A 56,828-nucleotide genomic window follows, 5' to 3' on the forward strand; every position below is an offset into this window, starting at 1 on the left:
GGCGAGATCGTGGGTGATGAAAACGTAGGTAAGCCCGAGGTCGCGCTGCAGCTCGGCGAACAGGTTGAGCACGTCGCCGCGGATCGACATATCAAGGGCGGCCACCACCTCGTCGCAGACGATCATCTTCGGACGTAGCGTGAGCGCACGGGCAATCACCACGCGCTGCTTCTGGCCACCGGACAGCTGGTGCGGATAGCGCTCGCCAAGGTCCAGCGGCAAGCCGACCCGGTCCATCGCCTCATGCGCCCGCTGCAGCCGCTCGGCCTTCGATCCTGCGCGCGCCAGTTCGAGCGGTTCCAGCACCGACGATAGTATCGTCATGCGCGGGTTCAGCGCGGCATTCGGATCCTGGAAGATAATCTGGTAGTCGCGGCGATGGCTTTGGAACTGTTGCCGCGGCATCGCCAGGGGATCGATACCATTGTGCAGGATCGCGCCGCCGCTCGGTTTCAGCAGGAACACCAGCGCACGGCCGATGGTGGTCTTGCCCGATCCGGATTCGCCGATGATGCCAAAGGTCTCGCCGCGACGAACGTCGAAGCTGACGCCGTCCACCGCCTTCACGACGGCGCGGCGATCGGTGGTCTGGAAGCCGACCTGCAGATCGCGCACCGAGACAATGGCGTTATCGGCGGCCTGCGGCGTCATGGGCTTGTCACCATCGCTGCGATCGGCGCCGTCGCCGCGTGCTGCAAGGCTCCGGGCAGATCAAGCTCGCGAAAACGCCAGCAGCGCACCTTGCGGCCATTGCCGGCATCGAGCAGCGCCTGTTCCTTCTCGCAGCCGGCGACCGCATGCGAACACCGCGCCTTGAAACGGCAGCCATTGGGCATGTCCATGATCGACGGCACCCGGCCCGGGATCGACGGCAGCTTGCCATGCCGCGGGCTCAGATGCGGCAATGAACGCAACAGCCCGGAGGTGTAGGGATGTAGCGGCCGGACCAGCGCGTCATCCACCGCGGCGTCCTCGATCACCTCGCCCGCATACATCGTAATCATGCGCGTGCAGGTCTCGGCGACGACGCCGAGATCGTGCGTGATCAGCATCAACGCCGTATTGGAGGTTTCGCTGAGGTCGCGCAACAGTTCCAGTATCTGCGCCTGCACGGTGACGTCGAGTGCCGTGGTCGGCTCGTCCGCGATCAACAGTTGCGGCCCGCAGATCAGGCTTGCTGCGATCATCACGCGCTGGCGCATGCCGCCGGAAAGCTGGTGCGGATAATCGTCGATGCGGCGCTCTGGCGAGGCGATGCCGACCCGGCGCAGCATATCAAGCGTGCGCTCCCTCGCCTCTTCCCTGGTGACGCCGGTGTGAACCCGCAGCGTCTCGGCGATCTGATGGCCGACCGTAAACACCGGATCGAGCGCGCTCATCGGCTCCTGAAAGATCATCGCGATGCGCCGGCCGCGGATCGCCCGCATCTGGCGCGTGCTGCAGGACGCCAGGTCGGTGCCGTCGAAGTGGATCGATCCATCCAGCCCGGCCAGATTGTTCGGCAACAGCCGCAGGATCGAAAGACCGGTGATGGTCTTGCCGCAGCCGCTTTCGCCGACGATGCCGACGCGCTCGCCGGGCGCGATGTCGAAATCGATCTTGCGGGTCGCCTGCCAGACGCCATGCGAGGTCTTGAAGCGGATGCCGAGGCCGCGCACCGACATCAGCGCCTGCGGGCCGCCCGCAACCGCTTCCGATCCCCGCTGTGCCGGCTGGTCCGCTGCCATCAACCCGCCGCCCGCTTCTTCTCTTTCACGAGCTGTTCCTCCATCAGCATCTCGGTTCCGATGATGCCCTCGCGGGCCAGCTGATCGATCTCGGCATCGGAAAGCCCGAGCAGCCCGCCGAGAATTTCCTGATTGTGTTCGCCGAGCGTCGGCGGCGCGCTTCGGATCGGAAACGGCTTTGCGCCCTCACGGAACGGCATCGAGGGCTGCGGGTGTTTTCCGATAAAGGCACGGTCGATTTCCTGGATGAAGCCGCGCGCATGCAGCTGCGGATCCCGCAGCAGCTCCATCGGCAGCCGCGCGACGCCTGACGCGATGCCCGCTGCCTGCAACGCCTTCATCGCCGATTCCGGGTCGCGCGCCGACGTCCATGCATTGATAGCGGCCTCGATCTCGCGCTCGATGGCGCGCCGCCCCACCGCCGTCTTCAGCCAGCCATCGGTGGCCCAATCGGCACGGCCGAGAAGTTTTGCAAGCCTTGGCCACATCGCATCGCTGGAAATCGCGACCACGATCCAGTTGTCGGCGCCGGCGCAGGGGAAGCAGCCATGCGGCACGAAATCCGGATGGCGGTTGCCGTACCTGACCGGTTGTTTGCCGTCGATCGAATGCGCCACGATCCAGGGCGCCGCAAACGGCATCATGCATTCGATCTGCGCCAGATCGATGAACTGGCCCTTGCCGGTGAGCTTGGCGTGGATCAACGCCGTGAGCACCGCGGCGCAGCCGTTCAAGCCGCCGACGGCATCGCCGAACGCGGTGTGGCTCATCACAGGCGGGCCGCTGGGATCGCCGACCACGCTAGGCAGGCCCGAGCCTTGTTCGAGCGTCGAGCCATAGGCGCGGCAATCGCGGTGCACGCTGCCGGCGCCGAACGCCGACATCGACATCATGACGAGCTTCGGATTGAGCTTGCTCAGCACCTCATAGCCGAGCCCGAGCTTTGGCAGCACCTCGACGGAGTAATTGTCGACGACAACGTCGGCATCGGCCAGCAGCCGTTTTGCCAGATCGAGGCCCTGCGGCCGGGTCAGGTCGAGCGTGATGCCGCGCTTGTTGCGGTTCATGATGCAGTAGCGCACCGATTTCTCGTACATCTGTTCGAGAACATAGGCTGGCCGCCGGTCTACGCCGCGCCACCAATCCGGATACTGCGTGGCCTCGATCTTGATGACGTCGGCGCCGAGATCGGCCAGCGTCCGCGTGCAGATCGGCCCGGCCCAGCCCATCGAGAAATCGATCACGCGAATACCTTCCAGCGGCAGGCGGTCTGATCCCTGGTCTGCAGGCACCGGCACCCGTTTCGCGGCCTCGCTGACATGCGCGCAGCCGAGCATTTGCTCGCCGATATCGGGAACCGCGCCGCCGCGACGTGGCGGTGTTCCGGTCAAGCGTTGCATCGAGCCCGCCGTAAAGCCGGTTTCGTCGCCGATCATAATCGGCACGATCGCGCCGCGCGCCTTCTTCTCCTCGTCGGCGATGAGGTCGCTGATGTCGGGCACCGGCACGATCGGAATCTTGCGGCGCAGGCTCTCGGCGAACCATTCCTGCGCGGTGCACTGTTTCAGCCGCGGAATGATCTTGGCCTCGATGTCAGCAATATGCTGCAGGCGATCGACGCCCATGGACAGCGCCGGATTGTCGCGCAATTCCGGCAGCCCCAGCATCTCGCAAAACGACCGCCATTGCGCCGGAGTTACCGTGGTGACGCCGAGCCAGCCTTGCTTGGTTTCGTAGATGCCGGCCGGGAACGTCGGCCAGAACCTGTTAACCCCCATGCGCCGCATGATGTCGCCGTGCACGAACGACTCGAACATGATGTATTCGGTCACCGCGATGCTGGATTCGAAGATGCTCAGGGAGTTCGCCCGTCCCCGACCGTCCTGCATCCGGCCCAACACCGAGGAAGCCGCCGCGATGAAACCCCAGAGGCCGGCGAAGATGCCGGTCTGGAAGTCCGGCGCATGCATCGGCGGTCCCTCAACCGGTCCGACCAGTTTTACCAGTCCGCTCAACGCGCGAATCGTCGAGTCCGTCGCTTCGAATTTCGCATACGGCCCCTCGCGGCCGAACCAGCTTACGTCGAGATGAATGAGGCCGGGGTTGCGCTGCTTGATAACCGCGGAATCGAAAGCCGGACAATCCGCCGCATCGATGTCGCGGCCGTCCAGCAAAATGTCGCACGCCGCGATCAGTTCGGTTAGGCGCGATGAAGCGTCGGCGTCACTGCAATCGAGCGCCACGCTCGACTTGTTGAAATTAAGAAACCCAAACCAGGCGCTGTGACCTTCCGGCGTCAACGGCTTGGTGCGGCGAAGCGGATCACCCGCGGGCGGTTCGATCTTCTGCACGGTCGCGCCGAAATCGGCGAACAGCCGCGCGCAATAGCTGGTCGCCGCAGCGCTTCCGATCTCGACAATCCGCAGATGCGACAACGCGCCCATCACGCTTCCTCATGGCCAAACGACCGACGTCATGCGCGCGCCGGTTCAGTTTTTTATTGCTGACCATGAAACCTTGCCCGCCTGTCGATGCAAGCGGAATTTTCTTCCGTGATACGGAATTGCGAACGATGCGAAGTGCTTAACTGCAATCCAGTTGCGCTTCGAACCAGTTTTGAAGCGAAGCCGAAAGCGGCGGCCATGCGCGCTGGAAGTTTCCGAATTTGCCGGCATTGACGCGGTAGATGCCGCGCAACTCCTTCTCGATCGCGGGAAGGTCGACACCGGTGCAATGGCCTTCGCTGACGATCGTGCGCCCGTCGACGACCACCTCGCGCAACAACGACGTGTTGCCTCTCGCGAACAGCAGTTCGATCGGATCGACCGGCATGATCTGGTCGCGATCGAGGCGATCGAGATCGATGGTGACGAAATCTGCCGGCGCGCCGGGCGTCAGCGCGCCTGTTCCCGGCGCGCCGGTCGCCTTGCGGCCATTGGCGATGGCAAGGCCGAAGAACTCATGTGGCGTCCAGGTTCGCTTGAAGCCGAGACCGCCGTGGAACATCTGCACCAGGCGCATCTCGCGCAGCACATCGTCATCCTCGTCCAGCGCCAGACCATCGACGCCGACCGCAATGGCGCAGCCGCATTGATGCGCGGCGGCGATCGGCGCGAGGCCCGAGCGCAAATGCATGTTGGAACTGAAATTGGTGACGATGCGCGTGCCTGAGGCGGCGATCATCTCGATCTCGTCGGGCCTTGCGTGAATGCAGTGCGCCAGTGTCAGCCGCTCCGACAGAAAACCGATGTCACGGAGGTAGCGAACGATACCATCAGGGAAGTGCTCATCCGCCCAGGCGCGCTGATAGACCGTTTCCAGCAGATGCATGTGGATGCTGCGGCCGGTCAGCGCCGAATTCTCGGCGACCGCCTCCAGCAGCGGCTTTGAACACCACTGCACGCCCGCCGGCCCCAACTGCACGTCGATCTTGGGGCCAGCGATCGCCGACGCAATCGCATCGGTGAGGTCGATATAAGCCTTGGGCGACATCGGCGCACGGACGAACAATTCCTCGATCGTCTTGCGATCGTGGCTGGGTAACTCCGACAGTACCGGCTCGCTATCGCCATAGACGATTGGATTCTGGTCGCGCGCCGCAAGGGCGAACGCGATGCGAATGCCGACATCGGAGGCCACCCGCGCGATCGCCTTGGCTTCGTCGACCAGCGGCATAGTCCCGCTCGGCCGCGTGTAATGCACCATCATCGACGCGCACCCCGCGCGCGCCGAACGCGCCAGCGCGGAGGCCGCGGTGAGATAGGGATCGACCGGCGTGCCGAGCGCGGATCGCAAGATCCAGCTTTCCAACGGCATCCCGATCGCGCCGAACGAAGACGCCGCCGGCCGCGCGTGGTCGTGGGCGTTGACGAAGGCGGGAAGGATGAGGGAGCGCGGGCCGGTTGCGGGCGGCGCGCCCTCGGTAAGGGAGGTGATGACGCCGCCGTCGTGCCGTAACACGGCGTTTTCGAGCAAGCCGCGGTCAGGACCGGAGAACAGGCTGTGTGCGGCAACTGCTATAGGCATTATAGCACTCCGTCATTGCCTGCGACAAACGCGAAGCGTTTGCGCAAGGGAGCGAAGCGACGACTTGTCCGCCGTAGCCCAACGGGCGAAGGCGGAAGCAATCCATCTTTGTCCGCAAGGGTAGCATGGATTGCTTCGCTGCGCTCGCAATGACGCGGTTAGTTCGCGGTATACTTCAATTCACGCTCCGCGCGCGGCGGCAGGAATTCGCGCGAGAATATTTCCGATGCCGCCGGCGCCCGGGCAAGCTGATAGCCTTCGACGATGATGCCGATGGCGCGGGTCATGCGGTCGTCCTTGACGTCGCCGACGCCGATTTCCTTCATCTCGGCCGAGACGATCAGCTTGTCGAAGGAATACTGCAGCCGGCGCTTTTCGACGTCGACATTGATCAGATTGTCATAGTTCAGCGCCGCCTTCATGCCGGCGTTCTGGTCCTTTGCGACCGCGATCATGCCCTTGTTGACGGCGCGAACGAGGCCGGCGACCGCCTTTGGATTGGACGCGATCAGCTTGCGGGAGACCATCAGGCCGTTGGAATAGAGATCGAGGCCGTAATCACCGAACGAGAACCACTTATAGTCCTTGTCAGGATCCTGGCGGTTCAGCACCAGGTTGAAATAGCTGGTGATGTTGAACACAAGGGCCGCGTCGATGTCGCCCTTGATCAGCATCGGCTCCTGCAGGTTCGGCGCCATGTTGGAGATCTTGATCTTCTCGCCCTCGAGCTTGTTCTTCTGGGCGAACACCGGCAGCAGCCGTGTGGTTGGCGTGCCCTGCGCGCCGCCGAGCGTGCGGCCTTCGAAATCCTTGATGGTGTTGATGCCGCTGGTCTTCTTCGTAACGATTGCAAACGGCGGCTGGTTCCAGATCTGGTAGACCATCACAGGCGCGTCCTGCGGCTTGGTCGAAGCGTTCTGGATGATGGCGTTGACGTCGCCAAAGCCGGCGTCATAGGCGCCCGACATGATGCGCGTCACCGTCGCACCCGAGCCCTCGCCCTGGTCGATCACGACGTTGAGGCCCTCTTCCTTGAAGTAGCCATTGTCCTTGGCATAGAAAAACGCCGCGTCGCTGCCCTGGGTTTTCCAGCCCAGCGTGAGCTTGATGGTGGTTTCCTGGGCGCTCGCGGCGCCTGCGAACAAAGCTACTCCCAACAGCGCGGCGCTTATTTTCGTTAACATCGTGAACCTCCTCGACTGGGTTGGATGGCGTTTGGTGAAATCGTCATGTCGCGATCAGGTCGTTCTTGCGGGTGGCCCAGCCGGTGACGCGGCCCTCGATCAGCGAAAAGATCACATAGAGCGCGACGCCGAGGCCGGCGAGCACGAACAGGCCAGCGAACACCAGAGGCACGTTGAAGTTCGAGGACGCGGTCATCATCACGTTGCCGATGCCGCGGTTCGACGCCACGGTCTCGGAGAGAACAGCGCCGACAAAGGCGTAGCTGATCGCAACCTTCAAGGACGCAAAGAAGAACGGCATCGTGCGGGGCAAACCGACGTTCCATAGGATGTCGAGCTTGCTGGCGCCGAGTGCCTTGAGCACGTCTTCGAGCTCGGGTTCCGTGGTCGCGAGCCCCGTCGCGATGTTGACGACGATCGGGAAGAAGCAGATCGACAGCGCGGTCAGCACCGCCGGCACGCTGCCGGAGCCGAACCACAACACGAAAATCGGAACGACAGCGACTTTCGGGATCGACGAGAATCCGACCAGCAGCGGATAGGCCGTGTCGTAAGCCGTCTTGGAAACGCCGATGACCGCGCCGAGCACGACGCCAAGTCCGACGCCGAGCACGAATCCGATCATCGTCGTCGCCAGCGTCTGCAGGATATGCGGCCACAGCAGCGGAAATTTCTGGTAGAGCGTCACGAAAACTTCCGACGGCCGCGGCAGCACCAGGTCGGACATCCCGGTCATCACGCAAAACAGTTCCCAGGCGACAAAGAACAGCACGATCAGTGCCGCTGACCAGGCTTTTTGTCTGATATCGCTTGCCGTCATGGTCAGGCTCCCTCGGCTGGCGCGCTGCGCGCATCGACGATGAAGGTGCGCAGCTTCTGGTTCAGCGCCACGAAATCGGGCTCGAACGTCATCGCCACCGTGCGCGGGCGGCTGAAGGTGACCGGGCTGTCGTCGACGATGCGGCCGGGGCGCGCGCTCATCACGCAGATGCGGCTGGCGAGGAATGCAGCCTCGCGCAGATCATGCGTCACCAGCAGCACGGTCGCCCTGTGAGTCATCCAGAGCTCTTGCAGGATCGACCACAGTTCCTCGCGGGTGAACTGGTCGAGCGCGCCAAAGGGCTCGTCGAGCAGCAGCATGCGCGGCTCGTGGATCAGCGCGCGGCACAAATTGGCGCGCTGAAGCATGCCGCCTGAGAGTTGCCAGGGATAACGGCTGCCAAATCCCTTGAGGCCGACCTGCTCCAGCAGCGCATTGGCCTTGTCGCGGAACTCGGTCTTGCGCAGTTTTCGAAACTGCGAGCGGAACGGCTCGACGATCTTGAGCGGCAGCATGATGTTCCGCTCGATCGTCATCCAGGGCAGCATGGTCGGATTCTGGAACGCCATGCCGACGCGCAGCGCCCGCGCCGCGACTTCCCGACCGCCGACGATCACGACGCCGGTGGTCGGTTGAACCAGCCCGCTGGCCAGCCGCAGGATGGTGGACTTGCCGCAGCCGGACGGGCCGACCAGCGCGACGAACTCGCCGTCGGCAATCCGAAGCGTGGTTTTCGACAGCGCCGGCACGGCCCGGTCGCCCCGGCCGAAGGTGACGGACGCGTCCGACAGCTCAATTGCGACGGGGACTGCGGCGGCTGGAACCGGCGCGCCGGAGAATTCTGAATCTGGTTGCATGCGCATCATGGCTAGAAGTGCATGCAAGCCGGATGCCAGCAAGACTCCCCTTTGAAATCAACGGGATCGCAAAAGGAGGCGCAAACCAGCGGATTCCTTTTAGGCAATCCGGCCGCCAAACTGCATGCAATTCAGGCGCTCAATTGTCGTCCATTTGTGATATGAGGGCGCATTCGAAGCACTTCTCCAGGGATTCGCTGATGGCGCCTCGTTCGGCCGGCAAGACTGCGGAATCATCCGACAAGGTCGGGGTGATCTGCCGCGCGCTGCGCCGCGCCATCATCGAGCAGGCGTTGGAGCCCGGCGCAAAACTGCCGGAGGATTCGCTCGGCGAACGCTTCGGCGTCAGCCGCACCATTGCACGCCATGCGCTGGGGCAACTGGCCGCGGAAGGCCTCGTCGAACTTCGCCGCAACCGGATCGCTGTCGTGGCAACGCCAAGCTGGCAGGAAGCCCGCGACGCCTTTGACATCCGGATCGAACTCGAACGCCTCGTGGTGCGTCAGCTCGCCGGCAAGCTGACCAAAGCCCAGATCGCGACGCTGAACGCCCACGTCGACGCCGAGGATGGCGCCCGCGACGGCACCGACGCGGTATCCATTCGTCTTGCGACCGAGTTCCACATCCTGCTCGCGCAGATGACGAACAGCCCGATCCTGGTCCGCTACGTCAGCGAAGTCGCCTATCGCTGCTGCCTGACGCTATCCCTGTACAGCCGCCCGCATTCGTCGGAATGCGCCATCAACGAGCACCGCGCGATTATCGCAGCCCTCGTCAAGGGCGATGAGGCCAAGGTGATGAGCCTGATGCACAGCCATCTGGATTCCGTGGCGAACCGGGCCCTGGTGGCGCCGGCCCCGCAGCGCGGCCGCGATTTGCTGGATATTCTGGCGCCGTATGCCGATGAGGGCGAGAGCGAGCGCGTCGTGAAAATGCCGAAGGTGGTGAGGGCGAGGTAGCTGTTCTCCCTCGCCCCGCGCTTGCGGGGAGAGGGTTGGGGTGAGGGGCTCTATCCTCACGGTGAAGACTATCGAAGGACCTGTACCCCCTCACCCGGATTGCACTGCGTGCAATCCAACCTCTCCCCGCAAGCGGGGCGAGGTAAGAAAGCTCACGCCTCAATCCCTCTCTGAATTAGAATTCGCTCCGCGCTGTCGTTCCAGACGTCCATCTTGACGATCTGGCCACCCCGCACGACGAAGCGATCGACATAGCGGTTGCCCTCGAATGGCGTGCCGTCGATCCATTCGCCGTACAGCGTGCCGACGCTGTAGACCACGGTCTCGTCCGCCCCCGGACAGACATCAAAACGATCCATCTTCTTCTTGACCCAGCGATAGCGCGCCGCGTTGAAGCCGGTCGGCCCGCGCGGATGATCGAATTCGCGCCCGCCGGTGAAGGTGATGATGGTGCCTGGCTTCATGTAGGCCGCCGCGGCATCGGGATCCGGGATCATCGAGGCCGTGAGGTAGGCTTCGACCACTTCGGCGTCCGAAAGGGGGCGATCTTCAGCTTTGGCAGCAATGGACATGGCAGTTTCTCCTGATGGGAGACCTTACAATCGGACCTTCAAATTGCATGCACATATTTTGAACAGTTTGGCCTAGAAACTGCACACAATCTGGGGCTGCCTCCAAAGCACTCTTTCGCTAGGCTCCCCTCACCTCAAACCAGCCTGGAAACAGCTAGAGTCCTGATGAGCGCGCGAACCGCCTTCGACCTGATCTTCCGCAACGCCCGGACCCGGGCTTCCGCCACCCCGGTCGATATCGGCGTATCCGAGGGGCGGATCGCCGCCATCGAGGCACATCTGGCCTGCGACGCACCCGAGATCGAAGTCGGCGGCAAGCTCGCTTTGCCCGGCTTCGTCGACACCCACATCCACCTCGACAAGGCCTGCCTGCTCGGCCGCTGCGGGCACGACCATGCCACCGTGGGCGAGGCGATCGCTGCGGTTGCCGCCATGAAGCGCGATTTCACCGTCGAGGACGTCTATGCCCGCGGCGCGCGGGTGCTCGAACGCGCCATCGTGCACGGCACCACACGGATGCGCACGCATGTCGAAATCGATCCACGCATCGCGCTGCGCGGCTTCGAGGCGGTCAAGGCATTGAAGCGCGACTATGCCTGGGCGATCGATCTGTCGATCTGCGTGTTCCCGCAGGAAGGCCTGACCAACGATCCCGGCGCGGAAGAACTCCTGGTCGCGGCGCTGCGCGACGGCGGCGAAGCGATCGGCGGCTGTCCCTATATGGACACCGACCCGAACGCGCATCTCGAAAGGCTGTTCGATCTCGCGCAGGAATTCGACGTCGATGTCGACCTGCATCTCGACTTCGATCTCGATCCGTCCTGGTGGCATCTGGAGGAAGTCTGCCGGCAAACCGAGCGGCGCAACTATCACGGCCGTGTCGCCATCGGTCACGCGACTAAGCTCTCCGCACTGCCACCGGATCGCCTCAAGGCCGCAACCGAACGGCTGGCCAAGGCTGGCGTCGCCGTGACCGTGCTGCCGGCGACCGACCTCTATCTGATGGGCCGCGACGCCACCCACAATGCGCCACGCGGCCTCACCGTGGCGCACCGGCTGGTCGAGAACGGCGTGCTGTGTTCGGTCGCGACCAACAACGTGCTCAATCCGTTCACGCCGTTCGGCGATGCGTCGCTGCTGCGCATGGCCAATTTCTACGCCAATGTCGCCCATGCCGGGATCAGCGAATTCGACGCCTGTCTCGATCTGGTCACCGACTTGCCGGCGCGCCTGATGAACCTGCGGGACTACGGCATCGCGCCGGGCAATCCCGCCGATCTTGTCATCCTCGACACCGACACCGGTCCGAACGCGATCGCAGAACTGCCCGACGTGCTGATGGGCTTCAAGAACGGGCGTCAGGTGTTCGAGCGACGCCAACCGACGCTGTTTCGGCCGCAGGCTTAGGCTCGGCACCGTGGCCTCGTCCTTCGAGACGCCGCTTCGCGGCTCCTCAGGATGAGGTTCAATAGTTCACACGGCGTGGCCTTAGCCCCTCATGGTGAGGAGCGCGGCTACGCCGCGCGTCTCGAACCACGAGGCCAGACTGCCGATCCGCATTGGTGACCTGCTGCCACCCGCGATTGACGCCCCTGCCAATCCGTTGTTGTTATCGATCAACGAAAACAACAGCCGGGCAGGAAATCATGACCAAATCATCCACCATCAGAAGCGTCGAAACGCTCGCCTGCGACGCCGGCTGGCGCAATTACCACTTCGTCAAGATCATGACCGAAGACGGCATCGTCGGCTGGAGCGAGTACGACGAGGGTTTTGGCGCGCCCGGCGTCACGGCGGCGATCGAGCGGCTGTCGGCGCGGGTGGTCGGCAAGAACGCCTTCCAGCACGAGCGGATTTACGCGGAACTGTTTGCCGCAACGCGCCCTGCCGCCGGCGGCGTGGTGGCGCTGGCGCTCGGCGCCATCGAGAACGCGCTGCTCGACGTCAAGGCGAAGGCGCTCGGCGTGCCCTGCTATGAACTGCTGGGTGGAAAAATCCGCGACCGCGTCCGGGTCTACTGGTCGCATTGCGCGACCTGGCGCATCAATCATCCGGATTGGTTCAAGCCCGCGATCACCGATCTCGATGGCGTCAAGTCGATCGGTCGCGAAGTCCGCGAAAAGCGCTTCACCGCGATGAAGACCAACATCTTCGTCTATACCGACGGCAAGCCGCAGGGCTGGCGGCCAGGTTTCGGCGCACCGTTCCAGCCGGAGATCAATGTCGACCGCACGGTAATCCGCAATCTCTGCATGCACCTCGAAGCTATCAGGGACGGCGCCGGGCCCGATGTCGATCTGCTGCTCGACCTCAACTTCAACGCCAAGACCGAGGGCTATCTGAAGATCCTGCGCGCGATCAAGGATATGGATATGTTCTGGGTCGAGATCGACACCTTCAATCCGCAGGCGCTGGGCTACATTCGCCGCCAGAGCCCGCATCCGATCTCATCCTGCGAGACGCTGCTGGGCCTGCGCGAATTCCTGCCCTACTTCAACGAACAGGCAATGGATGTCGCGATCATCGACACGCCATGGAACGGGGTGTGGCAATCGATGAAGATCGCGGCCGCCGCCGAGCATTTCGAGGTCAACGTCGCCCCGCATAATTTCTACGGCCATCTCTGCACCATGATGAACGCGCATTTCTGCGCCGCGGTGCCGAACTTGCGGATCATGGAAACCGATATCGACCGGCTGGCGTGGGACCACGAACTGTTCACCCATCTGCCCGAGATCGTCGACGGCCACCTCGTGATTTCCGATCGGCCGGGCTGGGGCACCGAACCCAACGAGGAAGGCCTGCGCGCCCATCCGGCAAAGAGCAAGGGCGGGTTGTTGAACTACGGACAGAAGAAGTAGGCGCTGCGCTTTTGCTCCGTCATGGCCGGGCTTGTCCCGGCCATCCACGTCTTTCTTATTCGCCGCACCAAAGACGTGGATGCCCGGGACAAGCCCGGGCATGACGAGTTCGGGGTTCAATTATCGCCCGGCTTGCTCGCAAACGCGCTCTCGATCACGTCGCCGATCGGCTGCCAGGCGTTGCCATCGAATTGCACCAGCCGCATCTGCTTGATGGGATGAAAATCCGCAGGTCCCGTGTTGATGGCAATGCCGGGCAAAACGACCGGGCTCTGATAATTCTTCAGCGACGCGGCCTGCCGCATGATGTTCTCGCGTGACAGGTCGTCGCCGCACTGGGCCAATACCTCGACCAGGGTTTCGGCCGCGGCATAGCCGAAGATGGCGTAACTATCCTCCCTGTCGCCGTCGGGATAATACTTGTCCATGAATGACAGCCACGCCTTGATCGAAGGATCCTCCTTCCAGGTGGTGTCGCCGGCGTCCTTGAGGAACGAGGTCGAGATCACGCCCGTGGCGTTCGCAAGCCCGGCAGGTCTCAGCGCATTCGCGATCGATGCCGCCGCATTGACCAGCACCACCACCGGATACCAACCCAGTTCGGCCGCTCTGCGGATCGCGCGCGCCGAGATTGGCGGCGCGCAATTGAGCACGAGTACTTCGGCTCCGGAATTCTTGAGGATGTCGACCTGGGCATCGATCGACATATCGGCCTCGATGGCGATATCAGCCACGATCATGCGGGCCGTGACGCCGAGCCCTTCCTGCAATCCCCTGAACAGATCGCGTCCGAACTGATCGTTCTGCCAGAGCACCGCGATTTTGCGATCGGGATAGGAGGCCTGGATGTAGTTGGCGTAAATCCGTCCCTCGGCACGAAACGTCGGCTGCCAGCCCATCGACCACGGAAACCGCTTCGGGTGCGCCCACTCCTCGTCGCCGGACGCGACAAAGAGTTGCGGCACGTTCTTCTCGTTGAGGTAGGTCCGCGTCGCCAGATTGCTCGGCGTACCGAACGAGCCGAACATCAGCAGCACGTTCTCCTGTTCCACCAGTTGGCTTGTGTGCTCGGCTGCCATTCTTGGATTGGAACTGTCGTCACGGGAGATGAATTTGATCTTGCGGCCGTTGATGCCGCCGCGATCATTGATCATGTCAAAATAGGCAGCTTCAGCCCTGCCAATCGCCGCGAATGCAGCCAGCGGCCCGCTATAGGGCATGATGTTGCCTATGCGGATTTCGGTATCGGTGACGCCGCCGCCATGGGCCTGACGTGCTGATATCGGAATGCCGGCGAACAGCGCGGCGGCTAACAGGGCCAGGATCGTTCCAGTTTCTTTTATTGTTTTCATGAACATGGCCTCACGCTAACTCAAGCTTGTGACGCCTAACCCAGCGCTGGCGAGCATACTGCCCAAACCGGCGCTGTTGGAAATCAATTTTTGTGTTCAGCGCAGATGGGTAGGGTGGGCAAAGGCGCACTTGCGCCGTGCCCACCATCACGAGCACGCAAGGAATGGTGGGCACGCTTCGCTTTGCCCACCCTACGGCGCGTCACCATCAGCGCAGGGTTATATCCAGCCACCCCAGCGCATTAACGCTGACACGGTCGCCGGTATCGATCAGCACCGTGGTGGTTTCCGCCTCAATGATGGCAGGACCAGTGAAGGAATGACCGGGCTGCAGCGCATCGAGCGCATAGACCGGCACCTCGCGCCAGCCGCCAAAGAACGCCTGTCGCTTGCCGCGTGGCGCGCAAGCGCTGGCAGATGCTGCCGGCCGCGTATTCTGATCGTTTGGCGCAACAGTGCCGACCGCCGCGACGCGCGCATTGACGAACACGACCTCCTGGCCGGGCGACGCGTAGGTATAAAGTTCCTCGTGCTTGCGATGGAAGCGCTGCTCGATCCGGTCGACGAGGTCGGCCGCATTCCAGTCGAGACCGTCAAGCGAAACGTCGATCTCGAAGATCTGCTCGCCGTAACGCATTTCGGCGGAACGTTCGATCGACAGCGGCCCGTTGAACCATGAGCGCAGCCGACCGGCGGCCGCCTGCTCCAGTTCGGCGAACAGCTCACGCACTTCGCCGGCTGAAATGCGTGCCGCCTTGCCGTAATGCGTGCGGCTCATCTCATAGTGCAGATCGCTGGTCAGCATTCCCCATGCCGACAGCACGGAGGCCACCGTCGGCACGATGATGCGCTTGATCTCCAGTTCGCGCGCGACTTCGGCCCCGTGCAGACCCGCTGCGCCGCCGAAACTCAGCAGCGCGAATTTCCTGGGATCGACGCCGCGCCGCAACGTCATCAACCGGATGCCGTCGGCCATGTTCAAATTGATCATGCGGTAAATGCCGGCGGCGGCCTCGACGCGCGAGAGCTCCATGGATGCGCCGACGCGGTCGACCGCAGCTTCCGACGCCGCGCGGTCCAGCGGGCGCTGCCCGCCCATGAAGGCCGCCGCATCGAGATAGCCGAGCACGACATTGGCGTCGGTGACGGTCGCCGCCTGCCCGCCATTGCCGTAACAGGCCGGGCCCGGAATCGAGCCGGCACTTTCCGGACCGACCCGCAGCGTGCGGCTGCCATCGACGCTGGCGATCGAACCGCCGCCAGCGGCGATGCTCGCAATATCGAGGCTGCGCAACGCGATGCGCTGGCCCGCGAGGAGGCCATCGGCGGAGAGCGAGGCCTGCCCGTCCGAAATCAGCGAGATGTCCGTGCTGGTTCCACCCATGTCGAACGGCACCAGATCGGGAATACCCAACAATTCAGCACAGCGCCGGCCGCCCGACATCCCGCCCGCTGGCCCCGACAGCACCGTGCCCGCGGCGAGGCGTGAGGCTTCCTCGACCGGCGCCATGCCGCCATGCGACAGGATCACGAACAGGCTGCCCTTGAGGCCGGCCTCCTTCAGGCGCCGTTCGAGATTGGTGAGATAGCGCCGGACGATCGGTTCGACATAGGCGTTCACGATCGTGGTCGAGACGCGCTCATACTCCTTGATCTGCGGCAGCACGTCGCTGGAACGCGACACGCTGACGTCAGGCAACTCCCTGGCCAGGCGCTCGACCACGGCGAGTTCGTGGACGGGATTGAGATAGGAATGCAGGAAGCAGATCGCGACCGAGGTGGCGCCGGATTTCCGGATGCCGGCGATGGCCTCGTCAAGCGAGCGCTGATCCAGCGCAGTCAAAACCTCGCCATTCGCCTTCAGCCGCTCGCGAACGCCAAAACGCAGTTCGCGCGGTACCAAGGGCTCCGGCGGCGGCGAGCGCAGATCGTAGCGATCGGGCTTGAGGCCTTCGCGCATTTCGATGACGTCGCGATGGCCCTCGGTGGTCAGCAGCGCGACCTTGGCGCCCTTGCGCTCCAGCAACGCGTTGGTCGCAACTGTCGTCCCGTGCACCAGCCGATCGGTGACGGCGAGCATTTCCGCGCGTGTCGTGTTCAGCCGCCGCGCCAGTTCTTCCAGGCCGGTCATGACGCCGATCGATTGGTCGGCCGGCGTGGATGGCGATTTTGCGAATATCGTGCGCCCGGTCGCATCCGTGGCCACGAGATCAGTGTAGGTTCCGCCGACGTCAACTCCGATTGTGTACATCGTCAGCCACGTCGCTCCGCGGAAACACTGGTCAATCCCTGCTCGGCGTCGCGTCGCCGCGCCTCCGCCGAACGTTTCGACGGTGGCCCCCAGCCACCGCCGCCGGACGAGCGTATCTCGAGACAATCGCCGGGATGGAGTTCGATGCCGACTTCCTTGGTGCGCAACACGCGCGGCGCGCGGCCTTCGGACAGCAGGCGATAATGATGCGGCTCGCCATCCTCGCCGCCGAGCATGCCGCACGGACCATGGCGTGCGCCGTCGCCCGCGGTGTTGCCGCGCGACGGCTTTTCGGTCTCCAGCACCAGATCGAGGGCAACGCCGAGGCCACCGCGGAACTGGCCGTCGCCGCCGGAGCCTTCGCGGAATTCATGCTGGCGGAAGTGCAACGGAAAGCGCGCCTCGGCGACCTCGATACTTCCGAACTTCAATCCACCGACGCTGTGCCATTCGCCGATCGACGAGTAACCATCGCCGCCGGACGAAGCGCCGCCGCCCGGTCGAGCCTGGAACAAATGCCAGATGAACTGCTTTCCGGTACGCGGATCCTCGCCCTGAATCGCGATCCGGAATCTGCGGCTCCATCCGGCCATCGCGCGTTCCGGACAGGAGGCGGACATGGCCTTCACGATCGCTTCGACGATCTCGTTTGAGGGATGGCTGGTGCAGAGCGTCACCGGCCGGCCCGGATCGGCCCAGACGATCGTCCCTTGTTTGGCGATCACCTTCAGCGGCCGCAGCGCGCCGGTGTTCTTGGGAATGTCAGCGTCGATCAGATAGGCAAACGCCATCGCGACCGCGGCCTGCATGTTGGCATGCGAGGAATTCACAAAGCTGGTCGATTGCGGATCGGACTGCGTCAGGTCGACCTCGACATCGCTGCCCTTCTTGGTGACCTTGGCCGCGATCCTTATGTCCGTGCGGCCGTGGCCATCATCGTCGAGAAACGCCTCGCCGTGAAAGACGCCGTCCTTCCAGGTCGAGACCACGGCGCGGGTCTGCGCTTCGGTTGCATCCAGGATCGCTTCGATCGCGGCTTCGACGACATCAGCGCCGAATTCGCTGAACAGTTTTGCGACGCGACGTTCGCCGAGATGCGCCGCGCCCAGCATCGCGGCAAGGTCGCCGCGAAATTCGCGCGGGTTTCGCACATTCAGCGCCAGCATCTCGAGCAGGTCCTCGCGCGGCCGCCCCGCCTCGGAAAGTCTGATCGGCGGAATGCGCAGGCCCTCCTGCCAGATTTCCGTTGCCCCGGGATTATAGGCGCCATGGGTGGCGCCGCCGATGTCGCTTTGGTGGGCGCGCACGATGGTCCACAGCAACGGCTTGTCGCCATCGAATACCGGCACGAAGACGGTGAGATCAGGCAGATGGCTGCCGCCATAATAGGGATCGTTGAGCAGGAAGACGTCGCCCGGCTTGACGTCCTTGAAGCGTTCCTCCACCGCGATCGTCGCCCATGGCAACGCGCCGACATGCACCGGCAGATGATCGGCCTGGGCGATCAGGCGGGCGCGCGTATCGCAAATGCCCAGCGAAAAATCGCGGCTGGAATTGAGGATCTGCGAATAGGAGGTGCGAAGCATGGCTTCGCCCATCTCTTTTACGATCGAACTGAGCCGATGCTGGACGACGGACCGTGTGATGGGATCGATCTTGGCGGACATTCTTGCCTTGTTGTTCTTGCTTGCCTTGTTGTTCTTGCTTGCCTTGTTGTTCTTGAACCTAGAGCGAGGCCGACACTTCCGATATCGCGCCCGATACGGCATCGATGATCGCATGTATATCGGCATCCGTCATCGGGGTCGACAATGCCATCAATCCATTGCCCGCCGCCAGCACGCCACGATTGAGCAGCGCCTGGTTGAAAACCACCTGACGCCTGGCTTCCGCTTCGGTCGGATAGGCCGAGCGATAGTCGCGCACCGGACGATCGACGAGATGGATCTTCAGCAGCGACCCGAGCCCGACGGTGCGGCCAGGAACATTGTGGCGGCGGAACGCGGCGTCGATCCCTGATCGGACCGCCTCCCCCATCGCATCGAGCCGCGCGAACGCCGCCTCGTCCAGCAGTTCCATCGCCGCGATACCGGCGCGCATCGTCACCGGATTGGCGGAGAATGTACCGCCATGCGGCAGCGCAGGCTTGCCCGGCCGGGGGTCGAACACGGCCATGAATTCCTTGTGGCCGCACACCGCGCCAACCGGAAACCCGCCGCCGATGATTTTTGCGAGCGTGGTCAGATCGGGGTCGATATTGAACAGACCCTGCGCGCCGCGATAGCCGAGCCGAAACGTAATGACTTCATCGAACACGAGCAGCGCACCGACCTCGCGCGTCACCTTGCGCAGCGCCTCCAGATAGGCCTGATCGGCCGGCGCCAGACCGGCGCGATTGGGCATGGGATCGACAAGGACGCAGGCGAGTTCTGGGCCATGCTCGCGGATCAAACTGACCGCGGCCTCGGTGTCGTTGAACGGAATGGTCAGGACATCGGCCAGCACATTGTCGGGCGTGCCTTTGGCGTAAGCGACCGACACCGGCGCGTTGCGGCCCCAGGCTTCCGGCGTCGGATCGAGGCTGACCTCGGCGTAATCATAGGAGCCATGATAGGCGCCCTCGCATTTTGCAATTTTGGGACGGCCGGTATGGGCGCGAGCGGCCTTCAACGCCATCATGACAGCTTCGGTGCCTGAATTGCAGAACCGCACCTGGTCGACCGACGGCAATCGCGCGGCGAGCAGTTCGGCAAGGTCGACCTCGGATTCGGTCGGCATCCCGAACGCCGATCCCAGCGCTAGTTGCGCGGTCGCGGCCTTGATCAACACGGGGTGTGCATGGCCGTGAATCTGCGAGGTGAAATTGTTGATGCAATCGATGAACTCGTTGCCGTCGAGGTCCCACACCCGACATCCCTCGCCGCGCGCGGCGTAGATCGGATACGGTTTCATGAAGACGGTGGTGCGCGTATTGCCACCGGGCAGGCTCGCCAGTGCGCGGGTGTACATTTTTTGCGACGAGGAATTTGGATCCGGATACATGCGATCTTCCACCATCCCTGAAACTTCGGCCTGACCTTGTAGCCGCTTTTGACGAAAGCCGAAAACGGTCTGCTAGGTATACAGCAAAAACAGCGTTGTCCCGATGATCAGCGCCGCGGCCATGAACAGCAGCACGGCAGGTAGTCCAAGGAGCGCCGCGACCACGCCGGTTGCCGATTGCATCAGCGCGGCTCCCAGAAAGAACGCCAGATTGACCGCTGACAACGCCTTGCCGGTGTTCTGCTCGTCCACGAGTTGCCGCGTCATGCCGAACACCAGTGGCTGGGCCGACATGGCAAAACCGATCAACACCAGCAGGACAATGTCATACTGAGCCGGCATCGCCGCTACGCCGAACAGGTCCGAGACCGGAAAATGAGACGCGCCCGCCGCCATCAAGGCGAGCAGCAGCGCCGCCAGGAAATGCGTGGCCGCCAGCACCTCGCGGCGATGGCCAAAGCTTCGGTCGAAAAGTCCGATCAGAGCAGGCCCGACGATCAGCGCGATCGTGAACAGGCCAAGCGCGTTGCCTGCCCCGATCCGGCTGAGCCCCTTGATCTCCATCAGCCACGGCCCGCCCCACAATCCCCGCAGCACCAGCACGGCCGCCAGCGAGACCAGCGCAATGGCAATCAGGCCGCGCAGCCGATGCGACACGCCGATGCGCAGGACGCTTGCCATCTGCGACAGCGGCGACGAACGATCGGCATGTTCAGCCCGCTGGTTCGGCACCAGAGCGTAAACGGCGAGCGCTACCGCCACGCCGAAGGCCGCGGAAATCCAGAACCCTGCCCGCCATCCCCATTGTTCGACGACGAAAGCGAGCGGGCTCGACGACAGCAGCATGCCGATATTGCCGATCGACAGGATCAGTCCGGACCACAGGCCGAACCGCGCCGGAGATAATTGCTTTGCGGCCAGCGTCATTGGGCACATCAACATGCCCGAGTTCGCAACCCCGAGCAGGAATTGTCCGAACAGAAAACTCTCCGGCCCGGTTGCCAGGCCGGACGCCAACGCGCCGACAATCGTTCCAATCAGCAGACTAAGCGAAACCGGCCGCACGCCGAAACGATCCATCGCGGCGCCGACCGGTATCTGCGATGCCGCGAACGAAAAATGATAGATCGAGGTCAGGCTCGCCAGCGCCTGCGGCGACGTTTTGAAATCCGCGGCCATCACATCGAGGCTGACGGCCGGGATCGTCCGCAGCAGGGTCGACAGCATGTGACCGCAGGCCAGCGCCAGAAGCGCAAAAATCAGTGCGCGGATGTTGACATCCGCGTCGTCGGCCTTGCCGCCGTCCATGTTTCGTTTCTTCCCGGCCTTGTTGCAGCCGGGGTAACACCGATACGCCGGGAATGCCAACCTCCATTCCCGGCGGGCAGATCAGTGTTTGTGGAACACCAGCGTCCGCAGTTCGATGCTTTCGCGCGGGGGCGCATCAGCCGGCGTCGTCGGATCGATGAAGGCGGTGTGCGGCCCGAACCGCGTGCGGCCGTCGGTCGCCGAATCGTAGCACTTCAGCAGCAGCGCTTCGTCCGCGATCATCTCCGGAATGTAGTACCAGCGATGGTCGGGGTTGTACTTCACCGAATAGGTTTCGCCCTGCCGGTTCGGATAGATCAGGTCGGAGGCAACAAGATCGCCGGGCGCCAGGGTCTGGCCGTCCAGCATCGCGAGCGGCGTATCGCGCAGCGGTCCGCGAATCGGCCGCCACAGATTGATCACCTGGACCCGGCCCTTCAGGAGTTCGTCCGCCTCGTCAGGCAGATGTTCGCGAACCCGGTTCGCCCCTGACAGTTCGGTCTGGTCGACATGGACGCGCGTGGCCGGCTGGCGCGGGCCGGCGCCTCGCACATCGCTAGCCCCCTCCACGCGCTTGCGAACGGTATGGTCGAATATCACGACGCGATCCGCCTTCAAGGTCGCCCGCAGGAAAGCTTCGGCGGCGGGATAGTAGACGTTCCGCACCTCCTTATCGTCGTAGAAATTCCGGACGCTGGTCGGGTGCCGTACCAGGGCAAAACCCTGGCGGTCCAGCGAGAGGTTACCCGCGATCAGGCGGGCGTCGAAGATCGGAACCTGATGGGGTTCGGGCAGCGCAGTCGATCTGGGCTCGCCCGGCGGCGGATCGAAGGCGTAGGTGCGCGGCTTTCCGGGGCTTGGCGCGAGGTAGTTGAGTTCGCCTGTGACGAAGGGAAGCGACTCGAGTTTTGCTTGTTGCAGGCCCATGGCATTCTCCTGGACTCTATTGTTGGTTCGATTTGATTTTGGCTGGCCGGCCCTCCGCCACAAGACCACGTTGGAAATAGCAAAATTGCCGTTCCCGCAGGTGCGATACGGGAAAGATCCTTGTCGCGCACAGCGGCTCGCCCGGATGGATATTTCTGCGCTTCACGGGTTCGTTAGCCCGCAAAACGCACGCATTGCCATGTCCGGGTTGATCTACTCTCCCCGCCCGTCCAGCGTTACAGCACGGAGCGGCCGCAAAGACGCCGTATCCAGGGAGGAATAAATGAACGTCACCATGAAGGGCCGCGTTGCCGCCGTCACCGGCGGCAGCAAGGGCATCGGGCTTGCCGTCGCGCGTCGATTTGCCGAGTCGGGCGCCAGGGTCGCGATCCTGGCGCGCGGCGCACAGGACTTGAAGGCCGCGCGCGAGGCACTCGCCAGGGAAGGCGTCGAGGTCCGCGACTATGTCTGCGACGTCTCGAAGGCGGCGGATATCGCCAAGGCCCATGAGGCGATCGCCGCCGATCTCGGCCCGGTCGACGTGCTCGTCAACAACGCCGGCACCTCGCGCGCGATGGCGTTCGAGACCGTGACCGACGAAATGTGGCAGGACGACCTCGACCTGAAACTGTTCGCCGCGATCCGTTTCAGCCGGCTGGTCTGGCCGGGCATGAAGGCGCACAAATGGGGCCGCATCATCAACGTGCTGAACATCGGAGCCAAGGCGCCGGCCGCCGCGTCAACCCCGACCTCGGTCTCCCGGGCAGCCGGCATGGCGCTGACCAAGGCCATGGCGAACGAAGGCGGCCCGTACAACGTCCTCGTCAATGCGATGCTGGTCGGGCTGATCGTGAGCGATCAATGGGTCAAGCGGCACGCCCAGAAGGCGCCGGATACGGACTTCGACGATTTTACCCGCGACCTCGCCAAGGGCGTCCCGCTCGGGCGGATGGGTACGGCGGAGGAATTCGCCAACCTCGCCTGCTTCCTCGCCTCGGAGCAGGGATCTTACATCACCGGGACAGCCATCAATGTCGATGGCGGCCGGTCGCCGGTGGTCTAGCGGCACCCCGGCTCTGATGGGCTCAGAACCGGAATCCCGCTTTCTTCTGGCGCGCTTCGCTTACGCGAACAGCTGACCACTTCGCTCGAAAACGCTATGGCCCGGGCAAAAAAGGCCTCCGTCGCCGGAGGCCTTTTCGCTATCAGACCGCGTCTTTGGCGGCCTTGACCGGGCGGGCGCGGACGATCTTGCGCGCCGGCTTGGCCTTGAACATCATTTCTTCGCCCGTGAAGGGGTTGGTGCCCTTGCGAGCCTTGGTCGCGGGCTTCTTGACCACGACGAACTTGGCGAAGCCGGGAACGAGGAACACCCCGTTCTTCTTCAGCTCCTTGTGGCCAACGTCAACGAGCGCGTCCATCACGCCCTTGACTTCCTTCTTCGAAACTTCGGTGGACGTAGCGATCTTTTCGATCAGCTGCGACTTAGACATTTGGGTAGCCATGGTTGCTCCATTTGATTCTGGAAGAGGCACGATATGGCGGAAATTGCCTAAAAAAACAGGCTTTTCGACATTCTGCACAACTATATCGCTATTTGACTTGCACTGATTCGCGGGAAATAGGCTAGTTTTTAAGGCTTTGGCGGTGCATTAAACCGGTTGAATGCGGCGAAATGCCTTGTCAGACAGCCTTTTTCGACGATCTCCGCCCACTCCCCGCGCCTGATCGCGGTCATGGCGAGCGATGGTTTTGATGCCGAATAAGACGGCGGTGATCGCGACACTGATGCGCATGTCCGGATTTTCGGAAGGATTTTCCGAACCGGGCGGCGATTAGAAAATGACTCCAGTTCCCTTTCCATCGTAGCATTGAGGAGAGCCCGCCGCCGGCTGAACGGCGCACCGCCTGATGTACCCTTCGGAGAGTTTCGCATGGATTTGACCCGCCTCGAGATCAATCGCCGCACCGCGCTGCTGACGTCAGCCGCGATTGCCGCCAATGTCATCAATCCGATGCGGGCCTTCGCGCAGGAAACCCCGAAGAAGGGCGGCGTGTTCAACGTTCATTACGGCGCCGAGCAGCGCCAGCTCAATCCGAGCATTCAGGCGTCCACCGGCGTCTACATCATCAGCGGCAAGATTCAGGAAAATCTGGTTGACCTCGACGCCAGCGGCAAACCCGTCGGCGTACTCGCCGAGAGCTGGGAAGCCTCGCCCGACGGCAAGACCATCACCTTCAAGCTGCGCAAGGGCGTCACCTGGCACGACGGCAAGCCGTTCACTTCGGCCGACGTCGAATTTACCGCCATGAACATGTGGAAGAAGATCCTCAATTACGGCTCGACGCTGCAGCTGTTCCTCACCGCCGTCGAGACGCCGGATCCGCAGACCGCGATCTTCAAATACGAGCGGCCGATGCCGCTCAATTTGCTGCTGCGCGCGCTGCCCGACCTCGGCTACATCTCGGCCAAGCATCTCTACGAGAGCGGCGACATCCGCCCGAATCCGACCAATCTCGCTCCTGTCGGCACCGGCCCGTTCAAATTCGTCAAATACGAACGTGGCCAATACATCATCGCCGACCGCAACCCGGACTACTGGCGTCCCAACGCGCCCTATCTCGATCGCATCGTCTGGCGCGTGATTACCGACCGCGCCGCTGCGGCGGCGCAGATGGAAGCCGGCGAACTGCATTACAGCCCGTTCTCGGGCCTGACGATCTCGGACATGGCGCGGCTCGGCAAGGACAAGCGCTTCGTCGTTTCGACCAAGGGCAATGAAGGCAATGCCCGCACCAACACCATCGAGTTCAACTTCCGCCGCAAGGAACTGTCCGACATCAAGGTACGCCGCGCGATCGCGCACGCGATCAACGTGCCGTTCTTCATCGACAACTTCCTCGGCGACTTCGCCAAGCTCGGCACCGGCCCGATCCCCTCGACCTCGACGGATTTCTATCCCGGACCGAACACGCCGCAATATCCCTACGACAAGGCCAAGGCCGCGGCGCTGCTCGACGAGGTCGGCTTGAAGAAAGGCGCAGGCGGCACGCGGTTTTCGCTGAAACTGCTTCCGGCGCCGTGGGGCGAGGACATCTCGCTGTGGTCGACCTTTATCCAGCAATCCCTGGGCGAGATCGGCATCCCCGTCGAGATCGTGCGCAACGATGGCGGCGGCTTCCTCAAGCAGGTCTATGACGAGCATGCCTTCGATCTCGCGACCGGCTGGCATCAGTACCGCAACGATCCCGCGGTCTCGACCACGGTCTGGTATCGCTCCGGCCAGCCCAAGGGCGCGCCCTGGACCAACCAGTGGAACTGGACGGACGCAGCCGTCGACAAGACCATCGACGATGCGGCGACGGAAGTCGATCCCGCCAAGCGCAAGGCGCTCTACGCCCAGTTCGTCAAGGAAGTGAATACCGAGTTGCCGGTCTGGATGCCGATCGAGCAGATTTTCGTCACCGTGATCTCGGCCAAGGCGCGCAACCACTCCAACACCCCGCGCTGGGGCTCGTCGAGCTGGCACGATCTTTGGCTTTCCGCCTGACATCTTATCCGCCAAGATAGCTTTATGCGTATCCTAGGCCTTGCGGGGCGGCGGCTCGCCGCCTCGATCCCGACCCTGTTTTTGATCCTGATCGGCGTGTTTCTGCTGCTGCAGTTCGCGCCGGGCGACACCGTCGATGCGATGATGGCGCAGATGGGCGGCGGCGACGCCGCGACCGCGCGCGAGCTGCGCAAATTCTACGGCCTCGACCTCTCGGTGCCGGCCCAGCTCGGCAATTATCTGTGGCGCCTGGTGCGGCTCGATCTCGGCTTCTCCTCGATCTATGGCAAGCCGGTGGCCTCGGTGATCCTGGAGCGGCTGCCGCCGACCATTCTGTTGATGACGGCGTCGCTGTCCTTTGCGTTCTTCTTCGGTCTGTTGTTCGGCGTGATCGCGGCGCGCGGCGTCAACCGTTGGCCGGATACGCTGATCTCGACGCTTGGTCTCGTATTCTACGCCACGCCCTCATTCTGGTTCGGGCTTATGGCGATCGTGGTGTTCTCGGTCTACCTGCAATGGCTGCCGCCCGGGGGTTTTGAGAATATCGGCACGGTGCAAGTAGGTATCTGGCGCACCATCGACATCGCCCACCACCTCGTGCTGCCGACGCTGACGCTCGGGCTGATCTTCCTGGCCATTTATTTGCGCATCATGCGCGCCTCGATGCTGGAGGTGCTGAACCTCGATTATGTCCGCACCGCGCGCGCCAAGGGCCTCAACGAAACCCGCGTGGTGACGCGGCACGTGTTGCGCAACGCCCTCCTTCCGATGGTGACGCTGATCGGCCTGCAGGCCGGCACCATGCTGGGTGGTTCGGTGGTGGTCGAAAGCGTATTCTCCCTGCCGGGGCTCGGACGGCTGGCCTACGAGTCGGTCGTGCAGCGCGACCTCAATACCCTGCTGGGAATCGTATTCGTCTCCGCCCTCCTCGTCATCGTCGTCAACTTCGCCGTCGATCTCCTCTATGCGCGGCTCGACCCCCGCATCTCGGCGGAGGGCTAGCGCGATGGATGCGGTCAAACGCTATTTCCGCAGCCCCGCCGCGGTCGCGGGCCTGGTGCTGCTGCTGATCGTGATCGCAATGGCGATCAGCGCCGGCTGGTTCTACCCGCGCGATCCGCTCGCACTCGCCGGCCGGCCCCTGATCTGGCCGTTCTCCAATCCGCGCTTCCTGCTCGGCACCGATAATTCCGGCCGCGATATCGCCGCACAGATTCTCTACGGCGCGCGGATTTCACTGCTGATCGGCGGCGTCGCCACGGCGATTGCGATTTTGATCGGCATCTTCGTCGGCGCTTTCGCCGGCTATTATGGCGGCTGGGTCGATACCGTGCTGATGCGGATCACCGAGGCCTTCCAGACCTTGCCGAACTTCGTCCTGCTGCTGGTTCTGGTCGCCGTGTTCGGCTCGACCCTGACCACCGTCACCATCGCGGTCGGCGTGGTGTCGTGGCCGGCGCCGGCGCGGCTCACCCGCGCCGAATTCCTGTCGCTGCGCAACCGCGAATTCGTCCAGGCCGGCCGCACCCTCGGCATGAAGGACATTCAGCTGATCCTCGGCGAAATCCTGCCCAACGCGCTGCCGCCGGTCATTGTCTACGCCAGCGTGGTGATGGCGGTCGCGATCCTGCTCGAAAGCGCGCTGGCGTTCCTGCGCCTGTCCGATCCCAACGTGGCGTCCTGGGGCAACCTGATCGGCCTCGGCCGCGATGTGCTGCGGGTGCAGTGGTATGTTTCGGCGATCCCCGGCATCGCGATCCTGGTCACGGTGCTCGCCGTGTCGCTGGTCGGCCAGGGCCTCAACGATGCGCTCAATCCGAGGCTGAAGAGCCGATGAGCGAGCCGCCGAACACCGTCCTCTCGATCGAGCACCTCGGCGTCCGCCTGCCGGCGGGCGCGGACCGGCGGCACGCATTGTCGGACGTGTCGCTGTCGATCGCATCGGATGAAATCCTCTGCGTGGTCGGCGAATCCGGCTCCGGCAAGTCTGTCATGGCCAACGCCATCATGCGCCTGTTGCCCAATGAGGTATCCATCGACGCCGGCCGGGTGATGTTCGAGGGCCGCGACCTCGCCTCCGCCACTGTCGCCGAAATGCGCCAGGTGCGCGGCGCCGGCATTGCGATGATCTTCCAGGAGCCGATGACCGCGCTCAATCCACTGCGCACCATCGGCGATCAGATCGCCGAGATGTTTTCGATCCACACCGAACTGTCCAAGGCTGAAATCGCCGCCAGGGTTTTGGCCCTGCTCGCCGACGTGCGGATCCCTGATCCCAGGGTCGCGGCGAAGGCCTATCCGCACGAACTGTCCGGCGGCCAGCGGCAGCGCGCGATGATCGCGATGGCGCTTGCGCTCGACCCAAAGCTCCTGATCGCGGATGAGCCGACCACCGCGCTCGATGTCACGACGCAGGCCCAGATCCTGAAGCTGATCCGTGACTTGCAGCAGCGACGGAAGGCTGCAGTCCTGTTCATCACCCATGATTTCGGCGTCGTCGCCGAGATCGCCGACCGCGTGGTGGTGATGCAGCACGGTGCGATCGTTGAACAGGGCCCGGCCAGTACGGTGCTGAACGATCCCGAGCATCCCTACACCAGGCAGCTCATCGCCGCCGTGCCGCCGCTGAAGGCGCCGCCGCCGCGCGCGCTCTCGACCGAGAACATTTTGACGATATCGGGTGTTTCCAAGACCTACCGCACCGGCGGTTTCCTCGGCCGCGGCGCGCGCGTGACGCCCGCGGTCAAGGATGTGTCGCTCGTGCTGCCCCGCGGCGCAACACTCGGCATCGTCGGCGAGTCCGGTTCAGGCAAATCGACGCTGGCGCGCTGCATCGTTCGGCTGATTGATCCGGACAAGGGAGCGATCCTGCTCGAGGGCAATGACTGGGCGAAGATGTCGCGTGAGAACGTCCGCCGCGAGACCCGTCACATCCAGATGGTGTTCCAGGACCCGTTCGCCTCGCTCAATCCGCGCCGCAAGGCGGCCGAACTGGTGGCGCAGGGACCGATCGTGCACGGCACGCCGCGCGCCAAGGCGATCGCGGATGCGCGGGAATTGTTTGCGCTGGTCGGGCTCGATCCTTCCGCCGGCGACCGGTTTCCGCATGAATTCTCCGGCGGCCAGCGGCAACGCATTGGTCTTGCACGTGCGCTCGCGCTCAAGCCGGCCGTGCTGGTCGCGGACGAGCCGGTCTCGGCGCTCGATGTCTCGGTGCAGGCGCAGGTGCTGAAACTGCTCGCCGAATTGCGGCAGCGGCTCGGCCTCTCGATCGTCTTCATCACGCATGATCTGCGGGTCGCCGCGCAAATCTGCGATCTTGTCGCCGTGATGAAGGATGGCGCCGTGGTCGAGCAAGGCCTCGCAGGCGAAGTGTTCGGCAACCCGCAACATCCCTATACGCAGGCGCTGCTGGCTTCGATCCCCGGCGGTGACTTCACGCGCAAGCGCGACGCGCTAATCGTCAGTTAGAATGTTCAGCGGTCACTGCGGCCGGCGCGAGGCGAGCAGACGCTCCGCCCATGGCAGCAACTCAAATCGATTACCCTTCATCAGCTCCCGCGCATCGCGCTGCCGGTAGAACACCAGCATCCACGGCGCGAGCTTGCGCAGCAATCCGTGCATCATGAACGGCATGGGATCCGTGAACGGCAAAGCCAGTTCGCTTTCCGCCACGCCGCGGACTGCCTTCGCCAGTTCGTTGCCAAGCGGGATCGTCAACGCGACCGCGCGGCCGTTGCAGCCGGTCCAGCCGTAGGCGTTGGGCCCGAGTTTGTGGATGCGCGGCAGGAAATCCGCCGTCATCCCGACATAGCCGTTCCAGACATAATCGAACGAGACCTCGCCGATCTGAGGCCACAGCCGCTGCAAGCGCTCCGTCACAACAGCCTTTATCCGTTCGACCTTGTTGCCGGGGCCGAGCACGGCGCCGCCGGTGACCAGCCGATTGCGCGCGTCGTAACGCGCAAAATACAGTTCGCCATGGGTATCGGACAGCGCCTGGCGGCCGGGGATGATGGTCTTGCGGACGTTGTCGGACAGCGGCTGCGTCGACATCTGCCAGGACAGCACCGGCATCACCTCGTGTGCGATATCCGGCACCAGCGATTTCGAGAATTCGCCGCTATAGGCGTTGCTCGCAACCACCAGCGCACGGCCGCTGATCTCGCCCTTTTCGGTCTTCACCACCCAGCGATCGCCGCGACGCTCGAAACTGATTGCCGGCGAACGGGCGTAGATGCGTGCGCCGAGCCCGAGTACCGCGTGCGCCAGCCCGCGCGCCAGCGCCAGGGGATTGATGTGGCCGCCGGTCTTGTTCCAGAAGCCGCCGTACCAGGCATCCGACCCGGTCATGTCGCGCGCCTGCTCGCGCGACAGCAGTTCAACCGGCGCGCCGAACTTCGACCATTGCCGCACACGCCTTTCCGCGATCTTGATTCGGCCCGGCGAATGCACCGGCTGCACCCATCCGGCCTGCTCCTGCTCGGCCTCGATCTTGTAACGCCGCGCCACCTCGAACAGCGTCGAGGCGCTGTCGCGCAGCATGCCGACGAAGCGCTCGCCGACCGCACCGTGCTTGGCGATGATGTCTTCCGGGTCGGGCCGCGACAGCGTCGGAATGACCTGGCCGTTGTTACGCCCCGACGCGCCCCATCCCGGCTCCGCAGCTTCCACGATCGCGACATCGACACCGGCCTCGCGCAGATGCAGCGCCGTCGATAGCCCCGTGAAGCCCGCGCCGATCACGATCACATCGGCCTGCTGCGCGCCGACCAGTTCCGGAAGCTCAGGCCCTGATGGCGTCACCGCGGCCCACAGCGAAGGCGGCCAGCGGACTTCTGCGCTGTTCATCGTGATCCTTTCTTGCGGGCGGCAGATCGAATGGTTAGCTTAGTACGCATCATCAGCCCGGGGAAATAGCAGAGTGGCACTCAAGAACGTCGTCGGAATAGATCACGCCGTGGTCATGGTGAAGGACCTCGACAAATCAGCTGAAAATTACAGGCGGCTCGGCTTTACGGTGTCGCCGCGCGGCACCCACAGCGCGCATATGGGATCGGGCAATTACACCATCATGTTCGACCCTGACTATATGGAATTGCTCGGCGTCCTGACGCCGACAGAACATAATGCTCCGGCGCGGGCGTTTCTGGAAAAGCGCGGCGAAGGCATCGAGCGCATCGCCTTCACCGCGGTGGATTCCGCCGACGGCGCTGAGGAAATCCGCGCGCGCGGCTATCCGCCGGTTGGACCGACTGATTTCGAGCGGCCGGTGACGATGCCGGACGGCACCATTTCGGCGGCAAAATTCCGGACCTTCCAGTGGCCGACCGCGGAAGCGCCGGGCGGCGTGCGCATCTTCGCCTGCCAGCACAAGACGCGCGAGACGGTGTGGATTCCCGAACTGATGAAGCACGCCAATGGCGCCAAGCGCCTGCGGCAGGTGCTGATCGTTTCGCCGGAGCCCGCCAACGACGCCGCGCACATGTCGCGCATGATCGATCGCGACGCGAGAACCGAGCAGGACGGCGCCATCGCCGTGCCCTCGGGCTCCGATCGCGCCGATTTCGTGTTCCTGACCAGGGATCAACTGAGCAAGCGATATCCTGAGGTTTCGCTGGCCGGGCTGCCCGACCGCGGCGGCGCTGGACTGGTGATTGAGGCCGACGTCGCTGCAGCCGAGAAGGCGCTCGGTGGCACTGGTGTTCACAGCGGTGGCGGCGTGATCGTGCCACCTGCCGCCGGCAACGGCACCCTGCTCGCCTTCGTCAAGGCGTAGCCGGCAGCGCCGATCTTGCGGCAGCGGGAAAGCCGGATCATGGCGAAGGGCAAGGGCGAACCGGACGGCGACACGGCAACAATCCGCCGTGGCCGCCCCCGTTCCGCCGAGACGACCAACGCCATTCTTCAGAGCGCCTATACCCTGATGGCAACCACGGGCCTCGCCGCCACCAGCATCGATGCGGTGGCGCGAGATTCGAATGTCTCGAAGATGACCATCTACAAATGGTGGCCGTCGCGCGAGGCGCTGCTGATCGATGCGTTCCTGCACCATGCTTCCTTGATGCTGCCGCTGCCGAGCACAGGCACGCCGGCAGACCGGTTGCGAAGCCACGCCGCGGTTTACGCGAAAGCGCTGCAGGGAGAGTTTGGCAAGGTACAGCTCGCGGTGATCTCCGAATGCATCTCGAACACCGGGTCGGCTGAGATTTTCTACGAGCGCTATCTCCGGTATCGAAGGACAGCCCTTGTCGAACTGATTATGGCCGGCCAACAGGACGGCAGCGTTGGCGCCGCCGGAACGCCTGAAGACCTCTATGACGCGATCTACGGCAGCCTGTTCTACCGCTACATCTTCGGCATCAAGCCGATCTCGCCGGCGCAAGCCCGCAACCTCGTCGACACGCTGCTGATCATCAAGAGCCGCTGACATCAGGGGCGTGCTTACGCCGCTCACGCCGGAACCAGGCCCACGTCTCCCGCGTCACCGCCAGATAGCCCTGCCCCCGGAACGCAATCCGGTCATCAACAATCTGGTTCAGCTTCGGCAGCGCATGGAAGGGTATCGATGGATAGGCATGGTGCTCGACGTGATAGGGCATGTTCCATGCGAACCACTTCATCACGGCGCCGGTGTAGGTGGTGCGGGTGTTGTCGAAGGCGCTGCGCGTTCGTTCGCATCCGGTGTGTTCGGCATAGAGGTAAGGCCGCAGGATCAACTGGCCGATTAGCAGCGGAACGACCCAGACCCAGAGCAGAAGCGCACTATGCAGCGCGAGCGAGATCAGCAGCAGCGCGACGTAACCCGCGAGATAGAGGCGCGCTTCCCGCACGATGATGTGGCGCTTGTTCTCGGGAATCCAGGGCAGCGCGACCTTGCCGGTCAGGGCGTGACGCAGCATCAGCGCCTCACGGCCGGCGATCTGAACAAGCCCGCTATAGGCGATCGCCAGTTGTGTGTCCGAGGACGGTTTGGGGCCGACGATCAATTCCGGATCCTTGTCGGGATCCTGCGTGTAGCGATGATGGTCCCAGTGAAACAGGCAATAATACTCGTAGCGATGCGCGATCATGAAGGCCGACAGATGGCCGACAACGAGATTCAGCACGCGGCTCCGGAACGCGGTCTTATGGGCGGTCTCGTGCATCGGCATGAACAGGAAGGCCACCAGATAGGCTTGCACGACGATCAGCGGCAAGGCCCACGCCAATGCGTAATTCGACGAGACCAGCCATATCAGGGTCCCGACGATGGCAATTACTCCGTAATGGCTGACCGTGCGAACGGCGCCTCGAAGATCCGATCGTTCCGAGAGTTCGCGGAGCATCGCGGGACTGAGCGGCTTCTCCCGGAGTTTTGGTTCAACTGACGTCACGATGTTCATGGTTGCAATCGCCTCATTGGACGGGTTCTGTTTTTCAACGTTTCAGGAACGCCGATATCTCGGCGTTGATGAATGCGCGATCCGCAGGGTAGTTGATCGGATTTCCGGCGCGGTGACCGTGGATCGACGGAATGGGGTGAAGTTCGGCCGACTTCGCATTGACGAGCTTGCCGATCTCGGCTTCGTTGTCGCGCACGTCGAAGTAACGGTCGGTCTGCCCCGGCATCAACAGCACATGCGCCCTGATCGCTGCGAGCGCGCGGTCGATGTCGCCGCCAAATTCCGGGCACTGGCTGATGTCGCCGCGCTGCCAGATGCCGATCTGCGCGAGCAGATCGTTGGCGTCGCGCCTCGAGAAGGCGATATCCCACGAGCCTGCCAAATAGTCTTCCAGCGAGTTGAAGCCGGCCTCGCGCCAGACCTCATCCCGGTAGAAGGCGTGCGACATCGCCCAGCCCGCATAGATGCGCCCCATGGCGCGAAGGCCGGCGGAAGGTTTGGCGCTGAAGCGGCCGTCCCTGAAATTGGGGTCCGTGGTCAGCGCCGCCTTCACGCCCTCGAGGAACACGTGATTATAGGGCGAGCATTTGGCGCTGCCGCAGACGATGGCGGCGCGTTCCACCATGTCGGGATGGCAGGCCGCCCAATGGTAGGCATGCATGCCGCCCATCGACCAGCCATAGACCAGCGCGATCTTCGCGATGCCGAACTGCTCGACCAGCAGGCGGCGCTGCACCGCGACCGCGTCGTGATAGCTGATCGCCGGAAACGGCGTGATCCCGGAATTCGATGGTGACGAGGACAGGCCGTTGCCGAACAGATTCGGGATGATGATGAAGTAGCGCTCGGGATCGAGGATGCCGCCGGGCTGGATCAGCCATTCGGTGTCGAAGTGCTGCGCGCTGAACGATGTCGGATAGACAATCACATTGTCCTTCCGCGCGTTCAGGCTGCCGTAGGTCTTGTAGGCGAGACGCATGGAAGGAAACATCACGCCCGACTGAAGCGGGACGTCGCCCGCCTCGAAGACCTGATAGTCGCCGCTGGTCGTCATTTGCCCGGCTCCGGTGCCTCGACATTAACTGTACTAATCGTACATTATATAGATACGATTGCAAGCCCGCGCCGAAGGCGCATGCCATCGCAGGTAACGCGCGTGCCATTGCAGGAACACGGTTTGACGGTGCGGCCGCAAGCAACGAATTGCTTCGATGGCACGCCCGCGGCCGATCCGCCGCCTCAGCTCCTCGCACCTTCCACCATAATACCGCACGAAGGGGGCTAGGCAGGCCACGCACGGACGTTACTATCGCCGCAAAACAAGCCGACCCAGGGAGAGAAAAACAATGAAGAATCATCTGATCTCGCGCCGTTCCGTTCTGGCCGGCACTGCCGCCGCAGGCGCGCTGAGCCTGACCGGCTTCCCGGCCCGCGCGGCCGAACCGCAGTGGAAGAAATACGCCGGCACCAAGCTTGAGGTGATCCTCGCCAAGGGTCCGCGCGGCGACAATTTTCAAAAGAACATCAAGGAATTTACCGAACTCACCGGCATCCAGGTCGAGTCGGAGCAGATCCCCGAACAGCAACAGCGCCAGAAGGCCGTGATCGAGCTCGCTTCGGGCAAGCCGAGCTTCGACGTGGTTCATGTCAGCTACCACGTGCAGAAGCGCCAGTTCGAGAAGGCCGGCTGGCTCGCCGACATCTCCGGCTACATGAAGGACCCGAATCTCACCGCGCCCGACCTCGTCGAAAGCGATTTCTCGGCCGGCGGCCTGCAATACGCCAAAAACGACAAGGGGCAGATGCACTCCCTGCCGTGGTCGGTCGACTATTTCATCCTCTATTACAACAAGGAGCTGTTCCAGAAGAAGGGCGTCGCGGTGCCCAAGACCTTCGACGAGATGGTCGCGGCGGCCGAAAAGCTCACCGATGCCAAGGAAGGCACGTTCGGCTTCGTCGGGCGCGGCCTGCGCAACGCCAACATGACGCTGTGGACCAACTTCTTCCTCAACGCCGGCGGCGAATTCCTCGATGCCAAGGGCGGCATCCTGACCGACGGCCCGGAGGCGATCGAAGCCACCAAACTGTACCAGACGCTGCTGACCAAGGTCGCGCCTCCCGGCGTCGCCGGCTTCAACTGGATGGAGTCGATGGCTTCCTTCACGCAGGGCCGCTCGGCAATGTGGATCGACGGCGTCGGCTGGGCGCCGCCGCTGGAAGACCCGGCCGCCTCGCGCATCGTCGGCAAGGTCGGCTACACCGTGGTGCCCAAGGGATCCAAGGGACAATATTCGGCAACCTATGGCGACGGCATCGGCATCGCGGCCGCCAGCAAGAACAAGGAAGCCGCCTATCTCCTGTGCCAATGGGCGGTGTCGAAGAAGCAAGGCGCGCGGCTGCTGCAGGCCGGCGGCGGCGTGCCGTTCCGGAGCTCCATCCTCAACGACCCGGAGATCCAGGCCGGCGTCAAGATGCCGAAGGAATGGCTGCAGTCGGTGATCGATTCCGCCAAGATCAGCAAGCTCGGCCTGCCCGTGATCATTCCGGTCGCCGAATTCCGCGATCTCGTCGGCGCGGCCCTCACCTCGACCCTCTCTGGTGCTGATCCCGCGACGGAGTTGAAGAAGGCTCATGAGCAGTTCCGCCCGATTCTGGAGCGCAGCGAAAAAGCGTGAAGGCCATAGCAGAAGTCACTCCGGCCGCGGCTGGTGCCGCGCCGGGGCAGGAATGGCGGCCACCGTCGTACTGGCCGTTCGTGGTGCCGGCGCTGGTCGTCGTGCTCGCCGTGATCGTGTTCCCATGGGTGTTCACGATCTGGATGAGCCTCAACGAGTGGAAGGTCGGCTCGCCGACCACCTTTGTCGGCTTCGCCAATTATCTGCGGATGCCGAACGATCCACGCTTCGTCGAAGCGGTCGGACACACCCTGCTCTACACCGCCCTGTCGGTGCTGCTGCCGCTGATCCTCGGCACCTTTGCGGCCGTGGTGTTTCACGCCAAATTTCCCGGCCGCGGATTCCTGCGCGGGGTCTTCATCATGCCGATGATGGCGACGCCGGTGGCGATCGCGCTGGTCTGGACCATGATGTTCCACCCGCAGCTCGGCATTCTGAATTACCTGCTGTCGCTGGTCGGCCTGCCACCGCAATTGTGGGTGTTTCATCCCGGCACCGTGATCCCCTCGCTGGTGCTGGTCGAAACCTGGCAATGGACTCCCCTGGTGATGCTGATCGTGCTCGGCGGCCTCGCCGCGATCCCGACCGAACCCTATGAGAGCGCGCAGATCGACGGCGCCAGCGTCTGGCAGGTGTTCCGCTACATCACGCTGCCGCTGATCACGCCGTTCCTGTTCATCGCCGGCATGATCCGCATGATCGATGCGGTCAAGAGCTTCGACATCATCTTCGCGATCACCCAAGGCGGCCCCGGCTCGGCGTCGGAGACCATCAACCTCTATCTCTACAGCGTCGCCTTCATCTATTACGACCTCGGCTATGGATCGGCGATCGCGGTGATCTTCTTCCTGCTGATCGTGGCGATGGCGGCGCTGATGCTGCATCTGCGCCAGCGCACGATGTGGACCGAGATCGGGAGCGGCGCATGAGCCTGCGTCAGATCCTCGGCAAGATCGGGCTGTGGTTTGCGATCTTCGTGGTCGTGTCACCCGCGATCCTGTTCTTTCTCTGGATGGCCTCGTTGTCGGTCAAGTTCGAGGTCGACAACGCGGCCTACCCGCCGGTGTTTTTCCCCGAGCGCTTTGCCTGGAAGAATTATGCCGACGTGCTCGCCTCCAACCGCTTCCTGACCTACTTCATCAACAGCCTCGTCGTAACCGGCACCGCAACCGGCCTCGCCATGCTGGTCGGCGTCCCCGCCGGCTACGGCATCGCGCGGATGGCCGCGCATAAATCCGCGATCGTGATCCTGATCGCGCGCATCACGCCGGGATTGTCTTATCTCATCCCGCTGTTCCTGCTGTTCCAGTGGCTCGGATTGCTCGGCACGCTGGTGCCGCAGATCATCATCCACCTCGTGGTCACGGTGCCGATCGTGATCTGGATCATGATCGGCTATTTCGAGACCACGCCGCTGGAGCTCGAGGAAGCCGCTTTGATCGACGGCGCCACGCGCTGGCAGGTGTTCCTTCACGTGGCGCTGCCGATCGCGCGTCCGGGGCTTGCGGTGGCCTTCATTCTCGCGGTGATCTTCTCCTGGAATAATTTCGTGTTCGGCATCGTGCTGGCGGGACGGGAGACGCGGACGCTACCCGTCGCCGTCTACAACATGATTTCGTTCGACCAGTTGAGCTGGGGGCCGCTTGCGGCTGCCGCGCTCATCGTGACCTTCCCCGTTTTGTTGCTCACGGTCTTGGCCCAGCGGCAGATCGTGGCGGGGCTGACCGCAGGCGCCGTCAAAGGCGGCTAGCTGCAAGCTCCGGCGCAAGGGCTTCCAGTACCGCGGCTGAGTTGGTGACCCAGCCGAAGATGCCGCCCTGGGCCTTGATCATCTTCAGGCCCATCTCGTGGAATTCGGGGAAGTAGGATGCGCAGCCGTCGGCCAGCACCACGCAGCGATAGCCGCGGTCGTTGGCCTCGCGCACGGTCGTGTTGACGCAGACTTCGGTGGTGACGCCACATACCAGCAGATTCTCGATGCCGTATTTCTCCAGCATGTCGCCAAGCTCGGTAGCGTAGAACGCGCCCTTGCCCGGCTTGTCGATCACGATCTCTGAGTCGAGCGGATAGAGCTCGGGAATGATGTCGTGGCCGGCCTCGCCGCGAATGAGAATGCGCCCCATCGGTCCGGGATCGCCGATCCGCAATGACGGCGCGCCGCGTTCGACCTTGGCCGGCGGCGCGTCGGACAGGTCGGGCAGATGTCCCTCGCGGGTGTGGACGACCAGCATGCCGGTTTCGCGCGCCGCCGACAGCACCGAAGCGATCGGCTTCACCGCGCGCGCGAGTTGCGACACGTCGTTGCCCAGCGTCTCGCCGAAGCCGCCGGGCTCCATGAAGTCGCGCTGCATATCGATGATCAGAAGCGCCGTAGCGGTCCAGTCGAGCGCGATCGGCTCCGGCTCGGCGGCGACCTTGCCGATGGATGGCCCCTTTGAGTTCGTCATGATGCAAACGCCCGACCGAGAGTAAGTTCCGGTGAGATTAAGCAAGGCGCATGCCATTGTACAATTCTTGCGCAAGCCGGGAATGAGTTGGCACGCTGGTTGCAAAATATCGCCGTATCGCAACGTCGAAATGCCGGCGGTCTGCCGCAGCGCCATAAACCTGGGAGGAACACATGAACGGGCTTGGAGGTCTCAACAAATCGCCGGAAGGCGTCGTGATCGGGCTGGTTCAACTGCAATTGCCTGTTGTCGTGACCAGGGCGGATCTCGCGCGGCAGACCGAGCGCATCATCTATATGGTCGGCAAGGCGCGGCGCAATCTCGGCACCATGGATCTCGTCGTATTTCCGGAATATTCGCTGCACGGGCTGTCGATGGACACCAACCCGGAGATCATGTGCCGGCTCGACGGGCCGGAAGTGGCCGCATTCAAGCAGGCCTGCATCGACCACAAGATCTGGGGCTGCTTCTCCATCATGGAGTTCAACCCGAACGGCAATCCCTATAATTCCGGCCTGATCATCGACGACAACGGCGAGATCAAGCTCTATTACCGGAAATTCCATCCCTGGATTCCGGTCGAGCCGTGGGAGCCCGGCGATATCGGCATTCCCGTAATCGAGGGACCGAAGGGCGCCAAGCTCGCGCTGATCATCTGCCATGACGGCATGTTCCCGGAGATGGCGCGCGAATGCGCCTACAAGGGCGCGGAGATCATGATCCGCACCGCCGGCTACACCGCGCCGATCCGCGAGAGCTGGCGTTTTACCAACCAGGCCAATTCGTTCCAGAATTTGATGGTGACCGCCAACGTCTGCATGTGCGGTTCCGACGGCTCGTTCGATTCCATGGGCGAAGGCATGATCGTGAATTTCGACGGCAGCATCATCGCCCACGGCACGACGGGGCGCGCCGACGAGATCATCACCGCCGAAGTCCGCCCCGACCTGGTGCGCGAGGCGCGGATCCACTGGGGCGTCGAGAACAACATCTACCAGCTCTGGCACCGCGGCTATGTCGCGGTGAAAGGCGGCGCGATGGATTGCCCGTATACGTTCATGCAGGACATGGTGGCGGGTACGTTCCGGCTGCCGTGGGAGGATCAGGTCAAGGTCACGGATGGGACGTCGTGCGGTTTTCCGGCGCCGACACGGATGTTCGGAAAAACGGCGAAGGCGGCGGAGTAGTGCGTCGCGCCTATCCTTCCGGTTGTCATCCCCGCGCATGCGGGGATCCAGTACGCCGCGGCTTCTCGGTTCTATCATCAGCGTCTCTGGAATACTGGGTCGCCCGGTTAAACCGGGCGATGACAACTGAATGTGTGTCTGCGATCTCGCGACGCATTGCGCCCGAGGTTTGCCAGAAACTTCCCGCCCTCTCATGAGAGGGCGCAGGGAAGACCGGGTGCGCGCTGCACCCGCGGTCTCGTGTGCGATTGTGCAACACGATGGTGCACACGAGCATACAGGGCAGCGGAGAGCATCCGGCCTTCCCTGCGCAATGGCTTTACGGCTTATGCCGTGATCTCCCCGGAGACGAGTTCTGGGTTGACTCCGTCACTATCGTTTCCGCTCACGCTTCTCCGACAGCTTGACGCCGGCAACGGGCGCCAGGACCACACGGTTTTGCCGTACGCTTATCCACGCCGTCGTCAGGCGTGAACCAGCGTCCACCGCATCCCGCCGCGCGTTCGTGACGTGCGCACGCCCCTCTTGTCGGGCAGGACGCGACGATTCAAACCGCTGATTTGCCCGACGAGGGAAGCGGAATTTTGCCCGTCGGGTTAATTTGTCGCAGCGCGAGGGAGCCGACCGTTCGCGTGGATGGCGCTTCCCTCACGCCACCAGCGCCGCATCCACCTCGGCCCCCTCGCCGCGCTGCGCCTTCAGCAGGCTGATGATCTCGGCATTGGGGCGGGCGCGGCTGAACAGAAAACCCTGGCCTTCGTGGCAGCCTTCGGTGCGCAGGCAGCTCAGTTCGGCCTCGGTCTCGACGCCTTCGGCGGTGATGGTGACGCCGAGGCCCTTGCCGAGGCTGATGATCGAACGCACGATCGCCTGCGCATCGCGGTTGGAGCCGACATCGCGCACGAACGACTGATCGATCTTGATCTTGTCGAACGGAAAGCTGCGCAAATAGCTCAGGCTGGAATAGCCGGTGCCGAAATCGTCCATCGAGATGCGGACGCCGAGCGAGCGCAGCGCATGCAGCGTCGCCAGCACCTGGCTGCTCTTTTCCAGCACCAGCGTCTCGGTGATCTCGAGTTCGAGCCGCGTCGCCGCCAGACCGGTTTGTTTCAACGTTTCCATCACCATCGACAGCAGATTGCCGACGCGGAACTGCAGCGGCGACAGATTGACCGCGACGCGGACGTCGTCGGGCCATTGCGCCGCATCCATGCAGGCGCGCCGCAGCATCAAGCCACCGACGGCGTTGATCAGGCCGGTCTCTTCGGCAACGGGGATGAACTCGCCGGGCGAGATCATGCCGCGTTCGGGATGCGGCCAGCGCACCAGCGCCTCGAAGCCGGTGACGCGACCGGACGAAAGGTCGACCAGCGGCTGATAATGCGGCCGCAGCAAATCGTTCTCGATCGCGTGGCGCAGCTCGATCTCGATCTTGCGGCGGGACTGGGCGCGGGCGTCCATTTCGGCCTCGAAGAAGCTGAACGTGCCGCGGAACTCGTTCTTGGCGCGCGACAGCGCCATGTCGGCGTTCTTCAGCAATCTGTCGGACTCGTCGCCGTCGCCGGGCGACATCGCGATGCCGATGCTGGCGCCGATCACCACCGAATGGCCGTCGAGCAGATAGGGGTCGCCGATCGCCTCCAGCAGGCGCCTGGCCAGCAGCACGGCGTCTTCGGGCCGCGTCACCCCGCTCTGGACGATCGCGAACTCGTCGGAGTTGAGGCGCGCCAGCACGTCCTCCTCACGCAGCGTCGATCGCAGTCGCTTGGCGACGCCGCGCAGCAGCTTGTCGCCGATGCCATGGCCGAGCGTATCGTTGACCGCCTTGAAATTGTCGAGGCCGAGCACCAGCACCGCCACCTTTTCTGCGCTGCGCCGCGTATGCAGCAAGAGATCGTCCATCTGCTGGCGCAGCAGGGTGCGGTTCGGCAATCCGGTCAGGCCGTCGTGCTGGGCCATGAAGGCAAGCCGCGCTTCGGCACGTTTGCGTTCGGTGATGTCCATCAACGCCAGCAGCACGGCCGGCTGGCCGCCGTAAACCAGCTGGCGCGAATAGATCGCCAGATCGATCAGCGCGCCGTCCGCCCTGACATGCTTCCAGGTTCGGGCCGCCTGTTCGTCGCTGCTGCGATCGCCCGCCCACGGCAATTCCGGATCGAATGCCTGCAGACTGCGGATCGTCAATCGCTCGAACTCGGAGCGGCTATGGCCGTAGTGCTGGATCGCGGCGTCGTTGACACCGAGGATGCGCTCACCATCCAGCGAACAGACGATCATCGGCACCGGGTTGCTGTCGAACAGCAGGCGGAATGACGCCTCGCGCTGTTTCAGCTCGGTAATATCGACGCGCAGGCCGATCACGCCGCCGTCTTCGGTGAGCCGCTCGTCGATCAGGATCACGCGGCCATCGGCCAGCGTCTGCTCGTGACGATCGCCGGGCTGGTGAAGCCTGGTCAGACGCTCGGTGAGCCATTCCTCCTCGCGGCCGATCGCCTCCGGATAATCGCCGCGCTCGACGCCGACGCGGATGGTGTCCGCCAGCCGCGCGCCCGGCTTGAACAAATCCGAGCTGCGGTCGTAGATCTCCGCATATTTCCTGTTCCAGAGAATGTAGCGGCCTTCGGCGTCGAGAAACACGATGCCTTGGGGCAGGATGTCGATCGCCTCGCGCAGCCGCTCATGCGATTTTCGCGCGTCGGCAATCGCGACCTCCGCCTCGGCGCGCGTGCGCATGATTTCGCTGCGCTCGGCGGCACCATGGCGGCGATCACCTGAAAGCTTTGGGCTGGGTTTTACCGGTCGACCGAACAGGCGAGCAATCGTAGTCCGCTTTGGTTGCTTGATTGTCTTTTGCCTTATCTTCGGCATAGCCGCGCCTCACCCGCCTTCTGCGTGCAATGTTCTCCGATAAGTGTCTGAAAAATTGGTATCTCTTGCCGGTTCGAAGCGCCCCGTGCCCGGCTCTCTGGTGCCCGCTGAAAAGGCCGGTTCACGCTATGCGTGTGGTGCCGCAACAGGCCGCGCGCGACCAAACGGGAATGCACAAGCAGAATCTCATCCAGCGCACGAAGAACACGCGACACGCATTCGGATTGCACACGGAATGCGCGAAATCTCGCGCCGGCGCATCAATACGCGCCAATGGTCGGCAGGGTTATTGAAGCGTTAAGCCGGCGCTGATCGTCGCACAGTGCGAGCAAGCCAAAAGTCTAAGCCGCGCGCACCGTGTCGAGGAATTTACCGACTTCCAGCCGAAGGCGGTTGCTTTCGCCGGACAGCGACTGAGCCGAGGAAAGAACCTGCGCGGAAGCGGAGCCGGTCCGGCGGGCACCCTGGTTCACATCGACAATGTTGGTGGCGACATCGGAGGTGCCCACTGCAGCCTGCTCGACATTGCGCGCAATCTCCTGCGTGGCGCTACCCTGCTGATCCACGGAGTTCGAGATCGTCGCCGCGATCTGCGAGATCCGGCCGATGGTGGTGCCGATCTGCTTGATCGCCAGCACCGATTCCTGGGTCGCCACCTGCATCCCGGCAATCTGGCTGCTGATTTCCTTGGTTGCATTGGCGGTCTGCGCGGCGAGCGCTTTCACTTCCTGAGCGACCACCGCAAAGCCCCGTCCCGAATCACCCGCGCGCGCCGCCTCGATGGTGGCGTTCAGCGCCAGGAGATTGGTCTGTTCGGCGATCGTGGTGATCAGATTGACGACGTCGCCGATCCGCAGGGCTGCCTTCGACAGCTCGTTGATGCGGGCGTCGGTCATTTCGGCCTGATTGACGGCTTCGCCGGCGATCCGGTTCGACTCCTGGACCTGGCGGCTGATTTCGGCGACCGAGGCGGTCATTTCTTCCGTCGCTGCGGCGACCGATCTGACGTTTGAGGAGGCTTCCTCAGACGCCGCCTCCACCCTGCCGGAGAGCTGCTGCGTCTCTTCGGCGGTCCGGCTCAGACTGGTCGCCGAGGCCTCGAGCTCCGTTGAGGCCGAGGATACGGTCTGCACGATCTCGCCGACCGCGGCCTCGAATTCGGCCGCGAGTTTCTGCATTTCCGTCTTGCGCTGGGCATGCGCTTGCTTTTCGGTTTCCGAACGTTCCGCGCGCAGCCGGTTCGATTCCAGCATGTTGTCCTTGAAGACCTGCAGCGCGCCCGCCATGTCGGCGATTTCGTCCGAGCCGCCGGTCGCGACATTGGTCGCCAGATCGCCCGCGGCAATCGACTTCATGCTGTTCTGCAGATGCACCAGGCGCCGCACCACGCCGCGCCCGACATAGTACCAGCCGATCACCAGCGCCGTTAAAAGGCTGACGAGCGCAAGACTGATCAGGATGATACGTCCCTGCCCGATCTCCGCCTCCGATTCGCGGACCGCGGTGGCGGCGCCCGCTTCGCTGCGCTTTCGCAGGCTGGCGACTTCCTTCTCGAACTCCTGGGCGAGCGTGCGGTTCTCCGTCACCACATTGGCGCCGGCCTTCGCGGCCACCAGTTCGCGTTGCTTGAGCTCGAAAATGTTGCCGGCGTCCTTGCCGGTCTTGACCAGCTCATCGACCAGTTTCGACGCCTCGGGATTCTTGAAGGCCGCGGCTGCCTTGCCAAGGCGGCCCGCGGTCGCCGTGAAGCGGTCCTTGACCGGCGGCAGCAGGTCGGCGGACGGCAGGTCGGCGGCCTCGACCAGGATTCCCAGTATCAAATTGGATTCCGCGCGCAACTCCAGGATGGCTTGCAGCGACGCCAGTTCGTTGTCGGCCAGCGCCGACAGCGTCTTCTGAACGACTTCCAGATCCTTGTTGTCGGCCGCGGTCTGCAGGCCCATCGTCAGGCTGAACCCGGCGTCATCGGCCATCGGCGCCAGTTTTTCGGCGAGCTTCTGATGCGATTTGCGCAGGCTCGCGACCAACGCGTCGCGCGAGGCGGCAATGGTCTGGCGTTCGGTCACGGATTGCAGCAGCCGGTCGAGATTGACCAGGATGCGATCGGCGGTCTTGCTGACTTTGGCGACATCGTCGGGAGCGAGCGCGCCGACGCTCTGTTTGAGCTCCTGACGCGCGGCCGTCAAAATTTTGGAGGCGTGATCGCGCTCGGCCTGATCGGTCGCGGCGAGCAGGCGCGGTGCCGCGGCGGCGACGTCGCCGGCGGCCCTGGCGACCTCGGAGGCCCGCGTGATCTCGGGCAGGCTCTTCTCGGAGATCGCGCCCAGCGAACGCCCGAGGCTGTCGTAGGAGATGATCGCGCTGCCGCTCGCCAGCACCGTGAGCGCGGCGACGACGCCGAAGGCCATAAACAAGCGACCGCGAAGGCCGAGGCGATACCACGACATGCCAGCGTTCATCGCAAAACTCCAAATAACAAATAACAACGGCAAAATAGCGCCGCGAGCAGCGGGGCGTTACCCGGTGCTCGCGGCTCGTTGTGCTTACGATCCGGTCTTCTCGAGCCGTTCGACCGCCTTGAAGCTGCCGTCCGCCTGGATCACGGTCAGGAACACTTCATTCGAGCCGCGGTTGCTGGTGGGGCTGTAGGAGAGCTTGAAGCCGCCGAGATCGAGGCTGCCGGCTTTTTGCACGGCGTCGATCATGGCCTGGCGGGTGAGGTCGCCATCAACCTTCTCGAGCGCTGCGGCAATCGCACGGCCGACGAGGTAACCCTCGAGCGAAACGAAGCCGGGCTGCGCGTCGGGCGCGCTGGCCTTGAGCGAAGCATGGTAGCGGCCGACCACCGGGATCGCCGCATCCTTCGGGAACGGAACGACCTGCGTGATCACGACGCCGGTGCCGGCCGCGCCGAGCTCCTTTGCAAGCGCATCGGACCCGACAAAGGAGATGTTCACAAAGGTGGCGTCGAGCTTGATCTGCTTGGCCAGCTTGATGAACTCAGCCGCGGGCTTGTAGGGGCTGATCATGATCACGGCCTGGGGCTCGGCCTTCTTGATCGACAGCAGCGCGGCTTTCACGGCCACGGTGTTGCGCTCGAAGGTGCCTTCGCCGGCAAGCTGCATCTGCCGCTTTTCGAGCGCCTTCTTGACGCCGGCAAGGCCGGCCTGACCGAAAGCGTCGTCCTGGTACATGATCGCGATCCTGGTCGCGCCGAGATCCTTGGTCACCCGTTCGACCATGGCTTCGGTTTCCTGGAAGTAGCTGGCGCGAATGTTCATCACCAGCGGCTTGTGCGGCTCGCGCAGGAATTCGGCGCCGGTGAAGGCACCGATGAAGGGCGCGCCTGCCGCATTTGCGATCGGCTGGGTGGCGGCTGAGGTCGGGGTGCCAACCGCGCCGACGAGCGCGAAGACCTTGTCTTCCTCCAGCAGCTTCTTGGCCGCTTCGATCGACTTGGTCGGCTCATATCCGTCGTCGACGCTCTTGAGTTCGAGCTTGCGGCCCTTGACGCCGCCGGCCTTGTTGATTTCCGCGAAGGCTGCTTCCAGCCCGATCTTCATGCCCTGGCCCAGGGCCGAGGCCGGCCCGTCAAGCGCCGCGGCCTGACCAAACACGATCTTATCGGCCGACACGCCGTTTTCGGCGGATGCGGGAATGCTCGTCGCGAGGAGAACAGCCGACGCAGCAAGGAAGGCGTTGAACGGAGTAGCTCGCATATGAATTGTCCTTTGGCGGGGTGTAATGGTCGAACGGATCTGCTGGCCCGCGTCATCGTTGGCATGACGACACAGCAACACTGCGTTGCGATTATGAGCCCGATAGCTTCAGAACAGATTAACGATTGACCGGTGCGTATTTGTACGGTTGCTGAATCGAGGCGAGGTTCACGGCCGGGTTGCACCTGTGAACACGCAGCCGCACAAGGCGACCAACTACACAATACCCAAGCGTGAATCGACACTTGCGCGGATCAGCGACAAGTGTCCGGAATTCTGGCGGTGACCGGCAAGGTTATCGAAGGGTTAAGATGATCGCCTGTCCGTGCGACACTGCAGGCGACCGCTCGTCGATACCATAACCTAGTTGATCTGGATCCGCGTATTGCGTTGGCCGCTGCGCTGGATCAGCGCGAACAGCGCCGCCGCATGCGACGGGTGCAGCCTGACGCAGCCATGCGAGGCTCGGCCGCCGAGCCGCCTGATATCCGTGGTGCCGTGAATGGCGAATCCGTGATGGAAGAAGATCGCGTGCGGCATCGGCGAATTGTAGTACTTGCGCGAATAATAATGCCGCGACATCCATTGCGGACGGAAGACGCCGCTCGGCGTGCCATAGCCGCTGCGGCCGGTCGAGACCGGCCAGCTGTACCGCGTCGCGCCGTCGATGCTAACAGCCATGCGCTGCGATGATTTGTCGATCTGGACCACGACAGCGGCGCGTGCCGGGCTCAGTGCCAATGCCGACATGAAAATCGCGGCCACAAATGACAGCCGCACACCCAATCGAAATTTCATAATGACGCCCTGCCGTCAAAAAAAGCTCTTTAATGGCGGCATGATGTGTTTTGGAAACGCGCCATTGTAAAGAGCGGTGGCCCCGCCGGGGGCAAAGGGTCCGAATTAATCTTAACCCGGGGCGACCGGAATAGCGTGGAAATGCCGCGTGCAGATGCTGTGGGAGATCAAACAATTGCGATTGGCGCGGTTGTCCCGCGGTGCCGATTCCATGTTACGTTTTGGGCAGCTAGAGTGATCCGATGACACCCCGCCTGATTCTGATCCCGCTCCTGGTCCTGATCGGTCTCGCCAATGCCACCATGGCATGGGCGCAGGACAAGGGCAGCGTTGACCCCAAGCCGCTGCCGCCGCTGGCCAATCCAAACGATCCCAACATTGCCGCCAAGGAATTGTTCGGCCGCAAGGTGCTGCCGGCGACGACGCCGACGCGGGTGCACGGCTTTTACGCCCATGGCTGCATCGCGGGCGCGGATGGACTGCCGATCAATGGCGACGCCTGGCAGGTGATGCGGCTGTCGCGCAACCGCTACTGGGGGCATCCCGACTTGGTCGCGCTGGTGAAGCGGCTGGCCAACAAGGCGCACAAGGATGCCGGCTGGCCCGGCATTCTGGTCGGCGACATGTCGCAACCGCGTGGCGGCCCGATGTTGACAGGCCACGCCAGCCATCAGGTCGGGTTAGACGCCGACATCTGGCTGACGCCGATGCCGAACCGCCGGTTATCGCGCAACGAGCGCGAGGAAATGTCGGCGATCATGATGGTGCGCTCCGACCGGCTCGATATCGATCCCAAAGTGTTCACACCTAGCCATCTGGTGGTGATCCGCGCCGCCGCGCAGGAGCCGACGGTGCAGCGCATCTTCGTCAATGCCGCGATCAAGAAGGCGCTGTGCCGCGAGGCCAAGGGCGATCGCAGCTGGCTGCACAAGGTGCGGCCGATGTACGGCCACGATTATCACTTCCACATCCGCATCAAATGCCCGCCCGGCGCCGGTGAATGCGAGAGCCAGCCCGATCCGACCGAAGGCGAAGGCTGCAGCACAGGCGACCTCGCCTTCTGGTTCAAGGATTCCGTGCTCCATCCGAAACCGCCGCCCGTCCCGCCGAAACCAAAGCCGCCGATGACGATGGCGCAGCTCCCCCCGGCCTGCAAAGCGGTGCTGACCGCACCGGATGCAAAGCAATAGCCGGTGGTGCGGAGCCTTTGCGCCGCGTCAACAATGCTGTAAGGTTGGTTCCGCGATCTTCCTGATGGACCGTAAGTCTCAGGAAAATGACCGGAACGGCGCTTCCGATTGTCGCATCCTTGACCCAACCAACGCCTGATTTGCGCGCGCCCACCGCGCCGCGGACTCGCACGGAGCGCCACCATGTATCGTCCCGCCGGAATTTTTACCGCCCTTTTCATTCTGCTCGGCGCGATCCATTCGCCCGCTGCCGCGCAGGACAAGACGATTACGGTGTTCGCCGCCGCCTCGATGAAGAATGCGCTCGACGACATCGATGCCGCCTATACCGCCAAAACCGGCGTCAAGGTCACCGTGAGCTATGCCGCGAGCTCGGCACTCGCAAAACAGATCGAACAGGGCGCGCCGGCCGACGTCTTCATCTCCGCCGACACCGACTGGATGGATTACGCGATCGGCAAAAAGAACATCCACGAGCCGACCCGGGTCAACCTGCTCGGCAATTCCATCGTACTGGTCGCGCCGAAGGATTCGAAGATCGACAATGTCAGCATCGGTGCGGGCTTCGACCTCGCCAAGCTCGCGGGCGACGGCAAGATCGCGACCGGCGACGTCAAATCCGTACCGGTCGGCAAATACGCCAAGGCCGCACTGGAGAAACTCGGCGCCTGGCAGGCGGCCGAGCCGAAATTCGCGATGGCCGACAGCGCGCGCGCGGCGTTGACGCTGGTGGCGCGCGGCGAAGCCGCACTCGGCATCGTCTATTCCACCGACGCGAAGGTCGAACCCGGCGTCAAGGTCGTCGGCACGTTCCCGGCCGATTCCCACCCCGCGATCATCTACCCCGTCGCGGCGACCACGACGGCGAAACCGGAAACGTCAGACTATCTCGCTTTCCTGCGCTCGACCGCGGCCAAGAACATCCTTGAGAAATACGGTTTCAAATTCCTGGTCAGTCCCTCGACCTGATGTTCGATATCTCGCCGACGGAATGGACGGCGATCCTGCTCAGCTTGCGGGTCGCCATCATCGCGACGCTGGTGGCGACGCCGTTCGGCATCGCGCTGGCGTGGCTACTGGCGCGGCACAATTTCTGGGGCAAGTCGATCCTCGACGCGCTGGTCCATCTGCCGCTGGTGCTGCCGCCGGTCGTGACAGGTTATCTGCTGCTGCTCACCTTCGGCCGCCGCGGCATGGTCGGCGCGTGGCTGGCCGACAATCTCGGCATCGTGTTCGCGTTTCGCTGGACCGGCGCCGCGCTGGCCTGCGGCGTGATGTCGTTTCCGCTTCTGGTGCGGCCGATCCGCCTCTCGATCGAGGCGATCGACCGGCGGCTGGAACAGGCATCGAGCACGCTCGGCGCGGCACCTTGGCAGGTGTTTGCGACCGTGACCCTGCCGCTGGCGCTGCCGGGCATTTTGGCCGGCATGGTGCTCGGCTTTGCCAAGGCGATCGGCGAGTTCGGCGCCACCATTACCTTCGTCTCGAACATTCCTGGCGAGACCCAGACGATTTCGTCCGCGATCTATTCGCTGATCCAGACACCCGACGGCGACCGCGCGGCGGGGCGGCTGGTGCTGATCTCCATCGTGATTGCGATGGGCGCGCTGATCGCATCCGAGTGGTTCGCACGGCGCGCCACGCAGCGCCTGCACGGGAACTGACCATGCTGCGCGTCGAGGTCACAAAGCAGCTTGGCGAGTTCTCGCTGGAAGCCTCGTTCACCAGCGAGGGCCGTGTCACCGGCCTGTTCGGCGCGTCCGGCGCCGGCAAGAGCTCGCTGATCAACATGATCGCGGGCTTGCTGCGGCCCGACCGCGGCGTCATCACCCTCGACGGCGAAACGCTCGACGACACCTCGACGGGCGCGCACGTGCCGCCGCACCGCCGCCGCATCGGCTACGTGTTCCAGGATGCGCGGCTGTTTCCGCATCTCGATGTCCGGCAAAATCTCGACTACGGCCGGCGCATGAACGACCTCGCCGAGGATCCGGCGCAGCATGCGCGCATCACCGATCTGCTCGACATCGGCGGCCTGCTGGACCGCCGACCCGGAAAACTTTCCGGCGGCGAGCGTCAGCGCGTCGCGCTCGGCCGCGCGCTGTTGTCGAAACCGCGATTGCTGCTGATGGACGAGCCGCTGGGCTCGCTCGACGAGGGACGCAAGGTCGAGATCCTGCCTTATCTGATCCGGCTGCGCGACGAAGGCATCCCGATGGTCTATGTCAGCCATGATGCCGCGGAGCTGCGCCAGCTCGCGACGCAGATCGTGATGCTGCGCAACGGACGCGTCACCGCACTCGGCGGCGTCAAGGTACTGACGGGCAGCACGCCGGCTTGATGTCGTCCGTGATCCAGATCACATCTGAACAACGATAAAATCGAAAAACGTCAGTGTTTATAGTCACTTCCTGAACACCCGTTCAGAAAAATCTTTCGAACTATTTTCGTGGACGACACGTCTCATAAGCGCATCAGGCAATCACGCCTAGCACAATGGAGACTACAAATATGTTCCGTAAAATCGCTCTTGCAGCCGCTGCCGCGATCGCTCTGACCGCTGCTGCTGTTGCGCCGGCTTCGGCCGGTGGCAAGGGTGGCCACGGTCATGGTGGTCATCACGGTCATGGCCATCACGGCCATCATCATGGTCATCATCACCACGGTCACGGCCATCATCACCACCACGGTCATCACCACCACGGCCATCATCATCACGGCCACTTCTACATCGGCGGAAGCTGCTGGCGGACGGTGTGGACCGACTTCGGACCGCGTCGCGTCTACGTTTGCGGCCGCTATCTGTAAGCTGACGGCCATCGCAAGAAGGCCTCAGCCGAAGGCTGGGGCCTTCTCCCTTTCGCAGGGTTCGCCGTGACGAAATCTGGCGAAGCGACGTTTTAGCTCACGCGCTTGCCTGCGCGGTGCGCACCCAGCACGTCACGCAACGCCTGGATCTTCGGCGAGCCCGCGCCCTTGCGCCAGATCAGGTAGGTATCCGCCCTGTTCTCGCCCGGCGGCAACCGATGAACCCGCAGGCGCTTGCTCTCCGGAAACGTGGTGAGAACGCTTTTCGGCAACAGCGCAACGCCCATTCCCGCCGCCACACATCCAAGCATCGCATGGTAGGAGCCGAGTTCGATCGTGCGTTCCGGCATCTGGTCGCGAAGCGCGTACCAGTCCTCCAGCCGCTTGCGATGCGGGCAGCCGTGCTCGAAGGCAATGATGGTTCTCGGAAAGTATTCTGTCTTGCCTTTGTTCTTACCTTGACCGATCGCCGGCATGCCGGCCGCGGAAACGATCACCGGCTCCTCCTCGAACACCGCGACCTTTTCGAACAAGGCGTCCGCTATCGGCAACGTCACCAGCGCAGCATCGAGCTCGCCGGCCAGGATGGCCTTTGAAAGCGTCGGCGGATTGCCGGTGCGCAGTTCGAACTCCACCTCCGGATAGAGACGATGATATTCGCTGACCGGTCCCGGCAAGCGAACGGCCGCGGTGCTCTCCATCGCGCCCAGGCGAAAGATTCCCCTCGGCCGCGGATCCTGCACCGCGTTGCGCGCTTCATCGGCCAGCGCGAGCAGGCGGTCCGCGTAATCGAGCAGCACCTGACCGGCCGGGGCAAGGTGCAGGCGCTTACCCTCGCGAATAAAGAGCGCAACGCCGATGTCGTCCTCGAGCTGGCGGATCCGTGTCGTGACGTTGGATTGGACGCGATGCAAATGCTCCGCGGCGCGCGTCACGCCGCCCTCGCGTACGACCGCACTGAAGATCTTCAGATCGGACAAATCCATACATCTCTCCACGGGATCATAATCATCATAATAATTCATTTTATGTGATGCATGGCCCGCCGTAAAGAGCTCCCATCGCAGCGCTCCGGAAGACCCGGCGGCGCAAGCCGCGATCGATGGAGGTCACGATGGCAACAGCCCATGGAATGCAAGGCGACCCGTCAGACATCCGCCGGGCCTCGCCGGTGACGCGTCTGCTACTGACGGAGCGGATGGTCCGACAGGCGCGAACCGCCAGAGCTGCGGCTATCGGTAACACCGTCGCTCGGGGGTTCGCGGCTGCCGCGCGCGGCGTGCGCCTGCTGTCATCGGTCGCCTGTGACGCGTTCGCCTTGCGCGACACCCTCATGCCCGCGCGCAGGCGCAGCCGAACGCACCATCTCAATCACCATCAGTGACAATGAAACGACGACGCCACCGGCATTATCTCTGAAGGAAGAACGATCATGCTGATCACGATCATCAGACTCGCCCAATCCAACACCGGTGCTCTCGCCGCCAGCACCTTTCGTGCCCTGCGAACAGCCGGCGCGGCGCTTTGGAGCTGGCGGCAACAGCGACGGGCGGCGTCGGAGTTACACAGCATGAGCGACCACTCGCTGAGGGATATCGGCATCGCGCGAAGCTACATCGACGAACAGGTGCGCCTTGCCGCCAAACGCTACGCGCGGCCGCGCAACTCAACCAGATTGACCTGATTTTACATCACCAGACCTGAAACGGAGAAACATCATGGCCAAAGCATACTGGATCGTACGCGTCAGCGTTCATCAGCCGGCGCAATACCCTGACTACCTCGCCGCGGCGCGGCCGGCCTTCGAAAAATTCGACGCCAAATTCATCGTACGCGGCGGCGCGTACGAGCTGATGGAGGGACAGGCACGCGAGCGCAACGTCGTGGTCGAGTTCGCGGATTTCGCAACGGCGACCGCCTGCTACCGCAGCGACGAATATCAGAAGGCAAAGGCGATCCGCCAGGCGAACGCGGATGCCGACTTCATCATCATCGAAGGCGCAACCTAGACGACTTCGCGCGCACGCAAATCCGCGATCGCGCCCGCATCGTAGCCGAGCGAGGCCAGCACCTCGTCGGTATGGGCGCTGAGTTCGGGCGCCATGCGGTCGAGCTTGCCGCCGCCATGGGCGAGCTGAAAACCGCTGCTGGCAAAACGAAGCCGGCCATAGGGCGTGTCGATTTCCTGAATCGCGCCGCGCGCTGCGATCTGCGGATGATCGATCACTTCCTCGACCTTCCAGATGCTGGCGCAGGGCGCGCCAGCCGCTTCCAGGACGGTCTCCCACTCGCGCGGGTCTTTCTTCGACAGGGCGTCCTCGATGATGGCGCGCAAGGCCGGCTCGTTTTCCTGCCTCGCGAACCAGTCGACGAAGCGCGGGTCTTCCAGCGCATCAGTGCGGCCGAGCGCCTTCATCAGCGACTGATACTGTTTCTCGCTGTTGACGGCGAGCAGGAGATAACCGTCGCCGGCCTTGAACAGATTGGCGGTCGGCCGGCGGCTGACGGCCTGATTGCCTGACAGTTGCTGGCGATGACCGGCCACCGCGTAATCCGCCACCTGACCTGAAAGAAACGCCAGCGTCGCCTCCAGCATGGAGACGTCGACCATCTGTCCCTTGCCGGTATGGGTGCGCTGGAACAGCGCGCTGGAGACACCGAACGCCGCGGTCGAGCCGGACAACACGTCGCAAACCGCGAAGCCGGCGCGGGTCGGTCCGGTCTCGGCGTGGCCTGTAATGGACATGATGCCCGATAGGGCCTGGATCTTGCCGTCATAGCCGGCGCCAAGCCGGGCCGGACCGGTCTGGCCAAAACCCGAAATCGCGCAATAGATCAGCCGCGGATTGATTTCAGAGAGCGCCGCATAGCCGATGCCGAGCTTGTCCATCACGCCGGGACGGAAATTCTCCATCACCACGTCGGCCTGCGCCGCGAGCTGCTTGACGATCGCGATCGCTTCCGGCTTTTGCAGGTCGAGCGTCAGGCTGCGCTTGTTGCCGTTGATCGCCTGCCAGCCGGGAGCGAGACCGCGCTCGGCCCATTCGCGGGAGAGCGGCGTGCGGCGCATGTCCTCGCCCTCGCGCCGCTCCACCTTGATGACGTCGGCGCCGAGCAGCGCGAGCTGGTAGCTCGCATAGGGGCCGGCCAGCACCTGCGTGAAGTCGAGAATCTTCACGCCTTCGAAGGGTCGGGTCAATTCAGTTTCCTCCGGAGAGTGCGGTGGAAGGAGCGGTCAACCAACCAAGTCCGTCATTGCCTGCGACAAACGCGAAGCGTTTGCGCAAGGGAGCCCTTGCGACGAAGCAATCCATTCTTTCTTTGCGCGGAGAGATGGATTGCTTCGCTTCGCTCGCAATGACGACGCTGGCGGCGCCCCGCCTCACGCCGCGCGGTTGCCGCGCGCGATTTCTTTCTGCTTGTCGAACTCGGCGCGGCGGCGGGCCAGTTCTTCCGGGCTCATCTGCGCGATGTTGTTGTAGTCGAGCTTCCAGGAGGCATCGTCGCTCCAGCGCAGCGGCGATTGCATCGTGGTGCGCGCGCCGGACGCGGTTTCCAGAACACGCAGCGCCAGCTCGAGCGTCTGCGCCTGCGAGGCCACATCCTGCGGCTTGCCGGCGGAGTTGCCGAGCGGAAAGTCCGAAAACAAAAAGCGCGGCACGGCCGCGTGCTCGACGATGTCCTTGGCACAGCCAATCACGACGGTGGCGATGCCGTTGGCTTCGAGGTGGCGCGCGACCAGTGCCGAGGTCTGGTGGCACACCGGACAGTTCGGCACCAGCACGGCGACATCGACCTTGTCGGCGAGACAACGTTCAAGAATCTCCGGCGCGTCGGTGTCGATGGTGACGCGATGGCTGCGATTGGTCGGCGCGCCGAAGAAGCGCGGCGCCACCCCGCCGATCCGCCCCGCGGCCTGCGCCTTCAGGAGCTGCGGCAGCGGAAACCAGGTGCCGCTGTCGGTTGCTGACGTGTGCTTGCGGTCATAGCCGATATGCGAGATCCGCAGATCGTGCTGTTTCGAAGTATCGCCGTCATAGACCGTGTAGAATTTCGCGCCGCCATTATACGCGGCGCCCGGCCCCTGATCGCCCTTGGTGGGATCATATTGCGCGGCTGTGGTAACGATGGTCACGCGCGATTGCGCCAGCGGCTTTTTCAGCGGCTGGAACGGCGCATCGACGTAATGCGCCCAGCGGTAGGGCGTGGTGTAACCGATCGCCGCGTAATAATCCCGGGTCCGCTGCATATAGGGGACCGGAGCATCGTAGTCGGGCGCAAAGCCCAGTTGATCGTCGGACGGGCCGGACATTGTTGTGTCTCCTGCGTTTCCACCGTGAGGGCGCTGATCTGGCTTGAGCCCAAGCTAGTGATAGTCAGCCTGTTCCTCAACAGCGGATATTGCATGAGCCAGGACCAATGACCATGCGCGGCGCTACCTAGTCGTCCTCCTCGGCCGGCTCACCAATTCTGCATGGGCGCAAGGCATCGCCGCCCTTGAGCACGATGATCGAGACCGCCGCATGATTCTGCCTGAAGTCGTTGAGGCGGAAGATTCCGGCGGCGTAGCGTTCGCGCAGGCCTTGTTCCACCCTGGCGTCGATCGGATCACGGAAGATTTCGCGCGCACGCATCAAACCCAAATCGCCATGGTCGCGGTACAGAGTCGAGGTGTGCTGCAAGCGGGAGGACAGATACCAGAACATCGCCGAGCGGTATTCCTTCAAGGCGTCTTTCGGGCAGGACTGCGGCGTACAGACACGCAGAGCCAGCGTGATCTTGTCGGGGTCAAAGTTGGGGAAACGATCATCGATCGAACGCCCGCCGCGGTCGCGCGAGCCGCGCGAGGGAATCGCTTTCGTTCCAGCGACATGCTGGCGGCCGTAGCAGGCCGGCGCGGCCTTCGGCTCGGACATGTACTTTTCCACGCGGGCGAAAACACCGAAACCGACCATCGCGATTCCGCCGACGGCCAGACCCGTGGCCACCGCGCGCCAGCGGGTGAAGAAGCCCGAGGGCAAGCCTTGTTCGAGCATGCTCATCCGCATGCATTCTTGCTGGGTTGAGCAGGGCCTACAACAGGCATCGGGGGCATCCCGCGCGGCGGCGGCGGACTTCCGAAGACGCCCGGCGTTCGGTTCGACATGAGCCGGGCAACATCGCTGGCCGGGATGTAACCGTCGGCTTCGAGCGCGACCAGTCCTTCCTTGAGTTGCGGATCGATCCGGGCGCTGGGCATGCCGGCCGCGTCTTGCTTGTAATCGATCGGCCCGCCGGCAATCATTGCCGATGGGCTGCCCGCCTGTATTTGCCATTCTTCACGCGCCTGAACGACCAGCTTGGCATACTGCCGAACCGCCTCGTACAAATGATCCCGGTGCGGCTTCTGACAGAAGCGCTGCGGCTGTTCCCTGGTCAGGCACGCCACATAGGCGCCGCCGCGCACGACCCGGTGCTCGACGATATAGAGGCTATCGAAAGCTGCGTTCCTCTGCGTCGCGGTCAATTCGGCCGTAGCGGCGCGGTCGGTGCAGATGCGATGAACCCGCTGCAACAGCGCGTCACCGCCGCCGGCCTGCTCGATCGCCGCCGCCGGGTTGCCGGCGTTGGCGGTTTCGACGAAACCCCGGTCGAGCGCTTTGCCCGCCTGCTTCATGAAGTAGACACTGGCGCCTCCGATGGCGAATGCCAGTGCGACTCCGAGCGCCATGCCGCCGACCTGCTTGACCAGCGGCGGCATCCCGCCGCCAGAAGACGCCGGGATCGGCCGCGACGCCTCCGGCACCGGCTGTATCCCGCGCCGGCCGAACCCGCCATCCTGTCGACTCATGGCCTCTCCTTTCGATCAGCGGCGCGCGCGCTGCTTGCACAGGCGATCCAGGTCGCCGGCGTACATGGTTTTGTCGGTAGAGCCGTCGCTCTGCGCCAGACCCGAAGTCGGCGTGATGCGGGATGGATTGAGCAACAGGGTGTAGCGGATAGCATCGAACGGCAAACCAAAATGATCGGCCCAGTTCTGCAACGACGTACACAATCCCTGACGGTTACTGACTTCGCCGCCGGTCGGGTCCACGGGGCGCGCGAAACTGGGAGCGCCAAACGCGCCGATCCGGAAGCCCGCCAGCGAGCCCGGTTGAGCGTCGGATACGTCAAAGGCCGCATAGCCCTCAAATCCGACGCGGGGCGCCGATCCAGGCGTCAAGCCTTGCAGGCGCCAGCGGATCGGCTGATCGGCGATGATGACGACCGCATCGCGCGGAGCCTGTTTGAGGTCGAGTTGCAGAACCCGATAGCCGTCCTGATCGACAGCCTGT

At 63.5% G+C, this 56,828-nt stretch carries 51 protein-coding genes (2 of these 51 only partly in view); 20 read left to right on the plus strand and 31 right to left on the minus strand.

The genetic code is table 11. The features are described from left to right. The 7 genes from JQ641_RS09900 to JQ641_RS09930 all read right to left on the minus strand — a co-directional run. Window positions 1-651, minus strand: the 5' portion of a protein-coding gene (locus JQ641_RS09900) for an ABC transporter ATP-binding protein (protein WP_211995770.1). It extends 345 nt beyond the left edge of the window; the window shows 651 of its 996 coding nt (coding positions 1-651); the start codon lies at window positions 649-651; the stop codon falls past the left edge of the window. Further along, complete coding sequence (locus tag JQ641_RS09905) at window positions 648-1,727, minus strand: ABC transporter ATP-binding protein (RefSeq protein WP_211995771.1); 1,080 nt, start codon at window positions 1,725-1,727, stop codon at window positions 648-650. The genes JQ641_RS09900 and JQ641_RS09905 overlap by 4 nt, the downstream gene beginning before the upstream one ends. After that, window positions 1,727-4,171: a CaiB/BaiF CoA transferase family protein gene (locus JQ641_RS09910; RefSeq protein WP_211995772.1), complete on the minus strand. Its 2,445-nt coding sequence runs from the start codon at window positions 4,169-4,171 to the stop codon at window positions 1,727-1,729. The genes JQ641_RS09905 and JQ641_RS09910 overlap by 1 nt, the downstream gene beginning before the upstream one ends. 139 nt (window positions 4,172-4,310) lie before the next feature. After that, entirely contained in the window at window positions 4,311-5,753 is a 1,443-nt protein-coding gene (locus JQ641_RS09915) for an amidohydrolase family protein (protein WP_211995773.1), read from the minus strand. A 158-nt stretch (window positions 5,754-5,911) separates the two neighbouring features. Further along, entirely contained in the window at window positions 5,912-6,937 is a 1,026-nt protein-coding gene (locus JQ641_RS09920) for an ABC transporter substrate-binding protein (protein WP_211995774.1), read from the minus strand. A 43-nt stretch (window positions 6,938-6,980) separates the two neighbouring features. After that, window positions 6,981-7,757, minus strand: a complete 777-nt coding sequence (locus JQ641_RS09925) for an ABC transporter permease (protein WP_211995775.1) — start codon at window positions 7,755-7,757, stop codon at window positions 6,981-6,983. Between the two features lie 2 nt (window positions 7,758-7,759). Further along, complete coding sequence (locus JQ641_RS09930; protein ID WP_211995837.1) at window positions 7,760-8,620, minus strand: ABC transporter ATP-binding protein; 861 nt, start codon at window positions 8,618-8,620, stop codon at window positions 7,760-7,762. 194 nt (window positions 8,621-8,814) lie between these two features. On the opposite strand from JQ641_RS09930, the gene JQ641_RS09935 reads away from it, so the two are divergent. Beyond that, window positions 8,815-9,573, plus strand: a complete 759-nt coding sequence (locus JQ641_RS09935) for a GntR family transcriptional regulator (protein WP_211995776.1) — start codon at window positions 8,815-8,817, stop codon at window positions 9,571-9,573. A gap of 152 nt (window positions 9,574-9,725) precedes the next feature. Here the strand turns inward: JQ641_RS09935 and JQ641_RS09940 are convergent, their stop codons facing one another. Further along, entirely contained in the window at window positions 9,726-10,145 is a 420-nt protein-coding gene (locus JQ641_RS09940) for a nuclear transport factor 2-like protein (RefSeq protein WP_211995777.1), read from the minus strand. A 165-nt stretch (window positions 10,146-10,310) separates the two neighbouring features. Between JQ641_RS09940 and JQ641_RS09945 the strand changes: the two genes are divergently transcribed. Both JQ641_RS09945 and JQ641_RS09950 read left to right on the plus strand, forming a co-directional pair. Next, window positions 10,311-11,552 (plus strand): amidohydrolase family protein, encoded by a 1,242-nt coding sequence (locus JQ641_RS09945; protein WP_211995778.1) that lies wholly within the window; start codon window positions 10,311-10,313, stop codon window positions 11,550-11,552. A gap of 239 nt (window positions 11,553-11,791) precedes the next feature. Beyond that, a complete protein-coding gene (locus JQ641_RS09950) occupies window positions 11,792-13,006 on the plus strand; it encodes a mandelate racemase/muconate lactonizing enzyme family protein (protein WP_211995779.1) in 1,215 nt (404 codons plus the stop codon). 116 nt (window positions 13,007-13,122) lie between these two features. Here the strand turns inward: JQ641_RS09950 and JQ641_RS09955 are convergent, their stop codons facing one another. The 6 genes from JQ641_RS09955 to JQ641_RS09980 form a co-directional block, all read right to left on the minus strand. Then, window positions 13,123-14,358 (minus strand): ABC transporter substrate-binding protein, encoded by a 1,236-nt coding sequence (locus tag JQ641_RS09955; protein ID WP_211995780.1) that lies wholly within the window; start codon window positions 14,356-14,358, stop codon window positions 13,123-13,125. Between the two features lie 208 nt (window positions 14,359-14,566). Further along, entirely contained in the window at window positions 14,567-16,609 is a 2,043-nt protein-coding gene (locus JQ641_RS09960) for a hydantoinase/oxoprolinase family protein (protein WP_211995781.1), read from the minus strand. Window positions 16,610-16,611: 2 nt separating this feature from the next. Beyond that, complete coding sequence (locus tag JQ641_RS09965) at window positions 16,612-18,276, minus strand: hydantoinase B/oxoprolinase family protein (RefSeq protein WP_211995782.1); 1,665 nt, start codon at window positions 18,274-18,276, stop codon at window positions 16,612-16,614. Window positions 18,277-18,334: 58 nt separating this feature from the next. Continuing rightward, on the minus strand, window positions 18,335-19,651 hold the full coding sequence (locus JQ641_RS09970; RefSeq protein ID WP_211995783.1) for an aspartate aminotransferase family protein: 1,317 nt from the start codon (window positions 19,649-19,651) through the stop codon (window positions 18,335-18,337). A 72-nt stretch (window positions 19,652-19,723) separates the two neighbouring features. Continuing rightward, window positions 19,724-20,959 (minus strand): MFS transporter, encoded by a 1,236-nt coding sequence (locus JQ641_RS09975; RefSeq protein WP_211995784.1) that lies wholly within the window; start codon window positions 20,957-20,959, stop codon window positions 19,724-19,726. An 81-nt stretch (window positions 20,960-21,040) separates the two neighbouring features. Further along, window positions 21,041-21,886 carry a CmcJ/NvfI family oxidoreductase gene (locus JQ641_RS09980; protein WP_211995785.1) on the minus strand — a complete coding sequence of 282 codons (846 nt, stop codon included), beginning with the start codon at window positions 21,884-21,886 and terminating at the stop codon, window positions 21,041-21,043. A gap of 283 nt (window positions 21,887-22,169) precedes the next feature. On the opposite strand from JQ641_RS09980, the gene JQ641_RS09985 reads away from it, so the two are divergent. After that, complete coding sequence (locus JQ641_RS09985) at window positions 22,170-22,949, plus strand: SDR family oxidoreductase (RefSeq protein WP_211995786.1); 780 nt, start codon at window positions 22,170-22,172, stop codon at window positions 22,947-22,949. Between the two features lie 142 nt (window positions 22,950-23,091). Here JQ641_RS09985 and JQ641_RS09990 read toward each other — a convergent pair whose 3' ends face one another. Further along, complete coding sequence (locus JQ641_RS09990; RefSeq protein WP_192734913.1) at window positions 23,092-23,391, minus strand: HU family DNA-binding protein; 300 nt, start codon at window positions 23,389-23,391, stop codon at window positions 23,092-23,094. A 147-nt stretch (window positions 23,392-23,538) separates the two neighbouring features. Next, window positions 23,539-23,682 carry a hypothetical protein gene (locus JQ641_RS09995; RefSeq protein ID WP_211995787.1) on the minus strand — a complete coding sequence of 48 codons (144 nt, stop codon included), beginning with the start codon at window positions 23,680-23,682 and terminating at the stop codon, window positions 23,539-23,541. Window positions 23,683-23,820: 138 nt separating this feature from the next. On the opposite strand from JQ641_RS09995, the gene JQ641_RS10000 reads away from it, so the two are divergent. From JQ641_RS10000 to JQ641_RS10015, 4 genes are read left to right on the plus strand one after another with little or no spacing between them, the layout of a single operon-like run. Next, window positions 23,821-25,437 (plus strand): ABC transporter substrate-binding protein, encoded by a 1,617-nt coding sequence (locus JQ641_RS10000; protein WP_211995788.1) that lies wholly within the window; start codon window positions 23,821-23,823, stop codon window positions 25,435-25,437. A gap of 24 nt (window positions 25,438-25,461) precedes the next feature. Then, window positions 25,462-26,439: an ABC transporter permease gene (locus tag JQ641_RS10005; protein ID WP_211995789.1), complete on the plus strand. Its 978-nt coding sequence runs from the start codon at window positions 25,462-25,464 to the stop codon at window positions 26,437-26,439. Window positions 26,440-26,443: 4 nt separating this feature from the next. Beyond that, entirely contained in the window at window positions 26,444-27,274 is an 831-nt protein-coding gene (locus tag JQ641_RS10010; RefSeq protein WP_211995790.1) for an ABC transporter permease, read from the plus strand. Further along, window positions 27,271-28,908, plus strand: coding sequence for an ABC transporter ATP-binding protein (locus JQ641_RS10015; protein WP_211995791.1), 1,638 nt, complete (start codon window positions 27,271-27,273; stop codon window positions 28,906-28,908). The genes JQ641_RS10010 and JQ641_RS10015 overlap by 4 nt, the downstream gene beginning before the upstream one ends. Window positions 28,909-28,920: 12 nt before the next feature. On the opposite strand, the gene JQ641_RS10020 is transcribed toward JQ641_RS10015, so the two are convergent. Further along, window positions 28,921-30,288, minus strand: coding sequence for an NAD(P)/FAD-dependent oxidoreductase (locus JQ641_RS10020; RefSeq protein WP_211995792.1), 1,368 nt, complete (start codon window positions 30,286-30,288; stop codon window positions 28,921-28,923). A 73-nt stretch (window positions 30,289-30,361) separates the two neighbouring features. On the opposite strand from JQ641_RS10020, the gene JQ641_RS10025 reads away from it, so the two are divergent. Further along, window positions 30,362-31,216: a VOC family protein gene (locus tag JQ641_RS10025; RefSeq protein WP_211995793.1), complete on the plus strand. Its 855-nt coding sequence runs from the start codon at window positions 30,362-30,364 to the stop codon at window positions 31,214-31,216. 39 nt (window positions 31,217-31,255) lie between these two features. Continuing rightward, window positions 31,256-31,867 (plus strand): TetR/AcrR family transcriptional regulator C-terminal ligand-binding domain-containing protein, encoded by a 612-nt coding sequence (locus tag JQ641_RS10030; RefSeq protein WP_211995794.1) that lies wholly within the window; start codon window positions 31,256-31,258, stop codon window positions 31,865-31,867. Here JQ641_RS10030 and JQ641_RS10035 read toward each other — a convergent pair. Together JQ641_RS10035 and JQ641_RS10040 are read right to left on the minus strand one after the other, a co-directional pair. Further along, window positions 31,854-32,822, minus strand: a complete 969-nt coding sequence (locus JQ641_RS10035; protein ID WP_211995795.1) for a fatty acid desaturase — start codon at window positions 32,820-32,822, stop codon at window positions 31,854-31,856. The two genes, JQ641_RS10030 and JQ641_RS10035, sit on opposite strands and share 14 nt — an antisense overlap. 34 nt (window positions 32,823-32,856) lie before the next feature. Further along, window positions 32,857-33,876, minus strand: a complete 1,020-nt coding sequence (locus tag JQ641_RS10040) for an alpha/beta fold hydrolase (RefSeq protein WP_211995796.1) — start codon at window positions 33,874-33,876, stop codon at window positions 32,857-32,859. A gap of 292 nt (window positions 33,877-34,168) precedes the next feature. On the opposite strand from JQ641_RS10040, the gene JQ641_RS10045 reads away from it, so the two are divergent. From JQ641_RS10045 to JQ641_RS10055, 3 genes are read left to right on the plus strand one after another with little or no spacing between them, the layout of a single operon-like run. After that, window positions 34,169-35,497, plus strand: a complete 1,329-nt coding sequence (locus JQ641_RS10045; protein ID WP_211995797.1) for an ABC transporter substrate-binding protein — start codon at window positions 34,169-34,171, stop codon at window positions 35,495-35,497. 5 nt (window positions 35,498-35,502) lie between these two features. Beyond that, the gene (locus JQ641_RS10050; protein ID WP_502754944.1) at window positions 35,503-36,426 is read left to right on the plus strand and encodes a carbohydrate ABC transporter permease; all 924 of its coding nucleotides are present in this window, start codon (window positions 35,503-35,505) and stop codon (window positions 36,424-36,426) included. Beyond that, window positions 36,423-37,247 carry a carbohydrate ABC transporter permease gene (locus tag JQ641_RS10055; protein ID WP_192734924.1) on the plus strand — a complete coding sequence of 275 codons (825 nt, stop codon included), beginning with the start codon at window positions 36,423-36,425 and terminating at the stop codon, window positions 37,245-37,247. The genes JQ641_RS10050 and JQ641_RS10055 overlap by 4 nt, the downstream gene beginning before the upstream one ends. On the opposite strand, the gene JQ641_RS10060 is transcribed toward JQ641_RS10055, so the two are convergent. After that, the gene (locus JQ641_RS10060) at window positions 37,234-37,944 is read right to left on the minus strand and encodes a cysteine hydrolase family protein (RefSeq protein WP_211995799.1); all 711 of its coding nucleotides are present in this window, start codon (window positions 37,942-37,944) and stop codon (window positions 37,234-37,236) included. The genes JQ641_RS10055 and JQ641_RS10060 overlap by 14 nt on opposite strands. Before the next feature lie 173 nt (window positions 37,945-38,117). On the opposite strand from JQ641_RS10060, the gene JQ641_RS10065 reads away from it, so the two are divergent. Continuing rightward, on the plus strand, window positions 38,118-39,131 hold the full coding sequence (locus JQ641_RS10065) for a formamidase (protein WP_211995800.1): 1,014 nt from the start codon (window positions 38,118-38,120) through the stop codon (window positions 39,129-39,131). A 648-nt stretch (window positions 39,132-39,779) separates the two neighbouring features. On the opposite strand, the gene JQ641_RS10070 is transcribed toward JQ641_RS10065, so the two are convergent. The 4 genes from JQ641_RS10070 to JQ641_RS10085 form a co-directional block, all read right to left on the minus strand. Continuing rightward, entirely contained in the window at window positions 39,780-41,999 is a 2,220-nt protein-coding gene (locus JQ641_RS10070; RefSeq protein WP_211995801.1) for an EAL domain-containing protein, read from the minus strand. 341 nt (window positions 42,000-42,340) lie between these two features. Continuing rightward, window positions 42,341-44,458 (minus strand): methyl-accepting chemotaxis protein, encoded by a 2,118-nt coding sequence (locus JQ641_RS10075; RefSeq protein WP_249150304.1) that lies wholly within the window; start codon window positions 44,456-44,458, stop codon window positions 42,341-42,343. 84 nt (window positions 44,459-44,542) lie between these two features. Beyond that, window positions 44,543-45,718, minus strand: a complete 1,176-nt coding sequence (locus JQ641_RS10080) for an ABC transporter substrate-binding protein (protein ID WP_211995802.1) — start codon at window positions 45,716-45,718, stop codon at window positions 44,543-44,545. A 363-nt stretch (window positions 45,719-46,081) separates the two neighbouring features. After that, entirely contained in the window at window positions 46,082-46,516 is a 435-nt protein-coding gene (locus tag JQ641_RS10085; protein ID WP_211995803.1) for a L,D-transpeptidase, read from the minus strand. Window positions 46,517-46,758: 242 nt separating this feature from the next. On the opposite strand from JQ641_RS10085, the gene mepA reads away from it, so the two are divergent. From mepA to modC, 4 genes are all read left to right on the plus strand, one after another. Next, window positions 46,759-47,706 (plus strand): penicillin-insensitive murein endopeptidase, encoded by a 948-nt coding sequence (mepA, locus tag JQ641_RS10090; protein ID WP_211995804.1) that lies wholly within the window; start codon window positions 46,759-46,761, stop codon window positions 47,704-47,706. A 183-nt stretch (window positions 47,707-47,889) separates the two neighbouring features. Beyond that, window positions 47,890-48,675, plus strand: coding sequence for a molybdate ABC transporter substrate-binding protein (gene modA, locus JQ641_RS10095; RefSeq protein WP_211995805.1), 786 nt, complete (start codon window positions 47,890-47,892; stop codon window positions 48,673-48,675). Beyond that, window positions 48,675-49,370, plus strand: a complete 696-nt coding sequence (gene modB / locus JQ641_RS10100) for a molybdate ABC transporter permease subunit (protein ID WP_192739217.1) — start codon at window positions 48,675-48,677, stop codon at window positions 49,368-49,370. The genes modA and modB overlap by 1 nt, the downstream gene beginning before the upstream one ends. A gap of 2 nt (window positions 49,371-49,372) precedes the next feature. Next, on the plus strand, window positions 49,373-50,047 hold the full coding sequence (modC, locus tag JQ641_RS10105; protein WP_211995806.1) for a molybdenum ABC transporter ATP-binding protein: 675 nt from the start codon (window positions 49,373-49,375) through the stop codon (window positions 50,045-50,047). A gap of 122 nt (window positions 50,048-50,169) precedes the next feature. Here the strand turns inward: modC and JQ641_RS10110 are convergent, their stop codons facing one another. Together JQ641_RS10110 and JQ641_RS10115 are read right to left on the minus strand one after the other, a co-directional pair. Then, complete coding sequence (locus JQ641_RS10110) at window positions 50,170-50,421, minus strand: hypothetical protein (RefSeq protein ID WP_211995807.1); 252 nt, start codon at window positions 50,419-50,421, stop codon at window positions 50,170-50,172. 185 nt (window positions 50,422-50,606) lie between these two features. Then, window positions 50,607-51,500, minus strand: a complete 894-nt coding sequence (locus tag JQ641_RS10115) for a LysR family transcriptional regulator (RefSeq protein ID WP_211995808.1) — start codon at window positions 51,498-51,500, stop codon at window positions 50,607-50,609. A gap of 446 nt (window positions 51,501-51,946) precedes the next feature. Here JQ641_RS10115 and JQ641_RS10120 point away from each other — a divergent pair, with 446 nt between their 5' ends. Together JQ641_RS10120 and JQ641_RS10125 are read left to right on the plus strand one after the other, a co-directional pair. Then, window positions 51,947-52,198, plus strand: coding sequence for a DUF1127 domain-containing protein (locus JQ641_RS10120; protein ID WP_211995809.1), 252 nt, complete (start codon window positions 51,947-51,949; stop codon window positions 52,196-52,198). 34 nt (window positions 52,199-52,232) lie between these two features. Then, on the plus strand, window positions 52,233-52,523 hold the full coding sequence (locus tag JQ641_RS10125; protein WP_211995810.1) for a DUF1330 domain-containing protein: 291 nt from the start codon (window positions 52,233-52,235) through the stop codon (window positions 52,521-52,523). On the opposite strand, the gene JQ641_RS10130 is transcribed toward JQ641_RS10125, so the two are convergent. From JQ641_RS10130 to JQ641_RS10150, 5 genes are all read right to left on the minus strand, one after another. Beyond that, window positions 52,520-53,713: a CaiB/BaiF CoA transferase family protein gene (locus JQ641_RS10130; protein ID WP_211995811.1), complete on the minus strand. Its 1,194-nt coding sequence runs from the start codon at window positions 53,711-53,713 to the stop codon at window positions 52,520-52,522. The two genes, JQ641_RS10125 and JQ641_RS10130, sit on opposite strands and share 4 nt — an antisense overlap. Before the next feature lie 183 nt (window positions 53,714-53,896). Next, entirely contained in the window at window positions 53,897-54,826 is a 930-nt protein-coding gene (locus tag JQ641_RS10135) for a glycine reductase (RefSeq protein ID WP_211995812.1), read from the minus strand. A gap of 127 nt (window positions 54,827-54,953) precedes the next feature. Beyond that, window positions 54,954-55,556 carry a hypothetical protein gene (locus JQ641_RS10140; protein ID WP_211995813.1) on the minus strand — a complete coding sequence of 201 codons (603 nt, stop codon included), beginning with the start codon at window positions 55,554-55,556 and terminating at the stop codon, window positions 54,954-54,956. Beyond that, window positions 55,553-56,344 (minus strand): hypothetical protein, encoded by a 792-nt coding sequence (locus JQ641_RS10145; RefSeq protein WP_211995814.1) that lies wholly within the window; start codon window positions 56,342-56,344, stop codon window positions 55,553-55,555. Before JQ641_RS10145 ends, JQ641_RS10140 begins: the two co-directional genes overlap by 4 nt. Window positions 56,345-56,359: 15 nt before the next feature. Next, on the minus strand, window positions 56,360-56,828 hold the 3' portion of the coding sequence (locus JQ641_RS10150) for a hypothetical protein (RefSeq protein ID WP_211995815.1). 395 nt of this gene lie beyond the right edge of the window; the window shows 469 of its 864 coding nt (coding positions 396-864); its start codon lies beyond the right edge, outside the window; the stop codon is at window positions 56,360-56,362.

It is taken from the genome of Bradyrhizobium sp. JYMT SZCCT0180 (assembly GCF_018130165.1).
GTDB lineage: Bacteria > Pseudomonadota > Alphaproteobacteria > Rhizobiales > Xanthobacteraceae > Bradyrhizobium.

What these genes read in the sequence shown, in the direction of transcription:
- JQ641_RS09905 (WP_211995771.1), bottom strand. Translation starts at nt 1,727, where the DNA reads ATGGCAGCGGACCAGCCGGCACAGCGGGGATCGGAAGCGGTTGCGGGC.
- JQ641_RS09910 (WP_211995772.1), bottom strand. Translation starts at nt 4,171, where the DNA reads ATGGGCGCGTTGTCGCATCTGCGGATTGTCGAGATCGGAAGCGCTGCG.
- JQ641_RS09915 (WP_211995773.1), bottom strand. Translation starts at nt 5,753, where the DNA reads ATGCCTATAGCAGTTGCCGCACACAGCCTGTTCTCCGGTCCTGACCGC.
- JQ641_RS09920 (WP_211995774.1), bottom strand. Translation starts at nt 6,937, where the DNA reads ATGTTAACGAAAATAAGCGCCGCGCTGTTGGGAGTAGCTTTGTTCGCA.
- JQ641_RS09925 (WP_211995775.1), bottom strand. Translation starts at nt 7,757, where the DNA reads ATGACGGCAAGCGATATCAGACAAAAAGCCTGGTCAGCGGCACTGATC.
- JQ641_RS09930 (WP_211995837.1), bottom strand. Translation starts at nt 8,620, where the DNA reads ATGCGCATGCAACCAGATTCAGAATTCTCCGGCGCGCCGGTTCCAGCC.
- JQ641_RS09935 (WP_211995776.1), top strand. Translation starts at nt 8,815, where the DNA reads ATGGCGCCTCGTTCGGCCGGCAAGACTGCGGAATCATCCGACAAGGTC.
- JQ641_RS09940 (WP_211995777.1), bottom strand. Translation starts at nt 10,145, where the DNA reads ATGTCCATTGCTGCCAAAGCTGAAGATCGCCCCCTTTCGGACGCCGAA.
- JQ641_RS09945 (WP_211995778.1), top strand. Translation starts at nt 10,311, where the DNA reads ATGAGCGCGCGAACCGCCTTCGACCTGATCTTCCGCAACGCCCGGACC.
- JQ641_RS09950 (WP_211995779.1), top strand. Translation starts at nt 11,792, where the DNA reads ATGACCAAATCATCCACCATCAGAAGCGTCGAAACGCTCGCCTGCGAC.
- JQ641_RS09955 (WP_211995780.1), bottom strand. Translation starts at nt 14,358, where the DNA reads ATGAAAACAATAAAAGAAACTGGAACGATCCTGGCCCTGTTAGCCGCC.
- JQ641_RS09960 (WP_211995781.1), bottom strand. Translation starts at nt 16,609, where the DNA reads ATGTACACAATCGGAGTTGACGTCGGCGGAACCTACACTGATCTCGTG.
- JQ641_RS09965 (WP_211995782.1), bottom strand. Translation starts at nt 18,276, where the DNA reads ATGTCCGCCAAGATCGATCCCATCACACGGTCCGTCGTCCAGCATCGG.
- JQ641_RS09970 (WP_211995783.1), bottom strand. Translation starts at nt 19,651, where the DNA reads ATGTATCCGGATCCAAATTCCTCGTCGCAAAAAATGTACACCCGCGCA.
- JQ641_RS09975 (WP_211995784.1), bottom strand. Translation starts at nt 20,959, where the DNA reads ATGGACGGCGGCAAGGCCGACGACGCGGATGTCAACATCCGCGCACTG.
- JQ641_RS09980 (WP_211995785.1), bottom strand. Translation starts at nt 21,886, where the DNA reads ATGGGCCTGCAACAAGCAAAACTCGAGTCGCTTCCCTTCGTCACAGGC.
- JQ641_RS09985 (WP_211995786.1), top strand. Translation starts at nt 22,170, where the DNA reads ATGAACGTCACCATGAAGGGCCGCGTTGCCGCCGTCACCGGCGGCAGC.
- JQ641_RS09990 (WP_192734913.1), bottom strand. Translation starts at nt 23,391, where the DNA reads ATGGCTACCCAAATGTCTAAGTCGCAGCTGATCGAAAAGATCGCTACG.
- JQ641_RS09995 (WP_211995787.1), bottom strand. Translation starts at nt 23,682, where the DNA reads ATGCGCATCAGTGTCGCGATCACCGCCGTCTTATTCGGCATCAAAACC.
- JQ641_RS10000 (WP_211995788.1), top strand. Translation starts at nt 23,821, where the DNA reads ATGGATTTGACCCGCCTCGAGATCAATCGCCGCACCGCGCTGCTGACG.
- JQ641_RS10005 (WP_211995789.1), top strand. Translation starts at nt 25,462, where the DNA reads ATGCGTATCCTAGGCCTTGCGGGGCGGCGGCTCGCCGCCTCGATCCCG.
- JQ641_RS10010 (WP_211995790.1), top strand. Translation starts at nt 26,444, where the DNA reads ATGGATGCGGTCAAACGCTATTTCCGCAGCCCCGCCGCGGTCGCGGGC.
- JQ641_RS10015 (WP_211995791.1), top strand. Translation starts at nt 27,271, where the DNA reads ATGAGCGAGCCGCCGAACACCGTCCTCTCGATCGAGCACCTCGGCGTC.
- JQ641_RS10020 (WP_211995792.1), bottom strand. Translation starts at nt 30,288, where the DNA reads ATGAACAGCGCAGAAGTCCGCTGGCCGCCTTCGCTGTGGGCCGCGGTG.
- JQ641_RS10030 (WP_211995794.1), top strand. Translation starts at nt 31,256, where the DNA reads ATGGCGAAGGGCAAGGGCGAACCGGACGGCGACACGGCAACAATCCGC.
- JQ641_RS10035 (WP_211995795.1), bottom strand. Translation starts at nt 32,822, where the DNA reads ATGAACATCGTGACGTCAGTTGAACCAAAACTCCGGGAGAAGCCGCTC.
- JQ641_RS10040 (WP_211995796.1), bottom strand. Translation starts at nt 33,876, where the DNA reads ATGACGACCAGCGGCGACTATCAGGTCTTCGAGGCGGGCGACGTCCCG.
- JQ641_RS10045 (WP_211995797.1), top strand. Translation starts at nt 34,169, where the DNA reads ATGAAGAATCATCTGATCTCGCGCCGTTCCGTTCTGGCCGGCACTGCC.
- JQ641_RS10055 (WP_192734924.1), top strand. Translation starts at nt 36,423, where the DNA reads ATGAGCCTGCGTCAGATCCTCGGCAAGATCGGGCTGTGGTTTGCGATC.
- JQ641_RS10060 (WP_211995799.1), bottom strand. Translation starts at nt 37,944, where the DNA reads ATGACGAACTCAAAGGGGCCATCCATCGGCAAGGTCGCCGCCGAGCCG.
- JQ641_RS10065 (WP_211995800.1), top strand. Translation starts at nt 38,118, where the DNA reads ATGAACGGGCTTGGAGGTCTCAACAAATCGCCGGAAGGCGTCGTGATC.
- JQ641_RS10070 (WP_211995801.1), bottom strand. Translation starts at nt 41,999, where the DNA reads ATGCCGAAGATAAGGCAAAAGACAATCAAGCAACCAAAGCGGACTACG.
- JQ641_RS10075 (WP_249150304.1), bottom strand. Translation starts at nt 44,458, where the DNA reads ATGAACGCTGGCATGTCGTGGTATCGCCTCGGCCTTCGCGGTCGCTTG.
- JQ641_RS10080 (WP_211995802.1), bottom strand. Translation starts at nt 45,718, where the DNA reads ATGCGAGCTACTCCGTTCAACGCCTTCCTTGCTGCGTCGGCTGTTCTC.
- JQ641_RS10085 (WP_211995803.1), bottom strand. Translation starts at nt 46,516, where the DNA reads ATGAAATTTCGATTGGGTGTGCGGCTGTCATTTGTGGCCGCGATTTTC.
- mepA (WP_211995804.1), top strand. Translation starts at nt 46,759, where the DNA reads ATGACACCCCGCCTGATTCTGATCCCGCTCCTGGTCCTGATCGGTCTC.
- modA (WP_211995805.1), top strand. Translation starts at nt 47,890, where the DNA reads ATGTATCGTCCCGCCGGAATTTTTACCGCCCTTTTCATTCTGCTCGGC.
- modB (WP_192739217.1), top strand. Translation starts at nt 48,675, where the DNA reads ATGTTCGATATCTCGCCGACGGAATGGACGGCGATCCTGCTCAGCTTG.
- modC (WP_211995806.1), top strand. Translation starts at nt 49,373, where the DNA reads ATGCTGCGCGTCGAGGTCACAAAGCAGCTTGGCGAGTTCTCGCTGGAA.
- JQ641_RS10110 (WP_211995807.1), bottom strand. Translation starts at nt 50,421, where the DNA reads ATGATGATGGCCGTGGTGGTGATGACCGTGGTGGTGATGATGGCCGTG.
- JQ641_RS10115 (WP_211995808.1), bottom strand. Translation starts at nt 51,500, where the DNA reads ATGGATTTGTCCGATCTGAAGATCTTCAGTGCGGTCGTACGCGAGGGC.
- JQ641_RS10120 (WP_211995809.1), top strand. Translation starts at nt 51,947, where the DNA reads ATGCTGATCACGATCATCAGACTCGCCCAATCCAACACCGGTGCTCTC.
- JQ641_RS10125 (WP_211995810.1), top strand. Translation starts at nt 52,233, where the DNA reads ATGGCCAAAGCATACTGGATCGTACGCGTCAGCGTTCATCAGCCGGCG.
- JQ641_RS10135 (WP_211995812.1), bottom strand. Translation starts at nt 54,826, where the DNA reads ATGTCCGGCCCGTCCGACGATCAACTGGGCTTTGCGCCCGACTACGAT.
- JQ641_RS10140 (WP_211995813.1), bottom strand. Translation starts at nt 55,556, where the DNA reads ATGAGCATGCTCGAACAAGGCTTGCCCTCGGGCTTCTTCACCCGCTGG.
- JQ641_RS10145 (WP_211995814.1), bottom strand. Translation starts at nt 56,344, where the DNA reads ATGAGTCGACAGGATGGCGGGTTCGGCCGGCGCGGGATACAGCCGGTG.